This is a genomic window from Micromonospora sp. CNB394, from assembly GCF_000374985.1.
Lineage (GTDB): Bacteria > Actinomycetota > Actinomycetes > Mycobacteriales > Micromonosporaceae > Micromonospora > Micromonospora marina.
Map to the genome: position 1 here is coordinate 1 of NZ_KB895853.1, position 57,671 is coordinate 57,671.

Genomic DNA, 57,671 nt, shown 5'->3' on the forward strand with positions numbered 1-57,671 from the left:
GCTGCGCAGGTTCTGGTGAAGCTGGGTGCTGATCTGAACCGGGTGCGGCAGCAGGTCATCCAGTTGCTGTCGGGCTATCAGGGTAAGGAGCCGGCTGCTGCTGGTGCTGCCCCGGGTGAGGCCGCGCCGTCGACCAGTCTCGTGTTGGACCAGTTCGGCCGTAACCTGACCCAGGCGGCGCGTGAGGGCAAGCTCGATCCGGTGATCGGGCGTGAGAAGGAGATCGAGCGGGTCATGCAGGTGCTGTCCCGCCGGACCAAGAACAACCCGGTGTTGATCGGTGAGCCTGGTGTCGGTAAGACCGCTGTGGTGGAGGGTCTGTCGCAGAAGATCATCAAGGGTGAGGTGCCCGAGACGCTGAAGGACAAGCAGCTTTACACGCTTGACCTGGGTGCTCTGGTGGCTGGTTCCCGTTACCGTGGTGATTTCGAGGAGCGTCTGAAGAAGGTGCTCAAGGAGATCCGTACTCGTGGTGACATCATTTTGTTCATCGACGAGATCCACACTTTGGTGGGTGCGGGGGCGGCTGAGGGCGCGATCGACGCCGCGAGCATCCTCAAGCCGATGTTGGCCCGTGGTGAGTTGCAGACCATCGGTGCCACCACGCTCGACGAGTACCGTAAGCACTTGGAGAAGGACGCTGCTCTGGAGCGTCGTTTCCAGCCGATCCAGGTGGGTGAGCCGTCTCTGGCTCACACCATCGAGATCCTCAAGGGTCTGCGGGACCGTTACGAGGCGCACCACCGTGTGTCCATCACTGATGCTGCTCTGGTCGCCGCGGCGACGCTCGCCGACCGGTACATCTCGGATCGGTTCCTGCCGGACAAGGCGATCGATCTGATCGATGAGGCGGGTGCCCGGATGCGGATCCGCCGGATGACCGCGCCGCCGGACCTGCGCGACTTCGACGAGCGCATCGCTCAGGTGCGCCGTGACAAGGAGTCCGCGATCGATGCGCAGGACTTCGAGCGGGCTGCGCAGCTGCGCGACACGGAGAAGCAGCTGTTGGGTCAGAAGGCGCAGCGGGAGAAGGAGTGGAAGGCCGGTGATCTGGACGTCGTCAGCGAGGTCGACGACGAGCAGATCGCCGAGGTGCTCGGTAACTGGACCGGTATCCCGGTCTACAAGCTGACCGAGGAGGAGACCTCGCGTCTGCTGCGTATGGAAGACGAGCTGCACAAGCGCGTCATCGGCCAGGAGGACGCGGTCAAGGCGGTGTCGAAGGCGATCCGGCGTACCCGGGCCGGCCTGAAGGACCCGAAGCGTCCCTCCGGCTCGTTCATCTTCGCCGGCCCGTCCGGCGTCGGTAAGACCGAGCTGTCCAAGGCGCTCGCCGAGTTCCTGTTCGGCAGCGAGGACGCCCTCATCCAGCTCGACATGTCGGAGTTCCACGACCGGTACACGGTGTCCCGGCTCGTCGGTGCCCCTCCGGGCTACGTCGGCTACGACGAGGGTGGGCAGCTGACCGAGAAGGTGCGGCGCCGGCCGTTCTCGGTGGTCCTGTTCGACGAGATCGAGAAGGCCCACCCGGACGTGTTCAACACGCTCCTGCAGATCCTGGAGGACGGGCGTCTGACCGACGGTCAGGGCCGGATCGTGGACTTCAAGAACACGGTCATCATCCTGACCACCAACCTCGGTACGCGTGACGTCGCCAAGGCGGTGTCGCTGGGCTTCCAGGCATCTGAGGACTCCGAGTCGAACTACGACCGGATGAAGCAGAAGGTCAACGACGAACTCAAGCAGCACTTCCGGCCCGAGTTCCTCAACCGCATCGACGACACCATCGTCTTCCACCAGCTGCGCGAGAACGAGATCCTCTCGATCGTGGACATCATGATCCAGCGGATCGAGACGCAGCTACGCAACAAGGACATGGGTCTGGAGCTGACCGACAACGCCAAGAAGTACCTGGCGAAGAAGGGCTTCGACCCGGTACTGGGCGCACGGCCGCTACGCCGCACGATCCAGCGCGACATCGAGGACAACCTGTCCGAGCGGATCCTCTTCAACGAACTGACCCCGGGCCAGATCGTGGTGGTGGACTGCGAGGGCGACCCGGAAAACATCGACAAGTCCAAGCTCGTCTTCCGGGCCGGCAAGCCGGTGCCGACGGGTCAGCCGTAGGCCCGCCGGCCCACCTCCGCCAGATGAGCACGCGTCGCGTCGTCGCAGAGCGCCCCGGTCACCCCGGCGGCGTACGCCCGCTCCGGCCCGAGCCCGAGACGCGCCGCCAGCTCGTGCTCACGAGCCAGGTCGGTGCCGAACATCGCCGGGTCGTCGGTGCCGACGGTACAGAGCAGACCGGCGGCGACCAGACGGGGTAGCGGATGCGCCGCCTCGGACCCCACCACCCGGGTCCGCAGGTTCGACGTGGGGCACACGTCCAGCACCACACGCCGGTCCCGCAGTTCGGCGAGCAGACCGTCGTCCTCGGCGGCCCGGACACCGTGCCGGATCCGCGCCGGGGCCAGTTCCAGCAGGTCACGCACCGAGTCGGGACCGCCCGCCTCGCCACCGTGCGGGACGAACGCCAGGCCACCGTCGCGGGCGATCGCCACGGCCCTGGCGAACACGTTCGCCGGTGCGGCCAGCTCCGGCCCGCCCAGCCCGAACCCGACCACGCCCCGGTCCCGGTAACGCACGGCCTGGCGGGCGCACTCCTCGGCGTCGGCCGGCGACAGCTCGCGATCCACGTCGGGAGTCAACAGCACACGTACGCCATGCCGCTCGTACGCCTCGGCCGCGCCATCGGCGTACCCCTCGAAGACGGCCGTCCAGCCGACGCCCCGGCGCACCCGCTCGGCCGGCGAGAAGATGCCCTCCAGGTAGACCGCGCCGTGGGCGGCGGCCTCGGCGGCGTACTCCACCACGACGCGCCGGAAGTCGTCGGCGGTACGCAGGCAGTTGGTGGTGAGCACCCACGTCCGGACGAAGTGCGCGAAGTCGGTGAACTCGTAGAGCGGACGCAGCCCCTCGACCGTCTCCGCGGGCAGCCGCTCGCCGTTGCGCCGGGCGATGACCAGCAGTGTCTCCGGCCGCACCGTCCCCTCGAAGTGGACGTGCAGTTCGATCTTCGGGGACGGCCCGACCCACGCCGCCATCAGGCGGCTCGCAGCGGGTGCCGCTCGTCCGCCACCGGCGCCCGCCCCCGCCAGCCGGCCTGCGACACGCCCAGCAGCCAGCGCAGCGGCGTGGCCGAGAGCAGCGGCGGATCAGTGACCCGCACCTGCCGTACCGGCACCGTGAGCGTGGCCAGCGCCGTGGGCCGGGCGTGCTGGTCACCGGCCGGTACTTGCAGCTCCGTGTCACCGACCAGGAAACTGTCCGGCGCGCCGTCGACGAGCGCCGCGGTGGCGTCCCGGTCCGGCCGCAACAGCAGGACGCGGGCGCGGTGCTCGCCCGGCGGCACGGTGGCGGGCAGCGCGGCGGGTAGTGGCCGCGGCGCGGCCGTCCACCACTCGTTGCGCCCGCCGTTGCGGGGCGCCACCGCGGCGAGCAGCAGACCCGGCAGGTCAACCGTGTCGAGGTGCACCAGCGCCCGGTGCGCCTGGCCGGCGACGATCGCGCGCCCCCTGATCACCGGCAGTAGGGCCGACACCGACACGCCTGCCAACTGGCGGGCGAGCTGGCGGAACCGCTCCGGCGGCAGGCTCACCCAGCGCCGGAACTGGGTCGTGAACGTGCCGACGCTGGAGTACCCGACCTGGGCGCTGATCGCCGTGACGGTGAGCGAGGAAACCAGTAGCAACCGTCGCGCCTCGGCCATGCGCAGGGCTGCCAGGAAACGTGCCGGTGTCATCGAGGTGGCCTGCTTGAACACGCGATGAAAATAGAAGGGGCTGAACGGGGCCAGGCGCGCCAAAGTCTCCAGCGGCAACGGCCTGCTGAGTTCTCTTTTCATGTGCTCGATCACCCGGACAATGGCGGCCAGCCGACCGCCGTGATCCTTGCAGTCGGCACCGGAAAACAGCCCCATGGCCCCTCCATCGCTACGTGGAAACCGTGGCCAATGGTGCTGTGCAGCTCTTGAACGAGTCTTGATTGGCTGCGCACCGGCAGCTCCGGCGCACGTGACAGCCGTCCGTCCCTCCTGGTCGAGCCGGTCCGGAAGCCGCTGCCCGGCCTGCGCGCGACCGGCTTCTCCGGCCCGGCCGACCAGCCCTCGGCACCCGCCGGAGGCAACACAGCAACCTGCGAGAAGACAGTGGCCGAGGCTTCCGCAAGTATTGGCCGGAGCGCGCACGCCAATCGAAGAGCTTCGCTGCAGGCGAGCGGCATCCGCATGCGTACACCCACGGCGAATTGGACTTGCCATGGCCCGAATCTTGTTGGCACTGCGACAACGCATCCTGACTCCGGATAAGCGCGAGGCGTTGTTTGACGTACGCGGTTTCCACGTCAAGAGCGACGCCGCGCGGCAGGCCCTGGAAAGTGCCGGGCTGAGTTTCATAGGCGGGTTCGGCGACGCCGCCGGGGCACCCTCGCCCCGGGCCGCCGAGGAACTGCTGGAACGTCGCCCGGCACCGCTGCGCGGTTTCGCCTACGAGGGCGCCGCGATGGCGTACGCCCTGATGGACAGCCTGCGCCCCGGCGGCGGCCGGAGTCTGGCACGATTCCTGGCCGGACGCGGCGACGCGCACGCCTACATGGCGCACGTCGGCACCGGGTGGGCCATGGCCCGGCTGCCCCGCTGGCGCTGGCCGGCGGTCCTTCCGCCCGACCCGCTGTTGCGCTGGCTCGCCCTCGACGGCTACGGCTTCCACCAGGCCTACTTCCACACCGGCCGGTACGTCCACGAAGGCCACCGCGACCCGGCGCACATCTGGCCGGCGGAGCTGCGGCACTACGCCCCGCGCGCGGTGGACCAGGGCATCGGCCGGGCGCTGTGGTTCGTCGCCGGCGCCGACCCGGCCGAACTGGTCCGCCTGCTCCACCGCTTCTCCGCCGACCGGCACCCCGACCTGTGGAGCGGGGTCGGCCTGGCCGCCAGCTACGCCGGTGGCGCCGAGCTGGGCGAGCTGAGAATGCTCCGCGAGGCTGCCGGCGAGCACCGTCCGGCGCTCGGCCAGGGCGGCGCGTTCGCGGCCAAGGCCCGGATCCGCGCCGGGCACGTCCCGACGCACACCGCTGTCGCGGTCGGGGCGTTCTGCGTCACAAACGTCGAGCAGGCCGCCTCGATCACCGACGCGGCGCTCGCCGACCTGACCGATTCGGCCTCGCGGCCCGCCTTCGCGGTGTGGCGTCAGCGGATCGCCGACCATCTCGTCCTGCTGGGGAGGTGCTGACCGGGTGTCCATGATCCTTGGTTGGGGCCGACGTCACTGCGCCGGGCTGACCGCCCTGCTGCTGATCGTCGGCCTGTTCCTGATCTCCGAGCCGGCTACTGCCACCGACGACGAACGGCGGCGCATGGCCGAGGGCTACCGGTTCACGCCGCTGTCCATCGCGATCCCGGGCGGCCTGCCGCAGCAGAGCATCCGCCGGGTCAACAAGGAGTACACGCACATCGACGCGTGGATCTCCTCGGTGGGCGCCGGGGTAGCCATGAACGACATCGACGGCGACGGCCTGGCGAACGACCTCTGCGTCACCGACGTACGGATCGACCGGGTGGTGGTCACCCCCACGCCCGGGGAGCGCCAGGAGCGGTATCAGCCGTTCGTGCTCGACCCGGCGCCGCTGCCGATGGGCCCGCACATGGCGCCGATGGGCTGCGCACCCGGCGACTTCAACGAGGACGGCCGCACCGACCTGCTCGTCTACTGGTGGGGCCGGACGCCGGTGACGTTCCTGGCCCGCCCGGACGCCGCCGGTCTGTCCGCGGCGGCGTTCCGGCCGGTCGAGCTGGTTGACCGGCCCCCGGCCGCGGACGGCGGCTACACCGGGCCGCGGTGGAACACCAACACGGTGAGCGTTGCGGACTTCGACGGCGACGGCCACGAGGACGTGTTCGTCGGCAACTACTTCCCCGACGGCCCGGTGCTCGACCACACCGTCAGCGGCGGCGTGGCGATGAACAGGTCCATGTCCGCCGCGTACAACGGCGGGCGCGACCACATCCTGCGCTGGACCGGCGCGACCGCCGACAGTGTCACCTTCGCCGACGTGCCGGATCTCTTCGGCGACGACGTCTCCCGAGGCTGGGCGCTCGCGTCGAGCGCCACCGACCTCGACGGCGATCTGCTGCCCGAGCTGTACGTCGCGAACGACTTCGGCCCCGACCGGCTGCTGCACAACCGCTCCACGCCGGGCCGGGTGCGGCTGGCCCTCGCCGAGGGCGAGGGCAGCCGGCTCACGGTGCCCAAGTCGAAGATCCTCGGCCACGACTCCTTCAAGGGCATGGGCGTCGACGTCGGCGACCTGGATGGCGACGGCCTCTACGACATGTACGTCGGCAACATCACCACCTCGTTCGGGATCCAGGAGAGCAACTTCGCCTTCATCAACCAGGCGCGCGACGCCGACGACCTGCGGCAGCGGCTCGCCGCCGGCCGGGCTCCGTTCGTCGACCGCAGCGTCCCGCTGAACCTCGCCTGGAGCGGCTGGAGCTGGGACGTCAAGATCGCCGACCTGACCAACCGCGGCCGGCCCGACATCGTGCAGACCAGCGGTTTCGTCAAGGGCGAGGTGAACCGGTGGGCGCAGCTCCAGGAGCTGGCCACCGCGAACGACACACTGCTGGAGCACACCTCGTGGTGGCCACGGGTCCGCGCGGGCGACGACATCGCCGGTGGCCAGCCGCTGCGCCTGCACGTCCAGAGGCTCGACGGCGGGTACGCCGACATCGCCGACCGGCTCGGCCTGGCCGCGCCGATCCCGACCCGGGGCATCGCGCTCGGCGACGCCGACGGCGACGGCCGGCTGGACATGGCGGTGGCCCGGCAGTGGGACGCGCCGGTGTTCTACCGCAACGACAGCCCCGGCACCGGCTCGCAGCTCTCCCTGAAGCTGAACCGGCCACCGGCCGGTGACGCCGCCACCGGCTCCCCCGTGATCGGCGCCGACGTCACCGTCCGCACCCCGGACGGTCGCGTGCTGCGCGGCCGCGTCGACGGCGGCAGCGGCCACTCCGGCCGGCGCAGCTTCGAGGTGCACGTCGGCCTCGGTGACGTCACCGGGCCGGTCCAGGTCGACCTGGCCTGGCGGGACCGCACCGGCGCTCCCCGTACGCAGACGCTGACGCTCACGCCCGGCCGGCACGCGCTCACCCTCGGCACCCAGGCACAGGAGGCGAGTTCATGACGAAGCCACGCGACCCGCGAGTGACAGCGCTGCGCCGCTTCGCGATCTCGATCACCGTCCTCAACATCCTCGGTTACACGGTCCTCGGCTTCGAACAGCCCGCGCTCTGGCCGGTGTACGCCGTGCTTACCGCGTACGCCGCGGAGCTGCTGCTGGAGGCGGTGGGCGCGCGGGGCGAGGGCCGCGCCCCCCGGTACGCGGGCGGCGTCCGCAACCTGGTCGAGTTCCTCTTCCCGGCGCACATAACCGCGCTTGCGGTGAACATGCTGCTCTACACGAACGACCGGCTGCTGGTGATGCTATTCGGTGTGCTGGTGGCGATCAGCGGCAAGTGGCTGCTGCGGACGCCGGTCGACGGGCGGCTGCGGCACTTCATGAACCCGTCGAACTTCGGCATCGCGATCGTGCTGCTGCTGTTCCCGTGGGTCTCCATCGCGCCCCCGTACCACTTCACCGAGAATCTCTCCGGCCCCGCCGACTGGGCGATCGTGGCGGTGATCCTCGTGCTGGGCACGATGCTCAACGCCAAGCTGACCCGCCGGATGTGGCTGATCGCCGGCTGGCTGTCGATCTTCGTGGTGCAGTCGATGGTCCGGGGCCTGATCCTGGACACGTCGATCCCGGCCGCGCTGGCCACCATGACCGGTACCGCGTTCGTCCTCTTCACCAACTACATGATCACGGACCCGGGTACGACGCCGAGCCGGCCCGCCGCCCAGTTCGCGTTCGGCGGCGGGGTGGCGCTCGTGTACGGCGTGCTGACCGGCGCCTCGGTGACGTACGGACTCTTCTTCGCCACCGCGATCGTCTGCCTGGTCCGCGGCCTCTTCCTCTGGTCGCTGCACGCCTCGCGCCGCGAGCAGCGGCGCCGCGAACAGGACCACCCCCTCTCGCCCGCAACGCCCGGGACACCGGCCACTACCGGTCCCGTCTCCGCGGACAACACCAAGCGGCCCGTGCCCGCCTGATCCGCGAGTCGCACAACCTCAGGAGTCACGACATGAGCAGAATCGCGGTCGTCGGCATGAGCTGCCGCTACCCGGAAGCCGATTCGGTGGCCGACCTGTGGCGCAACGTCCTGAGTGGGCGGCGGGCGTTCCGCCGGCTGCCGCCGGAGCGGATGAGCCTGGAGGACTACTGGGACGCCGACCCGGCCGCACCGGACCGGTTCTACAACCGGAACGCGGCGGTCATCGAGGGGTACACGTTCGACCGGATCCGCCACCGGATCGCCGGCAGCACCTACCGCTCCACCGACCTCACCCACTGGCTGGCGCTGGACGTGGCCGGCGAGGCGCTCGCCGACGCCGGCTGGCCGGACGGCGCCGGACTGCCCCGGGAACGCACCGCTGTCGTGGTCGGCAACACCCTCACCGGCGAGTTCTCCCGCGCCAACGTGCTGCGGCTGCGCTGGCCGTACGTACGCCGGGTGCTGGCAGCCGGGCTGCGCGAACAGGGATGGTCGGACGACCGGATCGCGGAGTTCCTCGCGGTGACCGAGGAGCGGTACAAGAGCCCCTTCCCGCCGATCGACGAGGACACGCTCGCCGGTGGTCTGTCCAACACCATCGCCGGGCGGATCTGCAACCACTTCGACCTCGGCGGCGGCGGCTGGACCGTGGACGCGGCCTGCGCCTCCAGCCTGCTGTCGGTGGTCACCGCCGCACGCGCCCTGGCCGTCGGCGAGATCGACGTGGCCGTCGCGGGCGGGGTGGACCTGTCTATCGACCCGTTCGAGATGGTCGGCTTCGCCAAGGCCGGCGCGCTGGCCCGCGATGAGATGCGCGTCTACGACGAACGGTCGCAGGGCTTCTGGCCGGGTGAGGGCTGCGGCATGGTCGTGCTGATGCGCCACGACGACGCGGTGGCGCAGGGGCGCACCGTGTACGCGTCGATCGCCGGCTGGGGTGTCTCCTCCGACGGGCGCGGCGGGATGACCCGGCCGGAGGCGCAGGGCTACCGGCTGGCGCTGGACCGGGCGTACCAGCGGGCCGGTTTCGGCATCGGCACGGTGCCGCTCTTCGAGGGGCACGGCACCGGCACGGCGGTCGGCGACGCCACCGAGCTGCGCGCGCTCTCCGCCGCCCGGCGCGACGCCGGGGCCACCGATCCGGCCGCCATCGGCTCGATCAAGGCGCTCATCGGGCACACGAAGGCCGCCGCCGGGGTGGCCGGGCTGATCAAGGCGACGATGGCGCTGCGGCATGCGATCGTCCCGCCCACAGCCAATTGCACCCGCCCGCGCCCGGAGCTGACCGCCGCCGACCGGACGCTGCGCGCCGCGCCGGTGGCCGAGCCCTGGCCGGACGGGGCGCCGCTGCGCGCCGGGGTCATCGCGATGGGCTTCGGCGGAATCAACACCCACCTGGTACTGGAGGCCGGCCCGTCCGCCGTGCCGGAGCGCATCCGGCGACAGCAGCTCCGGCTCGCCCGGCACGCCCAGGACGCCGAGCTGCTGCTGCTCGACGCGGCCGATCCGGCCGCGCTGCGGGAACGGGTGGCCACGCTGCTGCCCCCGCTGGCCCGGCTGTCGTACGGCGAGCTGACCGACCTGGCCGGCGCGCTGGCCGGTGAGGTACGCGATCGGCCGATGCGGCTGGCGGTGGTTGCCGCCTCCCCCGCCGAGGCGGCCGACCGGTTCGGGCACGCCCTGGCGGCGCTCGACCGGGGCGAGGAGGAACTGTTCGCCGACGGGCTGGCGCTGCGGCGCACGCTGCGGCCGGCCCGGCTCGGGTTCCTCTTTCCCGGCCAGGGCTCCGGCCGGCGCGTCGACGGCGGCGCGCTGGCCCGGCGCTTCCCGGCCGCCGCCGAGGTGCACCGCCGGGCGGCGCTGCCGGCCGGCGCGGACCCGGTGGCCACCGAGGTGGCTCAGCCGCGCATCGCGGCGGATTCCCTGGCCGGCCTGCGGGTGCTCACCGAACTCGGCGTCGAGGCGCGGGTGGCGGTCGGGCACAGCCTCGGCGAGATCACCGCGCTGCACTGGGCCGGCACCGTCGACGCGGAGGCGGTGCTGCGGATCGCCGCGGCCCGCGGCGCGGTCATGGCCGGCTGCCGGGAACCGGGCACGATGGCCGGCCTGGCCGCCGACGACACCGCTACCGCCCGGTTGATCGGCGCGGAGCCGGTGGTGGTGGCCGGCTACAACGGGCCCCGGCAGACAGTGGTCGCCGGTCCGTCCGACGCGGTGCGACGGGTGTGCGAGCGGGCCACCGAGGCCGGTGTGCACTGGGCGGACCTGGCCGTCTCGCACGCGTTCCACTCCCCCCTGATGGCCTCGGCGGCGCGCGAGTTCGGCGACTGGCTGGAAGGGGTCCGGCTCGCCCCGCCGCGTCGGCCGGTGGTCTCCACCGTCACCGGCGCGGAGCTGAGCTCCGGCACGGACCTGATGGCGTTGCTGCGGCGGCAGATCACCGAGCCGGTGCGCTTCGCCGAGGCGGTCACCGAGGCCGGCAAGCGGGTGGACGCGCTGGTCGAGGTGGGCCCAGGCCAGGTGCTCGCGCGGATGGCCCGGGACCTGGTGGACGTGCCGGTGTTCGCCACCGGCACCGACGCGCCGACGCTCGCCGGGTTCCTCGGTACCGTCGGCGCGCTGTGGGCGCTGGGCGCGCCCGTCGACCACGGCACGCTCGTCAGCGACCGCCCGGTCCGTCCACTCGACCTGACCGCCCGGCAGCGCTTCTTCGCCAGCCCGTGCGAGGCGGCCCCTCCGGTCGTCGTCGACGCGGCGTCCCCGGCCGTCGCGGCCCGGCCGGCTGACGCCGGACGACCCGCCACCGGCAGTGAACGGCAACCGGCAGCCGATCCGCTGGCCGTGCTGCGCCGGCTGGCCGCCTCCCGCGCGGAGCTGCCGGCCGAGAGCGTCGGCGCGGACATCCGGCTCCTCGACGGCCTGCACCTCAGCTCGATCGCGGTGGGACAGTTGGTCAACGAGGCGGCCCGGGAACTCGGCCTGCCGGCGGTGCAGGCCCCGACGAACTTCGCCACCGCCACACTGCGCGAGATCGCCGACGCGCTGCGGGAACTGGATCCGGCCACCCCGGCCGTCGACCGGCGGGTGGACGGCGTCGCCCCGTGGGTGCGCGGCTTCACCGTCGAGCTGGTCGAGGAGCCGGTGGAGCGGATCCCCGCCGGCCCCGCCGGACCGGGTGACTGGCGTCTGTACGCGCCGGCCGGTCACCCGTACGCGGACGCGCTGCGCGACGCGCTCGCCGGTGCGGGCGTCGGCGCCGGGGTGTTGCTCTGCCCGGACGGGGACGAAGAGGTGGACGTCGACCTCGCGCTGCGCGCCGTCCAGGCGGCGGTGGCCCAGCGGCCGGGCAACCGCCTGGTGGTCGTCCAGCACGGCCGGGGCGTCTCCGGGCTGGCCCGTACCGCCCGGCTTGAGGGCACGAACCTGCACGTGACGCTGGTCGAGGCGGCACCCATCGACGACCTGGTGCAACGGGTGGTACGCGAGGTGGCCGCCACCGACGGGTACGCCGAGTCGCACCACGACGCGGACGGCACGCGACGTGTTCCCCTGCTCCGGCCGCTGCCACCGCCCGGCCCGGTACACGGCGGACCGGCCGGTCCGCAGCTGCGACCGGACGACGTGCTGCTGGTGACCGGCGGCGGGAAGGGCATCACCGCCGAGTGCGCCCTCGCGCTGGCCCGGGACACCGGTGCCCGGCTGGCGCTGCTCGGACGGGCGGACCCGGCCGGAGACCCCGAGCTGGCCGCCAACCTGGCACGGATGCGGGAGGCGGGGGTGCGTCTGCGGTACGTCCGCGCCGACGTCACCGACCCGGAGGCGGTACGCGCCGCCGTGGCGCAGGTGCGGGAGCACCTGGGTCCGGTCGCCGGTGTGCTGCACGGCGCCGGGGTCAACCGGCCCGCAGCCCTCGCCGCACTGGACCCGGACACGCTGCGCGCCACGCTCGGACCGAAGGTGGACGGCCTGGCGAACATCCTCGCCGCCGTCGAGGCGGACGGGCTGCGACTGCTGGTGACGTTCGGCAGCGTGATCGGGCGCGGCGGCCTGCCCGGCGAGGCCCACTACGCGCTGGCCAACGACTGGCTGGCCCGGCTGACCGCCGAGACCGGCCGCCGGTACCCCGGATGCCGCGCGGTGTGTCTGGAGTGGTCGGTCTGGTCCGGCGTCGGCATGGGTGAACGGCTCTCCGCCGTCGAGTCCCTGCTGCGCGCCGGGATCACCCCGATCCCGCCGGACGAGGGCGTACGGGCGCTGCGACAGGTACTCGCGCTGTCCCGGCTGCCTGCCGCGGTGGTGGTCACCGGCCGGACCGAAGGGCTGGACACGCTGCGCCACGAGCGGCGGGAGCTGCCGCTGCTGCGCTTCCTGGAACGCCCCCTGGTGCAGTACGACGGGGTGGAGCTGGTGGTCGAGGCGGACCTCTCGGCAGAGAGCGATCCGTACCTGACCGAGCACGACCTCGACGGTAACCTCCTGCTGCCCGCGGTACTCGGCATGGAGGCGATGGCGCAGGTCGCCACGGCGCTCAGCGGCGCCACCGGTGTGCCGGTGCTGACCGGCGTCAGCTTCCCCCGGCCCGTGGTGGTGGCACGCGGCGGGCGCGTCACCGTCCGGATCGCCGCCGTACAGGCCGAAGCGGGCGTGGTGGAGGTGGCGATCCGCAGCGACGAGACGGGCTTCGCGGCCGACCACTTCCGGGGCACCGTCCGCTTCGAGCCGGACGAGGGCGACCGGGAGGCGCCCGGTGTGACCGGCGGGCTGCCGCCGGTACCGCTGGAACCGGGCCGGGACCTCTACGGCGACCTGCTCTTCCAGGGCGACCGGTTCCGCCGGCTGGTGCGCTACCACCGGGTCGCATCCCGACGGGCCGAGGCGGACGTCGCCACCACCGAGGATTTGCGCTGGTTCCACGCGTTCCTGCCGCAACGGCTGCTGCTCGGCGACGCGGGCGCGCGGGACGCCTTCCTGCACGGCATCCAGGTCTGCGTACCGGACTCGACGCTGCTGCCGGTGTCGGTGGACCGGGTGGAGCCGGCCGGGCCGAAGCTCGCCGCCACCGAACAGATCCGTTTCGTGGCGGTGGAGCGGGAGCACCGGGACGACACCTACCGGTACGACGTGACCGTCCTCGGCGCGGCCGGGGTGGTGGTGGAACGCTGGCTCGGCCTGCGGCTGCGCGCGGTACGCCACCGACCGGCCGCCCTGCCGTGGCCGCCCGCGCTGCTCGGGCCGGTGCTGGAGCGGCGGCTGGGCCGGCTGCTCGGCGCCGACCTGGCGGTGGTGGTGGAACCGCGTCCGGACCGGACGGACGGACCGCGCCGGGAGGTCACGGCAGTGGCCGTCGGGCGGGCCGTGGGGCGGCCGGTGCGTCTGCGGTACCGGCCGGACGGACGGCCGGAGGACGTCAACGGCCGGCACGTCTCGGCCGCCCACAGCGGTGCCGCCAGCCTGCTGGTGGCCGGTGCCGGGCCGCTCGCCTGCGATCTGGAGGTGGTCCGGCACCGGCCCGCCGAGGTCTGGACCGACCTGCTCGGCCGGCACGCCGGGCTGGCCGGGCAGATCGCCGCCGACCGTGGCGAGGACGCCGACGTCGCCGCCACCCGGGTGTGGTGCGCCAAGGAGAGCCTGGTCAAGGCGGGGCTGCCGGTGGACGCCCCGCTCACGGTGGCCGGCGTCGACGGCGAGTGGGTGCTGTTGCGCAGCGGCCGGGTCACTGTGGCCACCGGCCCGGTCCGCGTCACCGGCGAGCCGCAGCCGGTGGTCGTCGCCGTCCTCACCGCGACGGGGGTGTGACGTGTCCTCCTGGTACGAGTACCGCCACGTGGTCGGCTTCGAGGAGACGAACCTCGTCGGCAACGTCTACTACGTCAACTATCTGCGCTGGCAGGGCCGCTGCCGGGAGATGTTCCTGCACGAGCATGCCCCGGCGGTGGTCGACGACCTGCGCGCCGGGCTGAAGCTGTTCACGCTGCGGGTGGACTGCGAGTTCCTCGCCGAACTCGACGCCTTCGACGAACTGCGCATCCGGATGAGCCTGGCCGAGCTGACCCAGACGCAGCTCGGCCTGGCCTTCGACTATCTGCGCGACGGCCCCGGCGGACTGGTGCCGGTGGCCCGGGGGCATCAGCGGATCGCCTGCATGCGGGAGGTCGCCGGGCAGGTGGTGCCGACCCGCGTGCCGCCGCCGCTGGTGCGGGCGCTGGCGCCGTACCGGGCGGCCGAGGGGGTGTCCGGTCGTGCCTGAGCGCGCAGTGGACGCGCCGGCCGCCGGGGCGCTGCGTACGGTGCTCGGCGAGTTCGTCACCGGCGTGACGGTGCTGACGGTGGGTGGCGCGCTGCCGCACGGCATGACGGCGAACTCGTTCACCTCGGTCTCGCTGGACCCGCCGCTGGTGCTGCTGTGCGTGAGCCGGGACAGCCTGATGTCCGCCTGCCTGGCCGATGCGGACGGGTTCGGCGTCTCCGTGCTGGCCGCCGGGCAGGAGCACCTGGCCCGGCACTTCACCGACCGGCACCGGCGGCCCGGACACGCACAGTTCGCCACCGTCGGCTGGTCGCCCGGCGAGCGGACCGGCGCGCCGCTGCTGCACGGCGCGCTGGCCTGGCTGGAGTGCCGACCGTGGCGCTGCCACGACGGCGGCGACCACGTGATCGTGGTGGGCCGTCTGGTGGCCGCGCGCACGGGCGCCGACCGCGACGCTTTGATCTTCCGGCGGGGCCGGTTCGACAGGTCCGGGGACCCCCACCCGGCCGCCGGCCGCCGGCACATCCAACAGCTCCTGAAGGAGGCGCAGTGACCCTGTCGGAGAAGCGCGACGCCGGCGGGCCGAAGCTCGATCTCAACGGCAGCCGGCACCGGGCGGCCCTGCACATCTTTCTTGTCGTCGTCACCGCCCACTGGGCCGAACACCTGGTGCAGGCCGCCCAGATCTGGGTGGTCGGCTGGTCCCGGCCGCAGGCGCGCGGCGTGCTCGGCATGCCGTTCCCGTGGCTGGTCGAGAGCGAGTGGCTGCACTACGGGTACGCGCTCGTCATGCTCGCCGGCTTCTGGCTGCTGCGCGGCGGCTTCGTCGGCCGTGCCCGGACCTGGTGGACGGCGGCGCTGCTGATCCAGGTGTGGCACCACCTGGAGCACCTGCTGCTGCTGGTGCAGTCGCTCACCGGCAGCAACCTGGCCGGGCAGCCGGTGCCGACGAGCCTGCTACAACTGGTGACGCCCCGGGTGGAGCTGCACCTGTTCTACAACGCCGTGGTGTTCCTGCCGATGATGGTGGCGATGTACCTGCACCGCACGCCGCTCGCCGACGAACTGGCCCGGATGCGGTGCAGTTGCCGCCGGGCGGCCGAGGTCCGGTGAAACGCGGGCCGGGGCCGAGGTGGCTGGCGGCGGGACTGCTCACGCTCCTCGCGCTCGGCATCGCCGGATTGATCCTGGCGGCTCAGGTGCGACCGGCGCGGTTGGTGACCACCGACCCGCCGGCCGGCGCCCGGCTGACCACGGCGCCGACGGCTGCGACGTTGACGTTCACCGGCCCGCTCGACGGCGGGCAGACACACGTCTGGCTGGTCGGCCCGGGCGGGGCGTTCGCCGCGACCGGCGCGCCGCGGTTCAGCGGGACCGACGTCGAGCTGCCGGTGACCGTGGTGGGCGACGGGCGCTACCGACTCGGCTACCACGCCCGGCTCGCCACCGGGCAGACCGCCACCGGCGTGGTCCCGTTCACCGTCGCCGCCGGGCTCGTCGCGCCGTCGCAGGCGGCCCGGACCGTCTCGCCGCCGGTCACCGCGCCGCCGGAGGGGTCTGCCGGGGGCGGCCACCATGGGGGTACGGGCGGAGCGGCCGGGCTGGTCCTGCTGCTGCTGCCGGTGGCGACCGGCGCGATCCTGCTGCTGCTGATGGCACGCGGGCGGCGTGACCGCCCGGCCGGGTCGCCGGACGGGGCCGGGCCGGGCCGGCGACGGCGGGCCTGGGTGCTGCGGGAACCCCAGGACGCCGACGAGCGGTCCGCCGACCACGAGCCGGCCCGATCGGGTCGGTGACCTGACGGACCACAGGAGGAGCGATGTCCGTACCGACAGATGCCACTGCCGTGAAGGCCGAACAGCGGCGGACCTGGGACGCCGTCAGCGACGGCTGGACCCGCGAGTGGGAGACGTTCGAGCGGGGCGGCGCCGCACTCACCGCGCGGCTGCTGGAGCTGGGTGGCGTACGGCCGGGTCACCGCGTCCTGGACGTCGCGACCGGGCCGGGAGAACCGGCGCTCAGCGCCGCCGACGTCGTCGGTCCGAACGGCACCGTCACCGGTGTCGACCTCTCCCCTGCCATGCTCGCGGTGGCCCGCCGCCGGGCCGCGGGGCGGCGCAACGTCAACTTCCTCGTCGCTGATCTCGAGACGGTGGAGCTGCCGCCACGCGCCTTCGACGTGGTGCTCAGCCGGCTCGGCCTGATGTTCGCCGTCGACCCCGGCGCCGCGTTCGGCCGGATCGCCCGGATGCTCGTGCCGGGCGGCGTGCTCGCCGCGGCGGTGTGGGCACCGCCGCCGCGGGTGCCGCTGATGTCGCTCGGGTACGGCGTGCTCGCGCGACGGCTGGACCTGCCGTCCGGGCCACCGGATGTCCCCGGACCGTACCGCCTCTGCGACCCGGAGGCGCTGGCCGCCGGACTGACGGGCGCCGGCCTGCGGGACGTGACTGTCGACGAGTACCCGGTCCCGTTCCGGTTCCGTGACCCGGCCGAGTACGCGCGGTTCACCCGGGCGGTGGCGCCACCACCTGTCCGCCGCCGGGTAGAGGCGCTCGACGCGGCCGGGCGGGACGCGCTCTGGGCGGAGGTGGCCGCCGCCGCCGGGGGACGCGCCGACCCGGACGGCCTGGTCGACCTGACCTCGACCGCGCTCACCGTCCGGGCGACCGCCCCGGCCTGACCCCCATCCATCGCCACGAGAGGATCGAGATGACCACCGAACTGCAACGCCGCAAGCTGGAGAAGGTGTTCGCCTCGTACGACGCCGACGGGGACGGCGTCGTCGACGGGCTGGACATCACCGCGATGGCCCAGATCTGGTGCGACACGTACGGGGTGGAGCCGTACTCGCCGGGTTGGCGGCGCATCCACGGCGCGGCGGCCCGGATGTGGCGCGGGATGCGCGGCAGCGACGGGCCGGACGGCGAGAAGCGGGTGACAGTCGCCGAGTGGGTGGCCTGGGCCGACAAGCCGGAGTTCCCGGAGTTCGTGACGAACGCGGCGGTGCCGTTCAGCCTGGCCGTCTTCGACGTGGCAGACGCCGACCGGGACGGGCGCATCAACCACGCGGAGATGTTCGCGGCGCAGAGCAAGAGCGGCATGCGGTCGGAGGAGACCCAGCGGATCTTCGACCGGCTCGACACCGACCGGGACGGCTACCTCACCAGCGAGGAGTACGGCCGGGCGGCGCACGAGTTCTATCTCAGCGCCGACCCGGACGCGCCGGGCAACGTGATCGCCGGGGAGCTCTGAGCGTCCGGTCCCCGTACCCGTCGACGCCCGGCCACCCGCCCAAGCGGGCCGGTGGCCGGGCGTCCACCGGTCAGCGGGAACGGCGGCGCGCGGTCATCGGCAGCGCGTCGACGGGCATGGTCATGGCCGGTACGGGCTTCGGCTCGTGACCCGGCACCGGCTCCAGGTGCCAGCGGGCGGCGATGCTGGCCAGCGAGACGATCATCTCGGTCCAGGCGAACTGGTCGCCGATGCAGCCGTGCACGCCGGTGGCGAACGGCATGAAGGCGCCGCGCGGCAGGGCCCGTGCCCGCTCCGGCAGCCACCGGTCCGGGTCGAACCGCCCAGGCTCCGGGTAGATGCCCGGGTTGTGGTGCACGGCGTGGAAGCTGTAGAGCACGTCCGAGCCGGCCGGGATCAGGTAGCCGCCCAGCTCGGCGTCGCGGGCGGTCACCCGGTTGTTGAACAGCCCCTGGGTGCGCAGCCGCAGCGTCTCGGAGAGGATCTGGCGGGTGTACGCCAGCGCCGCCACGTCGGCGTAGCCGGCGGCGCGTCCGTCGAGCACCCGGTCCACCTCGGCGTGCAGCCGACGGCGTACCTCGGGGTCCGCGCCGACGTGGTGCAGCGCCCAGCAGAGCGTGTTGGCGATGGTGTTGCTGCCGGCGATGAAGAACGTCATCACCTCGTCGTGGACCTGCTCGTCGCTCATCGCGGGCCGGCCGTCGTCGTCGCGGGCGAAGAGCATCATCGACAGCAGGTCGCCGTGGTCGGTGCCGGCCGCGCGGTACTCGGCGATGACCCGGCGGATGGTGGTCCGCAGGTACTCGGCTGCGGCGTCGTAGTCGCGGTTGGCCTGGGTGGGCAGGCGGGTCAGCACGCCTGTCACGTCGGTGATCCGGCGGAACAGCCCGCCCAGGACGGTGGTGGTCGCGGCCATGAACCGGGTGCGGTCGAGGCTGCGGTCGCCGGCGAAGACGACCTCCACGACGTTCGTGAGGGCCAGCTCGTCCATCTCCTTCTCGACCGCGATGAGCCGGCCGTCCCGCCAGGAGTCGAGCTTGGCGGCGACCGTCCGGCTCATCAGCTCGGTGTAGTGGATGACCTTGTTGCGGTGGAAGGCGGGCTGGATCAGCGCCCGCTGGCGGCGGTGGAACTCGCCCTCGGAGATGCCGAGGCCGTTGCCGAACATGGACCGGAAGCGGTCGGTCATCGGCCCGCCTCGGACGAAGGTGTCGCCGTCGCGGAGCAGCTCGCGAATCAGTGTCGGATCGTTCACCACGTACGCCGGGCGTTTGCCGAGCGCGATGGTGACGACCGGCTCACCGGACTGGAGTTCGAGCAGGAACTCGGCGGGCCGTCGCTTCATCTGCAGGCCGTGCCCGACGACTGGCAGGCGGCCGGGCGCCGACGCGGGTGTGCGCAGGGTGCTGGTCATGGTGCGTTCCCTCGGTGTCGGGCCGGCGCGGCGCGCCGCGTCGGCGGGGGACGGGCCGGCCGCGCCGGCGGGTAGGACCGCGGCCCGGGACGGGATCAGCCGGTGAGCAGCGCGCCGGTGGGCGCGGACCGCCCGGCGGCGTGCCAGACCCGCGACGATCCGATGGTCTGCCCGTTGGCCAGGTCCTGAAGGGTGATCTGAACGCGCCAGGGGTCGAACTGGAGCACCTCGAAGCCACCGTCGGTAGGGCCGTCGGGCCAGACCGCGTACGGGTCGAAGCCGCGTCGGGTCGCCTCGGTGGCGACCAGGTCCCAGACGTGACGCTTGGTGTCGCCCGGCTCCAGCCAGGTGGCGCGGCAGTCGACGAACACGGCGTCGTGCGCGGGCGTCCAGTAACTGCACGAGACGTACGGATTGCGGTTGAGGTGGGCGGTCTTGACCGGGGTGCGGGAGGTGCTGGCCCAGCCGGTCGGGCCGACATCGCCGACCTCCCAGGAGACGTGCATGATGCGGCTGCGCGGCCGGCCCCGCCCGTCCACTGTGGCGACGGTGCACCAGCCGATCTCGGTGGTGAGCCGTAGGAAGTCGTCACGGAGGTCGGCGAAGTCTCCGACCGGGGTGCTGAACGTGGAAGGCTCCATTCGACGATGGTAGATCCGCACGACCGGGGTTTGCTATATGATTCTCAATTCTTGCGGTCCCGGGCTCCGAGCCTCACCCGGCCAGCAGGACCTTGCGCAGCGCGTCGATCACCCGGGCCTGGGTGTCCGGATCCAGGGACGGATACATGGGCAGCGAGAAGATCTCCCCCGCCAGCCGCTCGGTGACCGGGAGCGACCCGTCCGAGTAGCCGAGGTGGGCGAAGCCGCGCATGGTGTGCACCGGCCAGCGGTAGCTGACGTTCAGCTCGATGCCGTGCGGACGCAACCCCTCCAGGAGTTCGTCGCGCCGCGGGTGCCGCACCACGTAGAGGTAGTAGACGTGCTCGTTGCCGGGCGCGGTGACCGGCAGGGCCAGCCCGGTGCCCGCCAGCCCCTCGTCGTAGCGGCGGGCGATCTCGCGGCGGGCGGCGACGTAGCGGTCCAGCCGGCTCAGCTTGCGGCGCAGGATCTCCGCCTGCACCTCGTCCAGGCGGCTGTTGCGCCCGGGCGTCTCGACCACGTAGTAGCGGTCCTCCATCCCGTAGAACCGCAGCCGGCGCAGGCGCCGCTCCACCTCCGGGTCGGCGGTGATCGTCGCGCCGCCGTCGCCGTACGCGCCGAGCACCTTCGTCGGGTAGAACGAGAAGGCGGCGGCGTCACCGAGTGACCCGGCCACGCGGCCGTGGTGGCGCGCGCCGTGCGCCTGGGCGCAGTCCTCCAGCACCGCGAGGCCGTGCTCGGCGGCGAGCGCCCGCAGTGACGCCATCTCGACGCACTGCCCGTAGAGGTGAACCGGGAGCAGCACCCGGGTACGCGCCGTGATCGCACCGGCGACCTGGTCGACGCGCATGAGACAGGTCGCCTCGTCCACGTCCACGAAGACCGGCACGGCGCCCACGGCGTCGATGGCGAGCACTGTCGGCGCGGCGGTGTTGGCGACGGTGACCACCTCGTCGCCGGGGCGTACGCCCAGCGCCCAGAGGCCGAGCGAGATGGCGTCGGTGCCGTTCGCCACGGAGACGCAGTGCGGTACGCCGTGGTAGGCGGCGAACTCCCGCTCGAAGCCGCGCACGCTCTCCCCGAGCACCAGCCGGCCGGAGGAGAAGACCTGATCCACGGCGCCGAGGACGTCCTCGCGCTCGCTGGCGTACTCGGCCAGGTAGTTCCAGACTCCGACGGTCATGGCGGCGGACCTCCCTGGGAGCGCGTCGTCGCCGCGGTGCCTCACCCCGGCATCACCACCTCGCATCCTAGGCGGCGGCCCACCGGCTAGCTATATGTTCGTCAACCAAAAGTGGTACCTGCGGCCCCGGCCCACCGGCCCGATCGGACGGAATCGCGGCGGCCGTGGCGCCGCCGACCACGGTGCCGGGCGAACGCGGCACAGGCGCCGACGCACTACACCCCGACCAGCGCGGCCGACGGCGGGAGCCCGACGACCGGCGGCGGGCGGCGGGCGGCGGGCGGCCACGAGCCGCCCGCCGCCGGTGTCACGCCGGCGCGGCCAGCCGAGGCACCACCTCGGCCGGTGACGGCAGCGCGGCGATCTCGGCCCGTACCTCAGCGGCCACGCGGCCCAGCTCCGCGTCGGTGAGCAGCCGGCCGACAGCGGCGACGTCAAGCTCATCCATCGCGTCCAGCACGTGCGCCAGCCCCCGGGTGCGCAGTAGTTCCCCGGTGACCAGCTCGTCCGGCGCTCCGGGCAGCACCATCTGGCGGACGCCGAGCGAGGCGCAGGTGAGGGTCGTGCCGTCACCGCCGTGGTGGATCGCGGCGACGCAGCCGCCAAGCAACTGGTTCAGCGGCACCCAGCCGGTGGTACGCACGTTCGGCGGCAGGTCGGCCGGCGCCGCGGACTCCCCGATCGCCAGCACGAACTCGGCGTCGATCTCGGACGCGGCGGTGAGCACCCGCTCGATACCGGCGGCGAACCGGTCCGGCCCGCCGAGGGTGCCGAAGGTGACAGCGATCCGAGGCCGGGTGACCGGCTCCCGGAGCCAGTCGGGCAGGACCCCGCCCCCGTTGTACGGCACGTAGCGCATGGAGATGTCGGCCGGCCCGCCCTCGACCAGGCTGGGCGGGGCGATGTCCACGGTCGGGATGCCCTCGGGCAACGCCACCCCGTGCCGGCGCATCGCCACCGCTCCGGGCAGCTCGCGCAGAAGGTCGGGGGTGAACCGGGCCAGCCCGAGGCTGTGCGCCACCGCCGGCACCTTGAGCTTCGCGGAGACGACCGGGCCGACCGCGAAGATCGGGTCGTACACCACCAGATCCGGCTGGACCCACTCGCCGAGCGCGACGTGGGCGTCCACGAACGGGTCCCAGGCCGAGACGATGTACGGCTTGCGCTCCTCCATCTCGCCGATCGGATCGGTGCCGATGGGCTCGAAGAGGCGTGGCACGTCCCTGATGAACTGTGCCTGCATGTCCGAGGTGGTCCGTCCGGGCACGGCGTCCAGGACCGAGAGCCCGGCCCGGGCGACCGCAAGCGCGTCACCGGCGGTGACGAAGACGACCTCGTGCCCGGCCGCGCGGAACGCCCACCCGAGCGGTACCAGGGGGAACGCGTGGCCGATGGCCGGACCCGGCATGAACAGTACGCGCATGACTCCTGCCCTTCCTGTCGCCGAGGCGGTACGGCCGACGCCGTCCCGCCGAGCCGGTGGCACCGGTCGCGCCACCTGTCGATTCGTCGCCCGGACCGGCGGCGGCGCTACGGCGCCCGCTGCCGCGGTTCCCCCGCCGACATCGGCTCCGCACGCCCGGCTACCCGGCGCAGCTCGTCGTGCCAGAAGTCGGTGACCGCCCGCCGCAGGTCGCGGCGTGGCCACCAGCCGAGCGCGGTGGCGGCGGGCGCCGGGTCGACGCACGACCACCTGACGGCAGCCCGCCAGTCGTCCGGACCGGTCCGCTCGTCCACTGTCGCCGGCACGCCGCTGACCTCCACCAGGAGCCGCACCAGCGACCGCACCGGCACCGCCTCGCCCCGGCCGATGTCGAGCACCCGGCCGGTCACCGGCCGGGCGGCGGCGGCCAGCACCGCCCCGGCGGCGTCCCGGACGTCGACCACGTCGCGCCGGGCCACGAGCGGCGCGAGCGTGACGCGCCCGGGGACGCCGGCCCGTGCGGCCGGTGCCAGCGCGGCGGCCACGCGGCCCAGCAGGCTGGTCGCGGGCAGCCCGGGGCCGAGCGCGTTCACCAGTCGCAGCACCACCGCGTCGACGTCACCGGCGTCGGCCGCCGCCAGCACAGCGCGGGTCGCGGCGAGCTTGGCCCGGCCGTACGCGGTGTCCGGCTCGGGCGCGGGGCCCGGTCCGCCCGGCGGCTGTGGGCCGTACTCGAGCACCGAGCCCAGGTGGATCAGCCGTGGGCGCCAGGAGGCACGGCGCAGCGCGGCGAGCAGCTGCCCGCTGAGCCGGGTGCAGCGCTCGGCCATCCGGTCCGGCTCGAGTCCCCAGCTACTGCCGGTGGCGTCGACCACGGCGACCGGGCCCTCGGCGTCCAGGAGCCGCGCCAGCGTGCCCGGATCGGCGCCGGCCAGGTCGAGCGCGGTGAACCGGTGCCGGCCCGGTAGGGCCGGGGCGCGGCGGGCAACCGTCAGCACGTCGTGACCGGCGTCGGCGAAGGCGTCCGCGACGTGACGGCCGACGAATCCGGTGCCGCCCAGCACTACCGCACGCGGCCGGTCACCGGTCACTGCGCACCGGCCGGACGGGCGATCCACAGGCCCCAGCGGAACGGCGGCGCCCCGACGTGCGCGGCGGCGAGCCCGGCCCGGGCGAACGCGGCGGCGAAGTGCTCCGGCCGGAACAGCGTCAGCTCGGTCGTCGCGGTGTCGTGCCCGATGCCCCCCGCCGGGTCGGCGTACGCCTGGTGCACCGTCATCCGGATCTGGTCACGCGCGCCGTCGAGCCAGGTCGAGTGGGACAGCCGGACCACCACCCGGTCCTGTTCCTGCACCATGTCGCGGGCGATGTAGCCGGGAACGAACTCCTCCGGCGTGTACCAGGGCTCGACCAGCAGCACGCCGCCCGGGGTCAGATGGGCGGCGAGCCGCGCCACCGTCCGGTCCAGTTCGTCGGTGCAGCGCAGGTGCGGGACCGCGAAGAGGCAGACCAACACGTCGAAGGCGGCCCCCAGGTCCAGTTCACGCATGTCGCCCTCGTGCAGTGTCACGCCGGGCACCCGGCGGCCGGCACGGGCGAGCATCTCCACCGACAGGTCCACCCCGGTCACCGCGGCGAAGTGGGCCCGCAGGTGTTCCAGGTGCAGACCGGTGCCGCAGGCCACGTCGAGCAGCGAGGCGGCGGCCGGGTTCCGGCGCCGGACCAGCCGGGCGAGCGTGGCGGCCTCGGCGGTGTGGTCGCGGCCACGGTGCCGCATCACCAGGTCGTAGACCTCGGGGTATCCGGCGCGGTAGAAGCTGTCTGCCACTGGCGCCGTCACCGGACGCGAACGGTGGGCACGTAGTGGATCCACCGGCCTCCGGCGGCCCGGAAGCCGGTCTCCTTCGCCACGATCTCGTCGGCGTGGTTCCAGGCGAAGAGCACCGCGTAGTCCGGGTACGGGTCGGCGAAGGCGGCGGGTGGGCGGACCGGGATGTGCGCGCCGGGGGTCAGCCGGCCCTGCTTGGCCGGGGTGCTGTCGCAGACGTACGAGATCAGCTCCGGCCCGAGCCCGCAGTAGTTGGTGACTGTGGCGCTCTTCGCGGTGGCGCCGTAGGCGGCGACCGTGCGGCCCTCCTCCCTCAGCGAGCGCAGCAGCGCGACCAGCTCGGTCCGGGTCCGCGCGACGTCGGCGGCGAACCGGTGCAGCGCCTCCTCCCCGGTCACCCCGCGATCCCGCTCCTCGCGCAGCAGGTCGGCGACGGCCGGGGACGGGGTACGCCGCCCGGCGTGGGCGAGCGTGTAGCGCACCTCGCCCCCGTGCACCGGCAGCCGCCTTACGTCCACGAGGTCCAGCCCGGAGCGGGCTGCGGCGGCCCGCACCGAGTGGGCGGTGAAGTAGTAGAAGTGCTCGTCGTAGATCTGGTCGAAGGCGGTCCTGGCGAGGATGTCGCCGAGGTACGGGTCCTCGAACACGAGGACGCCGCCGGGGGCGAGCAGCAACCGCGCCCCGCGCAGCACCGAGTCCAGGTAGGGCAGGTGGCAGATCGTGTTTGCGGCGTAGATGACGTCCGCCGGCCCGTCGGTGGCGTGCACCTCGGCGGCGGTCTCCTCCTCGAAGAAGTCGGTACGCACCCGTACGCCCTGCTGCCGGGCGAGTTCGGCCACCCCCGCCGACGGTTCGAAGCCGAGGTGGCGTACGCCCGCAGCCGCCACGGTCCGCAGCATCACCCCGTCGTTGCAGCCCAGCTCGACGCAGAACGCGCCGGGCCGGGTCAGCTCGGTGGCGAGCAGTTCCCGGCCGGTGCCGGTGAAGTGCGCGCGCATCACCGACGACAGCGACGAGCGGTACGGGTAGTCGCTGTGGAACATCCGCTCGCGGGGCACCTCCTGAACGAGCTGGACCATCGTGCAGTCGGCGCACCGGCCCAGCCCGAGGCGGTAGAAGAACTCGCCGGCCAGGTCGGCCGGGCGGGGAAACGCGTCGGAGAGGGGCTGCCGGCCGAGGTCGAGCATCTCGCTCACCGGGCCGCCGCAGATCCGGCAACCGCTGACGGCGGGGGCGGTCATCTGCCTGATCCCTTCGGGTGCGGCGCGGCCGGTTCAGTGCGGCCGGTGCGCGGCGATGACGACGCAGCCGACCTTGGTACGCAGGACGTCGAGCACGGTCGGCATCTCGGCGAGGAAGGCGTCGATCTTCTCGGCCCCGTGCGCGGAGGCGAGCGTGTCGCGCCGCTGCCGGACCCGCTCGTGGTACGCGGGAAACGAGCGGCTGATCTTGTCGCCACAGCTGAGAAACTCGTCCACCACGAAGCCGGCGTCGCGGACCAGGTCGAACGCGGCCATCGGCGGGCCGGGTGGGGCGAGGGTGAAGTCGGTGAGGATCTGCCGGTCCCGTTCGGTCAGCGGCGCGTCCTCGGCGAGGTCGGTGAGCACGAGCCGGCCGCCGGGTCGGAGCACGCGGTGGATCTCGGCGAGCCACTGGCGGCGGTCCTGGGCGTGCACCAGGGACTCGAAGGCGAGCACCTTGTCGAAGGAGGCGTCCGGGTAGCTCAGCGCGGCGGCGTCGCCCAACTCGAAGCGGACCTGGCCCCGCAACCCCGACTCGTTGACCCGTTCCCGGGCCCGCTTGAGGTGCTCGCTGCTGTTGGTTATGCCGGTGATGTCGGCGTCGCTGCGCTGGCCGAGCCGGATCGCGGGTTCGCCGGCGCCGCACCCGACGTCGAGCAGCCGCTCGCCGGGGCGCAACGCGAGCCGGTCGCCGACGATGTCGGTGAACCGGTTGATGGCCTCCAGAAAGGGGGTGCGGTCGTCGTCGCCCTCCCACCACCCGAAGTGGATGTTCCCGCCGAGCACCTCGACGGCCCAGGCGCCGTCGTCGTAGATCTCCGCTACCTCGTCGATCTCGGTCAGCTCGCGTGTGGACACGTCCGCTCCTCACTCTCGGCGGCAACCTGCTGCTTGAGAATGCTATAGCTACCCACCGACGACTGTCCATGCGACGGTTCCGTGGCGATGGAATGGGTACGACGCACGGATCAAGAGGCGTGACCGGAGCGAAACGTCCTGCTACTATATGTTTGTGAACACAATGTCGCGTACGGCTGGCTTGTCCGCGCAGCAGACCGACACTCCCGCTGTCGAGGTCGCCCGATTGCGCAAATCCTACGGCGAGGTGCGCGCAGTCGACGGGGTCGACCTGCGCGTGTCGGCCGGAAGCGTGTTCGGGTTGCTCGGCCCCAACGGCGCCGGGAAGACGACGATCGTCCGCACCCTCGCCACCCTCATCCCGCCCGACAGCGGCGAGGTCCGCGTGCTCGGTCACGACGTGGTGCGCGAGGCCAGGGCGATCCGCGACCGGATCGGGCTGACCGGGCAATACTCCTCGGTCGACGAGGAACTGTCCGGCCGGGACAACCTCGTCCTGCTCTCCCGGCTGCGCGGGTTCTCCTGGGGCGCGGCACGCCGCCGCACCGGCGAGCTACTCGCCACGTTCGGTCTGGAGGAGGCCGCCTCCCGGCTGGTCCGCACCTACTCCGGTGGCATGCGCCGGCGGTTGGACATCGCCAGCAGCATGATCGTGACGCCCGACCTGATGTTCCTCGACGAGCCGACGACCGGGCTCGACCCGCACAGCCGCAACCAGGTGTGGGAACTCGTCCGGGGCATGGTCGGCGAGGGCGCCACGGTGCTGCTCACCACGCAGTACCTCGACGAGGCCGACCAGCTCGCCGACCGGATCGCGGTGATCGACCACGGCCAGGTCATCGCCGACGGCACGCCGGTGGAGCTGAAGCGGTCGGTGGGTTCGAGCGTGCTGCGGGTGCGGTTGCGCGACGCCGGGCAGCGGGACACGGCCGAGCGGATGCTCACCGAGGCGCTGGGCACAGCGGTGCACACCGGGGCCGACCGGCTGGAGCTGACTGCGCAGGTGGCGGCCGAGGAGGAGGCCACCCTGGCACTGGCCGGCCTGTCCGGCGCCGGCATCGGGCTGGCCGAGTACGCCTTCGGCCACGCCACCCTGGACCAGGTGTTCCTCGCCCTCACCGGGCACCCCGCGGACGGCTCGCGGGCCGAGACGGAGGAGGCGGCGTGAGCAGCGTGGTGGAGGCCGGTCCCGGCCGTGGGATGTCGGCGCTGGCCGCTGCGCGGCCGACCCGTCCCGGCGCGCTGTCGTCCACGTTGACCTTCGCGTGGCGTGCGGTGCAGAAGGTACGCCGCGACCCGACGCAGATCCTCGAGGCACTCGGCGTGCCGATCATGTTCACGCTGGTCTTCGGTTTCCTGTTCGGCGGCGCGTTGGCCGGCTCGACGTCGGGCTACATGCAGTTCTACATCCCGGGCATCGTGGTGTTCACCGGGATCATGATCAGCATGCGGATCGGCGCGGTGGTCAACCTGGACAACTCCCGGGAGGTGACCGACCGTTTCCGCGCGCTCGCCATCTGGCGTCCGGCGGCGATCGTCGGCACGCTGCTCGGCAACAACGTGCTCTACGTGGTCGGTTGCGCGGTAGCCGTGGCGGTCGGCCTCGCGGTCGGCTTCCGGCCGGACGGCGGCGTGCTCGGCCTGCTCGCCACGATCCTGATCACCCTGGTGTTCGTCTTCTCCTTCTCCTGGGTGTACGTGGTATGCGGGCTCGCCCTGAAGTCACCGACCGCCGCACTGAGCGCCTGCCAGGCGATCGTCTTCCCGGTGTCGTTCGTCAGCAACTTCTTCGTGCCGCAGGAGACGCTCCCGGGCTGGCTGCAGGCCGTGGTGAACCTGAACCCGTTCGCGCTGACCATCACCGCCGCGCGCGGACTGGCCCATGGCACGGCGACCGCCGGTGAGGTCGGCGCGGCGCTGGCCGGCTGCGCGGCGCTCGTGGCGATCTTCGCGCCGTTCTCCCTGTTCCTCTACCGGCGACGGGCCTGACCCCCGCCACCACCTGCACGCAGTACCGATGACACGAGAAGGGAACACGGCTAACCCGTGGACAACGACCGTCTGACTCAACCGCCTGCCGTCACCGCGCAGATGCTCATCCGCAAGCCCGCCGCCGAGGTCTTCCAGGCGTTCGCGGACCCGGCGGTGACCACGAGATTCTGGTTCACCAGGAGCAGCGGCCGGCTGGAACCCGGCGCCACTGTCACCTGGGACTGGGAGATGTACGGCGTCTCCACCGTCGTGACCGTCAAGGAGGTGGAGGAGAACCGCCGCATCCTGGCCGAGTGGGATCCGGAGTCCCCCACCCGGATCGAGTGGCGGTTCCTGCCGGGCGAGGGCGACACCACGCTGGTCCGGATCACCGAGACCGGCTTCGCCGGCACCGCCGACCAGGCCGTGAGCAAGGCGATCGACTCGATGGGCGGGTTCACCATGGTCCTCTGCGCCTGCAAGGCGCTGCTGGAGCAGGGCGTGCTGCTCAACGCGGTCGGGGACGCCCACCCGGCCGGCTTCGAGGACTGACGGCCGTCGCGGCGGGCGCACCGGGGGCGGCTCGGTGCGCCCGCCGCCGGCCCGGCCCGTCGTCGCGGCTCAGCCGACGTCCAGCAGCCCGCGCAGGCAGGCGATCAGGCTGCGGGCCGAGACGTTCACGTAGTTGCTGTGCCGGAGCAGCTCCGAGAGCTGGTGCAGGGTCACCCAGCGATACTGGTCGGTCTCCACGTCGACGTCGTCGGTCTCCACCACCAGATAGTTGCTGCGGGCACGATAGAGCCGTCCGCCCTCCTCGGAGAGGACCGCGCTGAACCGGATTCGCTCCGGCGGCGCGCCGAGCACCTGGTCCAGGAAGGGCGGACGCGCCGCGGCGGGCAGGTAGTCGAGCGTGGCGGGTGTGCACTGGACGGTCGGCGCCAGCTCCACCACGTCGACGAAGCCCGCTTCGACTCGGGCGTGCGCCAACACATGCAGCACGCCGTCGATCCGGGTGGCGAGGAACGCCACCACCCCCTGGCCGCAGGGCCGCAGCATCGGCTGCGACCAGCTCGTCACCTCGCGCCCCTCGGCCTCCACGTCGACGCCGATGACCTCGAAGAACAGCCCACTGTCGTGGCGCAGCGACACCTCGCCGAGGTGCCACGCCGCCTGACCACGCAGTGCCGTCCGGTCGGTGCGTACCTCGGTCCGGCTGCGCACGCCGGTGATCCAGGACAGCAGCTCGCCGGTGCGGTGCCGGCTGCCCACCTCGGGCCGGCAGGAACAGTGCAGCGCGGCGGTGAAGGCGTCCCGCGCCGGGTCCACCGCCCGGGCCGTCAGCTCCGCCGGCAGGCAGGAGAGCACGGTACGGACGTCCATGTTGACCAGGTCGTCGTGGCGCAGGAGCCGGTGCAGCTGGGCGAGGCTGAGCCAGCGGAAGCCGGGCGGCGGCGCGATGTCCTCGTCGGTGAGGACGACCATGTTGCGGTTGCGCTTGCGTAGGAACCAGGACCCATGCTCGGACTGGCGGACGTCCACGAGGACACGGCGCGGGTCCGGGTCGCGGAAATGGTGCAGGAACGGCACCGGGCGGCCACCGTGCACGCCGGTCCAGTTGCTCCGGGTGGCCTGGACGGTGGGTGCGAGCTGGTGGCCGTCCTGGTTGCCGGGCTCCGCCTTGGCCTGCACCAGCACGCGCAGCGTGTCACCGTCGCGGCGGGCGAGCAGGCCGAGGATGCCCACCTCCGGCTGGTGCAGCACCGGCTGATCCCAGCGGGGCACCGCCGCGCCCGGCATGTCGACGGAGAGCCCTTCCACCCGGAAGAACCGGCCGCTGCCGTGGGCCAGCACCCCGGTGTCGGCGTCCTGGTGCCAGCCGCTCAGGCCGGTCAGGGGCACCACGTCCACGCGCATCGGGACGCGGCGGCGCCAGCCGGTGAGCCACTCATGGACGTCGGCGTCCGGGCTGGCTAGCCGGTCCTGCCGCGGCAGCCACGTCGGCGCGGTCGTCTCCGTCACGCGTGCCCCCTTCGTCGACACTCACCCGCAGTTCACTTCTATATTCTATAGCTTTCCTGGGAAGGGAGTCGGGGATGACAGACGTTCCGCTCGAGACGTACGGGCGGATCGGGCGTCAGGAGTGACCGGCGATTGGTGCCATCTGGAAGGCCCCACACCTTGTCCTGATCCACCGCGGCGCGCTCCATGGCGGCGACCTCCTCACGACGTCCGGGCGCCCCCGGGCGGCTGGTCGAGCGCATCGAGGCTGTCGCCCGAACAGTGCGACATCGGCAGGTCCGCACCACACGACGGCGCCGGCGCGAGGGCCGATCGCGCGGCGCGCGCCGGGCCGGTGCGATTCCGACGATCAGGGCTCGTCATCGACGGGCCGGGTGCACACGGTTCCCGGGTGACGAAGCGCGCCGAGATTGTCCAGCGGCATGGCGGACCGCTGCCGCGATTGCCACCGATGCCGGCAGCACGGGGGCGTGGCGGTCGATGGATGCGATGGCGGCCGTAGAACAGCCGATGCCCGGTGGCTCGGAGGGTTCTCCTGGGCCACCGGGCATCGGCGGGGTGCTACTTGGCGCCGGTGAGGGCGACCAGGGCGTTGGCGGTGCGGAAGTACGGGTTGCGGCCGAGGTCGCCGACGGTGGTGATGTTGAAGGCGTCCTTGAGCAGCTTGGCGTCGCCGTCGCTGACCCCGGCGAGGGCGGACACCGGGGCGTCGACGATCTCGGTCAGGGTCTTGTCCTGGTAGGCCTTGTCGACCAGCTTGGTGAGGTCGGCGGTGACGGGCATGCACACTCCTTCTACGTCCCGATCGGGCATTCCGACCAGGTGCGGACGAACCTACAGAATTAGATCATGAAGCGACCACTCGGATCCACTGTGGATCGCAGGCTCTCATGCCTCCTCGTCGCCGCCCTCGTCGCCGCCCTCGTCGTCACCGAAGGAATCGAAGACCTCGTCGGCGACCATGCCGCCGGCGAAGCCGAGCGCGGCGCCACCGACCACACCGGCGGCGACGGCACCCATGCCGGGGCCGCCGCGCCGCTCGTGGTGCTCCTCCTCGTGGTGCCCACCGGAGTGGCCGAACCCGGTGTGCCCGTAGGCGGGTTGCCCGTAGCCGGGCGGCGGAGGCGGGTAACCCGGCGTGCCGTAGCCCTGGACAGGCGGGGCGTAGCCGTGGCCGGCGTGCCGGCTCTGGTAACCGTCGAGGGCCTGGTGGACCCAGCCGTCGACCTGCGCCGCCCAGTCGACCTGGTCAGCGCCGGCGTGCGCGGCGTGGTAGCGGCCGAAGGAGTCGTGGCCGCCGGCGAAAAGCCCGCCGCGCTTGTCGAACTCCAGGACGACGTCGACGCCGTACTCGTTGGCGACGAAGGTCAACTCCACCTCGTTGACGACGTGGGCGTACTGGGGGGCGGCGTAGAACTCGATCTCCTGGTAGAACGGCAGGCTCTGGTGCAGGCCGGAGATGTGCCCCCGCTCCAGGTCGGCGCCCTTGAACGCGAAACCGAGCCGCCCGAACGCCTCCAGGATGGCCTCCTGGACCGGTAACGGGTACACGGACACCGGGTCGAGGTCGCCCTTGTCGAGCGCACCGCGGACGGCCACCTCGGTACGCAGGCCCATGGTCATGCCGTGCAGGTGCTGCCCGTACAGGTCGGTCACCGGGGTCTCCCACGGCACCGCCACCTGCAACGGCAGCGTCAGCTGCTGACCCTCGCGCAGGTGCAGGCCACCCGCGACCTGCACCCGGTGAAACTCGACGAGGGCGTCGTACTCCTCCTCCACGCCCTCCATCTCCACCCGGGTGACCAGGCCGACGGTGATGTGGTCGATCTCCACATCGTGGCTGCCGCCGGTCAGGTTCACCTGCCCGCCCAGCACCAACCCCGGGCGGGTGTTCGGGTTTGACAGGACCGTATCGACGCTGGGGCCGCCCACCCCGAACGCGCCCAGCATCTTCTTGAACACCACGAACCTCTCCTCGACGACCATCGGGCGCGCGACAACCGCAGGCCCGGTGGCAATTCCACACGGAACCCTTGAGACGCAACGAAATCAGCGACGTCCATGATGGAAGCAGTCGCGCCGGAAAGCTACCAACGCCACCTGAGAAATAGCTGAGTGCATCCGCATGACTACTCTCGGGTAGCGTCACGCCCGGCCCTCCCGAAGTGCGATCACGGGCGCAGATCCCGCGAGCACCTCGCGTACCCTCGGTGCCTCGCGCGTCCCGCCGCCCCTCCGGGGTCGGCTGGGTAGGGTGGGTAACCGTTCGCGTCCCGGTGGAGGAGAACGATGACCACGCAGCCATCCAGGCCCACGTTCGGGCTGGACGACTTCGGGCTGGACGACCGGATGCGGCTGTTCGGCTACGTGACGGCGGAGAACCGGCTCGCGTACCTGTGGCTGCTGCGGGCGTTCGACTCGGCGCGGTCCAGCTATCACGTGGTGCTGCACACCTCCGACGTGGCCGCGGCGTTGGCGGCGTTGCGCGAGGCGGGTGCCGACTGCCCGGATCCGACGGGGTTGGAGTTGCCGCGGCTGCTCGACGCTCTGGTGGAGTGGGGGGTGCTCGACCGGGGGCAGGACGGCTCCCGCGCCACGACACTCGCCGAGTACCGCAACCGGCACTCGGTGTACCAGTTCACCGAGGCCGGATACCGCGCGCACCGGGCGGTGGAGGCGGTGTTGTCGGCGAGCATGGACGACTCGACGCTGTCCCGGCTGGTCTTCGCCGACCTGCTGGCAGACCTGAACGCGCTCGCCGTCGCCAACGAGGCCGGGGACGCCGAGGAGGTCTACCGCAAGTTCAACCGGCTGGACCGGGCGTTGGCCGACATCGCCGAGCGGGCAGCGCGCTTCTACCACATGCTGGGTGACCTGGGGCGGACCAACGACGTGCGGCCGGAGGTGTTCCTCGCCCACAAGGACGCGCTGCTGGCTCACCTGCGGGACTTCCACGACGAGTTGCAGCGGTACACGCCCCGGCTGCGCGCGGCGGTGCACGAGGTCGAGGCGACCGGTCTGGACCGGCTGATCGAGGCCGCCGCCGAGGCGGACGAGCGGCTGTTCCACACTCCGGTGCAGCGGCTGGAGGACTGGCGGCGGCGTTGGGCGGGGCTGCGGTCGTGGTTGGCGCCGCCGGGACCGGAGCAGCCCAGCGAGGCGGACCGGTTGTCGGACGCCACCGTCGCCGCGATCGGCGACGTCCTCGCTCTGCTGCGCCGGGTCACCGAGGCGCGTCGCGGCGGGGTGAGCCGGGAGTCGCAGTTGCGGCACCTGGCCGCGTGGTTCACCCACACCGGCGGCCTGGAGGCCGCGCACGCCCTGTTCGACGTGGTGTTCGGCCTCGGCGCACCGCGCCACGTCGGGGTGGCGCATCCGGATCCGGAGGCGATCGCCGGCCGGTTGTCGTGGTGGGAGGCTCCGGCGGTGGAGCTGTCCCGCACGCTGGTGACCACCGGTCGGGCCCCGGGGCAGGGCCGGGGGCGGCCGGCCCGGCTGGACCGGGTCGACGAGCGCCGGCACCGGCTGCGCGACGACCAGCTCGCCCGGGAGCGCCGGTGGGCCGACGCGGCGACGGCGCTGGCCGCCATGGGCGTCGACGACCACCAGTTGGACGGGTCGCAGACCCAGGTCCTGCTGCGCCTGCTCGACATCGCGCTCGCCGCCCGGGTGGGTGGTAGGGCCGGGGTGCCGCTGGCGGCCGCCGCGCACGGCGTTCGGCTGACCCTCACCCCGACGCCGGGCCGGTTCACCACGGTGCGCACCGCCGGGGGCCGGCTGCATCTGGACGGGTACGCGCTGACGGTCACCGCCGCGCAGCACACCGCGGTCCGCCGACCCGAGCTGGTGCCGGCGTGACCGCGGAACCCCACGCTGCCCGGCCGGCGGTGCACCGGTTCGCCGTCGACGTCCCGGAGTTGGAGTTGGCGGACTACCAGCGGGCGGTGCGGTTGGTCCTGCGTCACCCGCTGATCACGGCGACGTGGCCGGACGAGCGGGCGCTGCCCCGGGTACGGCGGTTTTCCGCCGCCCTGCGCCGGGATCTCGCCGAGGCGTTCGGGTACCGGCTGGAGTTGCACGGTTCCACGGCCCGGCTGGTACGGGCGAAGGACCGGCTCGACGGCACCCAGCCGGCGGTGTCGCGCACCGGGCGGCCGTTCGACCGGCAGCGCTACGCGTACCTGTCGTTGTGTCTGGCCGTGCTGGGCCGCGCCGGGATCCAGATCACCCTCAGCGAGCTGGCCGACTCGGTGGCCGGCGACGCGAACCGGATCACCGGCCTGGGACTGGATCCGGACCATGGCCCGGACCGGCGGGCGTTCGTGGACGCGGTCGGCTGGCTGGAGGAGCGGGGCGTGCTGCGGCTGGCCGACGGCTCCAGCGCCGCCTGGGCCAGTGACCCGGGCGCCGGGGAGGCGCTGTACGACGTGGCGCGGGACGTGGTGTTCGCGCTGTTCCGGCCGACCCGGGTACTGCAGCACATCGGCTCGGTGTCGGCGCTGCTGGACCGGGCGATGGGCAGCAGCGGCAACGCCGAGCGCCGGCAGGCGGCCCAGGCGGCCCGGCGGGCGGTGGTGGAGTCACCGGTCGTCTACCACGCGGATGTCGAGCCGGCGGTCGCCAACCATCTGCGCGGCTCCGCGCTCGCCGCCGACCTGGCCCGGCTGACCGGCCTGCGGGTGGAACGGCGGGCCGAGGGCGTGCTGCTGGTGGACACCGCCGGGTTCACCGCGGAGCGGTTCCCGGGCACCGGCTCGGTGGCGCAGGCCGCGGTGCTGCTCGCGGTGGAGATGGCCGACCGGGTCGCGGATCCCGACGGCCGCCGGGTCAAACGGCTGCCCCCGCCCGGCGGGCTCGCCCGGCAGCGGGCGCTGGCGAGCCACGTCGACACCGGCCTGCCCACGGCCACCCTGGTACGCCTCGACGACGCCGGTCCGGACGAGCCGTGGACCGCCGACGACCGGGATGACCACGACGAGACCGACGGCGCGGGCCGGTTACCGTTCATCACCGACAGCTTCCTGCGCACGGCCGTCGGGGAGATCCTGCAGCGGTACGGGACCGCGTTCGGGGCCCAGTGGCACACCGACCCGGACCGGCTGCGCGTCGAGGCGGTCGCGTTGCTGGAACGGTTCGGCGCGGTCACCGTCGTGCCGGGCGGGGTGCTCGTCCGACCGCTGGTCGGCCGCTACCGGCACACCGTCGCCACGGTCAAGCCCCGCGCCACCACCGAAACCCTGTTCTGAGGAAAAGTCGATCGTGATCGAGCAACGCGCCGTCCACCGGTTCGCCCCGACCCGGGCCGGGATCATCAACCTGTGGGACTACCGGGACGAGGAGTTCAGCTTCGTCGACGGGTGGCTGGTGCTGCGTGGGCCCAACGGCTCCGGCAAGACGAAGGCGCTGGAGGTGCTGTTCCCGTTCGTCCTCGACGGGCGGATCGAACCGCGCCGGCTCAATCCGTTCGCCAGCGAGGACCGGACGATGAAGTCGAACCTGCTCTACCGGGGGCAGGAGGTCACCCACGCGTACGTGTGGATGGAGTTCGGCGACGGCACGCATTACGTGACCGTCGGCATCGGGTTGCGGGCGCACCGGCACGTCGACCGGGTCACCCGCTGGCACTTCGTGGTCGACGGCCGGGTCGGGGTGGACTTCTCCCTGCTGGACGCCGACGACCGGCCACTGACCCGCCGCGACCTGATCGACCGGCTGGGCGCCGACGCGGTGCGGGACTCGGCGGAGGACTACCGTCAGCTCGTCGACGCCCGGCTGTTCGGCCTCGGCCCGGCCCGCTACGAGCAACTGCTGGACCTGGTGCTGACCCTGCGCAAGCCGCAGCTGGCCAAGGACCTCAACCCGGTCGAGTTGTCCCGCACGCTGCAACGAGGGCTGCGCCCGGTCGAGGACCACCTGCTGGTGGAGGCCGCCCGCTCGTTCGACGACATGGAGGCGGTCGCCCGTACCCTTGAAGGGCTGGCGGCGGCGGACGGCGCCACCGCCGCGTTCCTGACGGTCTACTCCACCTACCTGCGGACCCACGCGCGGGCGGCCGCCGATGCCCTGACCGCCCGCCGCGACGCGGTCACCACCCGGTCGACCGCACTGGGCGACGCCCGTGCCACGGCCGAGGCGGCGGCCGAGGCGGAGTCCGCGGCGGGTGAGCGGCTACGGGCCGTCGAGGGCGAGCCCGGCCGGCTCCGCGCCCACCTGGACAGCCTGAAGGCATCGGCGGCCTACCAGTCCCACGAGCAGCTCGCCGACCTGCAACGGCACGTGCACGACCTGGCTGAGGCAGCCGGGCGGGCCGACGAGGCCGTCGCCGCCGAGGAGGATGCGGTGGCGCGGCGGCGTACCGAATCGGAACGGGCGACGGTCGCGGCCCGGGACACGCGGACGGCGGCCGACCGGCTCGCCGCCGATCTCCTGCTCGACGCCGAGGCGGCCGGGATCGCCTGGCGCGCCGAAGATGCCGCTCCGGACGACCTGGCGGCCCGGATCACCGCGCGGGCCGCCGCCCGCCGCGACGACGTACGCGCGTTGCGAGCGCAGGTGGCGCGGCACGACCAGGCCGACCGGGACCACGCCCGGGCCGCCGCCGACGCGGCCGGTGCCGCTTCCGCCGCCGACGACGCCGAGCAGGCCGAGCGGCGCGCCGAGGACGCCGTCGCTCAGGCCCGCGCCCGCCTGCGCGCCGAGATCGAGCGGTGGGCGCAGGGCAACGCCGGGCTGCTGGCCGACCTCGCGCGCCCGGACCTGGCCGCCGGGCTGAGTGCCGCCGTGGACACCACCGGTGAGCCGGGCGCGCGGACCCTGCGCGAGGTGTACGCCGACGCCACGGCCACCGCGGTGGGTCAGCGGCGGGACCGGCTCGCGGCGCTGGCGGCGCAGCGGGCGGCGCTGTCCGACCGGCGGGCCGAGGTGGCCGCCGAACGGGACCGGATCGCCGCCGAACACGACGACGCGCCACCCGTGCCGGTGACCCGGCCGGCGCGACGCGCCGGCCGACCTGGCGCACCGCTGTGGCGGCTGGTCCGGTTCGCCGACGGGGTGACCGGCGCGGACGCGGCGTCCGTCGAGGCGGCGCTGGACGCGGCCGGGCTGCTGGACGCCTGGCTGCATCCCGACCCCGGGACCGCGGCGACCGCGCTGGCCGGCGACGACCTGGACGCCTACCTGCTGCCGCTGCCGCCGCACCGGCGGCCCACCGGGGCCACCCTCGCCGACGTGCTGACCCCTGAGGAACAGGACGACGTGCCCGCCGCGCGGATCACCGAGGTACTCACCTCGGTGGCGCTGGCCGACATCACCGCGCCCGGCACCTCGCCGGTCACCATCGGCGTGGACGGCCGGTACGCCCAGGGCATCGCCGCCGGCCGCTTCGCCAAGACCTCCTGCGAGTACATCGGCGCCACCGCCCGGGCCGCCCGCCGTGCCGCCCGGGTCACCGAGTGCGAGCAGGCGCTGGCCGTCATCGATGCCGACCTCCACGCGGTCGACCGCGACCGCGCGTCCGTCGCGGCGCTACTGGCGGCGGTGGACGCGGCCGCCGCGCACCTGCCGGCGACCGCACCGGTCCACACGGCGCTGCGCGAGCTGGACCGGGCCGCCGCGACGCTGCGCGCCCGGCAGGAGGCCAGCGCCTCCGCCGCAGCCCGCCTCGACCAGGCCCTGGCCGAGCGGGCCACCGCCGTGGCCGCGCTGCGCCGGAGCGCGGCAGAGCGGTCGCTGCCGGTCGACCGGCTCGACGACACCGCCGAAGCGGTGAGCCGCTTCGAGCGGGGTGGGGTACGCCTGGAGGGCGCACGGACAGCCGCCGCGCGTGCCGCCGAGCAGGAGGATCAGGCCCGGCAGCGGCACGACGAGGCAGTCGACCGACTCACCGCCGCGACGGAGACCGCACGCACGGCCCGTGCACGGCACCAGGAGAAGGCAGAGGCGTACCGGACGTTGCGCGACAGCGTGGGCGCCGACGCGGAACGGGTGCTGGCCGACGTGGCCCGGACCGCCGACGCGATCGTGGAGGCGGAGCGGGCCGTCGAGCAGGCTCGCACCTCGCTCGGCGCCGCCCGGGAGCGGCGGGCCGCCGCGCTGACCCGGGTGGAGCTGGGTGAGCAGGCACTGGTCGTCGCCGTCGCCGAGGCGCAGCACGACGCCCAGCGGCTGCGCCCGTACGCCCAACCGGACCTGCTCGGCCTGCTGCGCTGCCCCACCGAGCTGCGCTGGCCGACGCAGACCCCGGACGACGAACTGCATCCACAGGTGGCGGCCCTGCACGAGGCGATCCTCGCCGCCACCCGGGAACTGAGCCCCACCGAGACGTCACTCAAGCAGAGCGCCACCCGGCTCACCACCGCGCTGACCGACCTGCAGGCGCAGCTACCCGCCGCCGGCCTCGACCACCGACCCGAGTGGGACACCGACGACGGGGTCATCGTGGTCCGGGTCGCCGACGAACAGGGCCTCACCCCGGTCGCGCACTTCGCCGAGCGGATCGCCCGCGAGCGCCGCGACCAGGAGCAACTACTCACCGACTCCGAGCAGCGGGTGCTGGAGGACGCCCTCCTCGGGCAACTCGCCCGGCAGATCCACCACCGCACCATCGAGGCCCGCGACCTGGTGGCCGCGATGGACAGCCAGATGCGGGCCCGCCGGATGTCCTCGGGGCTCACTGTCGGCGTCGGCTGGCGGCTCGCCGACGACCTCGACACCGAGCAACGCGACGTGTGCAAACTGCTCGAACGTGATCCGGCCCGGCTCGGCCCGGCCCAGCTCACCACCATGCGCCGGCACTTCGCCGCCCGGATCAAGACGGCGCGGGCCGCCGCGCCCGAACAGCCCTACCGCGAACTGCTCGGCGACGTCCTCGACTACCGGCAGTGGCGCACGTTCGCGTTCACCCTGCACCGGCCCGGCGGCGACACGGAGGCACTGACCCGGGCCCGACACAGCCAGCTCTCCGGTGGCGAACAGTCGGTCTCCCTGCACCTGCCGCTGTTCGCCGCCGCCAACGCGCTGTTCGGCTCGGCCCGACCCGACGCACCCCGACTGCTCGGCCTCGACGAGGCATTCGCCGGCGTGGACGACACCGGCCGGGGTGAGCTGATGGCCCTGGCGAAACAGTTCGACCTGGACCTGTTCATGACCGGCTACGACCTCTGGGCCACCCACCCGGCGGTCAGCGGCGCCGCCCACTACGACCTGTCCCACTCCGCCGTGGAACACGCCGTCTCCACCGTGCTGCTGGTCTGGGACGGCACGACAAACATCGCCGACTTCGACGGAACCCTGGCCCGAGCCCTCGGCTCCCCGGAGACCCGCCGCGCCCCCGGTGGTCGTGGCGGACTCGAACGGGCCGGCGTCCTGCTCGACCTCACCGACGAATGACCGACGGGCGCGGCGAACGGCCGCCCGACCGCTCCGCCGCACACCCGTCGCTGGTGCCGGCCGGGCGGGACCGGCCGGCCCGCCCGGCGGATCTCGTCGAGCAGCCCGGCTGGCGGCGATTGCTGGCGGCCGCCCGGCGCAGCCTGGAACGCACCGGTGGCCGGCTCGACACCACCGTGACGCTTTCCGACCCCGACGACGACGAACGCCTCGTGATCATCGGCATCACCGGCACCCACCGCTCGGCCGCGGCGGCACGCCTCAGCGTCCGACTCAGCGCGGTGGACGAGCACCTCCACGCGGCGCACGGAGTCGGCCTGATCGAGGTGCTCACCACGACGGCCCCGCTGCGCAACCGGCCGTCCGACCTCAAACGCGAGGCGGTGGCCCGCGACGCCGTCCTCTCCGTGGCCCACGAGGGCCGACACGCCGGCACCGCCTGGTACGCCGAATGGCTCGACGGTCTGCGCCGCGACGGCACCCTGACCCGCATCGTCCGCACCGGACTGCCGTTCGAGGAGGTGATCCGCGTCCTGGACGCGCTGCCCGCGGCCGACGAACCGGTTCCGGTCTTCGCCGACCGGGTGCTGGACGACACGAAGGCCCTCACCGACGGGCCGCTGCGCGGGCTCGTCCTCCGTGCCGTCGCCGCCTGGCAACAGACGGCGCTCCCGGTCGGCGGCGAGCGGGAACGGGCGTTGTGGGAATCGGTCGGTCTGGTCCCGGACGACCTCGCCAGCCAGGTCCTGGTGCTCAACGCACCGGCCACCGGCGGGCTCGTCGGGCGGTGGCTGACGGAAGCCGCGCAGGCCGGCGTGCCGATCCGGGTCACCCTGCACCAACTGCGCCTGGCACCGCTCACCATGAACTGCGACGAGGTGTACGTCTGCGAGAACCCCGCCGTGCTGCGCGCGGCCACCACCGCGCTCGGAGCCCAGGCCCCACCGCTGATCTGCACCGAAGGAGTGCCGTCGGTCGCCGTTCACACACTGCTGGGCACCGCTCACCGAGCAGTGATCCGCTGGCGCAACGACTTCGACTGGGTCGGCGTACGACTGACCGCGGCGGCTCTCCAGCGGTACCCGGGCGCGGTCCCGTGGCGGATGACCGCCGCCGACTACCTGCCGGCGGCGGGCACCGGCACCGCCCTGCTCGGTACGCCCACCGAAACACCCTGGGACCATCCGCTCGGCGAGTCGATGCGGCAGACCGGCCGAGCGGTGATGGAGGAGCGGCTGCTCGACCGGCTCCTCGCCGACCTACGCCTGGCCGGAGCCGGGTGACGACCCCGCTGGCATCCGTCCTGGTAGAAGGTCGCGGCCACGGTTCGAACACAGGCTCGCCGCAGATCTGGACGACGCGGTCACCAACAAGATGAGCGCCCTCTACGGGCTCCGCGAATTCATCGATAAAGACGATTACTCCGATCCGGCCGCCCCATCCGCAAAGCCTCCCCATCCTCGCGCGATACGCCGACCGCGGGTTCGGTCCGCGCGTCTTCACCGCTCGATCCAGTCGACTTCACCCGGTACGGCGTCAGCGGCCCAGCGCCGGAAGAATTTCGGGAGCCGATCCGCGCTGACCGCTGCGCCGCTATTCGAGTCGACTCCGTCACGGGAGCCGCCCTCGTCCGGCGTCACGTCACGTCGAGACGAGACGCAATACTCCACGAGAAAATGGCCCGGTGTGACGTGCGACATGCCGAGTAACAGCGTTCTGTGACGGTGCACTGACCCGCCGATGATACCTAATACACTTCAAAGACAGATTTAAGTTCGCGTTGCCCAATCCTTTCCGCATGGACTGGAACCTCTCCTTGCGGGCGCAGGAGATGCGGCTTAGCCTTTGTCTCGCACTAGTGCAATCCTGTCCATGTCAGTAATGACATCCCCTTAGGGAAGCTGATGCAACGAAAGATCCTGCTGGGTATTCCAGTGGCGTTGGTGGTCGTTGGCGCCGCGGCGGTCACGCTGCCCGCCCAGGCGACGACCGGCGTACCAGTCTCCTCCATGACTGCCAGCACGCACGACGGTAATGTGCCGGCCAACACGGTGGACGGTGATTTGTCGACTCGCTGGTCGGGCAAGGGTGACGGCGCGTGGATCCGGTACGACCTGGGGTCCAGCGCGAAGGTCGCTTCGATCGGGATCGCCTGGCATCGGGGTGATCAGCGGAAGAGCACGTTCCTGGTACAGGCGTCTGCCGACGCGAAGTCGTGGCAGACGGTGGTCGCTCGGCGTGAGAGCAGCGGAAAGACGACGGATTTCGAGGTCTATGACTTCACCGATCGTGCCGCCCGCTACGTGCAGGTCGTAGGCTTCGGCAATTCCGAGAACAACTGGAACAGCATCAGCGAGGCAGCGGTCTACGCAGCCGACGGCGACACCGGCACCGAACCCGGTAGCGGTGACACCGGCACCGAACCCGGTAGCGGCAGCGGTGGCACCGGGACCGACTGCGCGAGTCCGTCGGATGTGCTTGATCTGACGAACTGGAAGGTGACGCTGCCGACGGGGTCGGGTAGCAGCCCCACCGAGATCAAGCAGCCTGCCCTGAAGGGGTACACGGTTTCGCCTTCGTTCGTGGCGTCGGCGGACTGTGCGTCGGTGCAGTTCCAGGCTCCGGTCAACGGTGTGACCACGAGTGGTTCGAGCTACCCGCGTTCTGAGCTGCGGGAGATGGCGAACAACGGGTCGAGCCAGGCGAGCTGGTCGTCGACCTCGGGTACGCACACGATGGTGGCGGAACTCGCATTCGACGCATTGCCGCAGGTGAAGCCGCATCTGGTGGGCGCGCAGATTCACGACGGCGGCGACGACATCACTGTCTTCCGTCTCGAGGGCACCAACCTCTACGTGACGAACGGTGATGACAGCAATTACAAGTTGGTCACCAGCGACTACAAGCTGGGAACTCGTTTCGAGGCGAAGTTCGTGGTCAGCGGTGGGCAGGTGAAGGCCTACTACAACGGGCAGTTGCAGACCACCATCACCAAGAGCTTCTCCGGCGCATACTTCAAGGCCGGCGCCTACACGCAGGCGAACTGCTCCAAGTCTTCGCCGTGCAGCAGCAGCAACTACGGCCAGACCAGCATCTACAAGCTCACCGTCACGCACTCGTGAGACACGCTGCCCGGGGGCTTCGGCCCCCGGGCAGCCAGGCCGTGAGCGGTCCCGGGCAACCCGCCCGGGACCGCTCACCGTCGGGAGACGTCACCGCATGCCGCCCGCCGCCCACTCTGTGGCACGGGCCTGCGGAAACACCGTCCCTCTCAGTGCCTTGTTCCAGAGACTGCAGCTACGCCGACCCGTCGGTCACCCGACCGTCGACAGCGACGGGATCAGCGGACGCCGGGAATGGCACCGAACCTACCCAGGTCGGCCGCATCGAGCGTGGCGTCGTGCCGGGTGGCCGTCAACTGCGGGATCGACTGCCGCAGCGAGGTCAGCGCCAGGCTGTCGAACGGCACGTGGTCGCGGTCCGGCTCGTCCGCGATCAGTTCGCGGAGGAACAACCGGCCAGGCCGGTCCGGTGCCGGGTCGACGGCAGCCAGCACCTTGAACGTGGTTCCGGGCCGGAACAGCACACGGACGGGTACGCCGTTGGCCGGTTCCAGCATCCGTGTGAGGCGACCGCCAACCGACCAGATCAGTACGTCGACCGTGCCGGGCAACGCGACGGCCTCGACCACGGCATTGGTGAAACCCCGGTCGGTGAGCGTCCGGTGGGCGGCGACCGCGCGTAGCCGGTCCACGGTCAGGTCGGCGCGCAGCAGGGCGGGGCCGCGGTGGACCGGCAGACGGTCCAGACCGGCGGCCACGCACCGGGCGAAGCTGATCCGCTGGCCGGGTCGGCCCGAGCGCAGCGCCGCGTCGAGGCCGGCGCCGGCCGGCGACAGATAGAGCCGTACCGCCGCCGTGCCGGCCGCAGCGTGCGGTTCCTCGCCGAGGGTTCCGGGCACCTCCTCGGCTGCCGCGGCGGCCTGGTCGGTCGGCACGTGACGCAGCCACACCCGGTCAACCTCCTGCAGGTCGGGGCCGGGCGTCGCCCGGGCTTCCGGGTCGGGCGGAGACTGGATCGACAGTGGTTCGGCTGCCGGCCCGCAGACCGGTACCGAAGTGGCCGGCACGGCGCTCACAGGTGGGAAGGCGACCGGCCCGGTGCCGACCGGCACCGGGCCGGCGGGACGTAAGGCGGTTGGCGGCGCCTCCGTCGGCGGCCGGAGCGGCACGTCCAGACCCAGGTCGAAGGCGGTGAACCGGTAGGTGACGTTGCCCGCCGCCGGGCGGTCGGCCGATACGCTCGCCGGGCCGGCGGTGGCTGTGATCCCGGAGGCGAGGTGCAGCACGCTGCGCGCCCGGGTGGCGGCGTCCAGGCGGGCCACCAGGTCGTCGGCGAGTTCCCGCAGCCGGGGCACCAACGCCGGGTCCGCGTCGTCGACCACGACGGTGTGCACGTCGGGATCGGCCAGGCGGGCCCGGACGCGGGCTCCGTGCCTGGGTGCCTCGGGCGGGCGCACCCAGAGGCCGGACTGGAGGATCTCCACCACCGCATCGTCGGTGTAGCGGTGGACCCGGGGGGCGACCACCTCGCCGAGCGCCTCCGGTGTCCGGTGGCTGACGATGTGCGGCAGGCAGGCCGCGGTGCCCGGCCACGGCCACGGCCGGGGTCGGTAGCCCAGTTCGCGGGCGTGGACCTGCCAACCGGGGCCGCCGTCGACGGGAACGGTGTGGATCCGGGGATGCTCCGGGTCGCCCACCGGCAGCCCTGAGTAGCAGACGACCGGTGTGTCCAGCGTGTCGGCGAGTGCCTGGCCCAGCGGCGCACCGGCCGGTAGCCGGACCGGCCCGTAGGCGACGAACCGCGTCTGCCGACGAGCGGCGGCGGGCAGCCGGCGCCAGAACCGGGCGACGTCGTCCAGCGGCAGTGGCGCGGTCTCCGGGCAGCCCAGCACCACGGTGAGCACCTGCGGCTGGCAGGGCACGCTCACCGCCAGTCGCCGCCAGTGCCTGGTCACGCCCGGGGCGTCACGGGTGTCCCGCAGCCACACCCCGCCGGGTAGCGGCTCCACCACGCGGTACGCGCTGGTCGACAGGTACGCGCTGGCGGCACCGTCCCACTCGGGACGCGGGTGCCGCTTGCCCGTCCAGACCGGGCTCCGGCCCGGACGGTGACGTACCCAGCCGCTGTCCCGCCCGGCGTGGACGAACAGCACACCGGCCGCGCCCGCGACGAGGTGCCCGTGCGGCGCCACCACCGGACGTCGGAGCCGGTCGGCGAGCCACTGACCGGCCAGGGCCGTCACGTCCGGCGCCGCGCCGCAGACGACCAGCCGGATTCCGCGGCGACGGCGTGGCAGTTCGCGGGCCACGGTTTCCCAGATCCCGACCGGCAGCGCGTCGTGCAGGTCGAGCAGGACGATGTCGTGGTCGGCGTCGCCGGCCATACCCAGGGCGAGTGACCGCGCCTCGGCGCTGATCCGGTCGCGGGCGTGCAGCACGAGGGCGCTGCCGACGACGTGCCGCCCGACCGCCGGCCCTGATCGCACCATCAGGTTCAGATCATTCCGGAACGGAATGCGTACGCTACCGCGTGCGACCGGTTACGCAGCTTGAGCCGGTGAGTCAGACCGTAGATCACATTCTTGACGGTCCGCTCCGAGTAGCAGAGCTCCCCGGCGATCTCCTGGGTGTCCAGCCCGTCGGCCATCAGCCGCAGTACGTCCACCTCACGCGGGGTGAGACCAGCCGCGTTGAGCCCGTTGGGAGCGAACACCTCGCGCTGCAGTCGCTCGACGTGCTTGAGCAGCTCGCCGACCATGCTGGACGGTAGCACCCCGCCCCCGCTGGCGGCGGCCAGCACGCTGTGCGCGAGCCGTTCTCCGCTGACCGCCGCGCGGGGCAGGACCGCCACCACCCGGTTCTCCACCGCGGTGAGCAGCTCACCTTCGTTGATCTCGTCAATCACCAGGACGACCGGCAGACGGGTCTCCAGTGTCCAGCGGCGTAGCAGCGCCACCGCGCTCGAGGTCAGCCGGGCGCTGGCGTAGATGAGGACATCGGCCTCCGCCCGCTCCTCCGCGGGCAACAGGATGATCTCCTGGCCGGCCTGCAGGAAGCTGGCGAGTCCCGCGTGACTGAGCGGATCCGACGCCTGCAGGACCACCCGAACTCGTTCCACTGAATACCTCCGCGTGTCGTGGGGACGCCGCGACAGTCTGGGCGGACGGTCTTCAGAAAACCTTCACGCCCCGACGACGGTCAGTGCAGCGGTCCGGTCGGTGGTGGGGGTCGGCGCGCCCGGCGCAGCGCCTCGATGTACTTCGGGATCTCCTCGGCGACCGTCTCCCACCAGCCGGGAGCGAGTTGGTCGGCGAAGACGGCGTCGACCAACTCCGCCGCGGGCTCCGCGGGAAGCTGACCGATCCGCGGAGTGGGCGCCTGCCGCCACCTCTGGATGACGCGCAGCCGGGCACGGACCTCCGTCAGGACGCGTTCCAGATCGGCGATGGCCTCGTCGGCCCGGCCCGCGTCGAGGACCAGTCGGCCCTCCTCGGCGAGCGTCCGGAATAGTTCGCCCGCGAACGGGCTGGTCGAAGCATCGGGGTAGGCCACCACCGGTCGAGTCCACCAGGCCGGTCGGTCCGTTGGGAACCCGCCGAGACAATCGCTGCCCTCGCCTCCGCCTCGGGTTGCCCCGGATCCCGGTCGCCCCAGGCTTCCGGCCGGCGAACATTGCACGACAGGTTCCTTACATCCCGGCCATTCGGTGGCAGACCAGGACAGCCGCCACTAGAAATGGGAGCGTGCAAGCCGGAGCGACGAGGTAGCAGTGTCTGATGAGTACGGCGTTTCCGCCGAGCCCGGTCGGTTGGATCTCCGGCTCCTGGGACCGGTCCAGATCCGGCGGGACGGAGTGGAGCGTCCACTGGGGTCCGGCCGTCGCATCGCGGTGCTCTGCGTGCTCGCCCTGCACGCCGGCCGGGCCGTCAGCCGCGATCGGCTGGTCGCCGCGGTCTGGGGCGACGACCCCCCGGCCAGCGCCACCGGCAACGTCTACACCTACATCTCAACCCTGCGGCACCTGCTGGAGCCGGGCCGTGACCGGTGGACGGGCGGTCGACTGCTCACCTCGGGCGGCGGGACCTACCAGCTGCACGTAGCCGCGGATTCGGTCGACGTGGTCCGGTTCGAGGCGCTGCGGGAGTCGGCCCGCGCGCACCGGGCCGCCGGTGACCCCGTCGCCGAACTGGCCGCCGTGGAGTCCGCACTGCGGCTGTGGCGCGGTGTGGCGCTGGCCGGCGTGCCGGGCCCGTTCGTCGAGGCACAGCGGCGCCGCCTGGCCGAACTGCGACTCGCCACCCGCCAGCGGTACGCCGATCTGCTGACCGTCGCCGGCCGCCACGACGAGGCGCTCCGGGTCCTGCGCGAACTGGCGGCGACCCACCCGGCCCGGGAGAGCGTACGGGCCACGCTGGCCGTTCCGCTCCAGGTCACCGCACCTGGTGTCGAGGCGGCGCATACGCACGCCGCCGCTGCGACGGCCCGCCCCGGACCCGGACCGGCGAGGACCGGCCCTCCCGAGCGTCCCGTCCTGGTCGGCCGGCGCGACGAGGTGCGGCGGTTGCGCCGGGCCGCCGCCGGAGCCGCCGCGGGTCACGGTGCCAGCATCCGCGTCGAAGGCGCCGCCGGCATCGGCAAGTCGGCCCTGCTCGCGGCGGCACTGCGGGGTGCCGCCCGCACCGGCTGGGCGGTCGGTGACGAGGTCGCCCAGCGTAGGCCGCTCGGCGTCCTGCTGGAGTGCCTCGGGTCCGCCCTGGCCGGCGAGCCGACCGGGGTGGCTCTGGTCGCGCAGCTCGCCGGCCTCGATGCCACCGGCTCGGACGCGGAGGTGGCGGACCGGGCGGTCGAGGTGATCCGCCGGGCCGTCACCGCCGCACCTCTCGTCCTGGTCGTCGACGATCTCCCGTGGGCCGATCCCCTCACGCTGCGGGTCTGGGCGATGCTCGGCGCGCAGGCCCGCCGGCTCCCGCTGCTGCTGGTGGCCGCCGCCCGCACCGGTGCGACCGGTACCGAGTCGGTGCCCGCCCACGAGCGCATCGAGTTGGCGCCGCTCGGCAGCGACGCGGCGGCCGCACTGGTCCGGGCCGCCGCCGGCGAGCCGCCCGACCCACAGCGGCTGGCACGGATCCTCCACGACGCCGCAGGCAGCCCCTACTATCTGCGGCACCTCGCCGCCGCCGTGCCGGGCGACGTCGACCTGGCCGCCGCGGTCGACCCGCATCTCGCGCCGCTGCCCGAGCAGGTCCGCCACCGGCTTCGGACGGTCGCCCTGCTCGCCGGGTACGGGCTGACGGCAGCGGGGACCGAGCCGGTGGGCTGCACCCTGGCCGAACTGTCCGCGGTCACCGATCGGTCGCGCGGTGACCTGCTCCGCACGCTCGGGCCGGCACTGGCGGCCGGAATCCTCGCCCACGGCGGTGACCGGTTGGAGTTCCGGCACCCGATCGTCGCCCGGGCCCTCTACGAGTGCACACCCGCCGCCCTGCGGGGCACCCTGCACCGGTCCTTCGCCGAACGACTCGCCGCCTGCGGCGCGCCGCCCGAACGGGTCGCCGCGCAGCTGCTCGCCGGGGAGGTACCGCTCGACCGGGCCACCGGCGAATGGCTGGCCGGGCACATCGAGCTGCTGGCCGAGCGGGCACCGCGGATCGCGATCGCCGCCCTGGACCGGGCCCGCACCCAGGCCGACCTCGAGCCTGCCCGGCGGCTGTCACTGACCGCCTGGCTGGCCCGGTTGCTGCTGGAGCAGGAGCGTAACGCCGTGGCAGCGGCCAGCTGGGTCGCCGCCCGCACCACCGACCTCGATCTCGAAGGGGAGATGCGCTGGGTGGCAGCCCGCTCGTACGAGCAGCGCGGCGAGTTCGAGGCCGCCGCCGACATCGCATGGTCGGCGCTACGGGAACACCGGCTCCCACCACACTGGACCGGCCGGCTCAAGGACCTGCTCACTCGGATCCGTCCGCACCTGCCTGGTGATCCGACCGCACCGCGCATGTCGCGCTCGGCGCTCGTCGGCGGGCAGATTCCCGTCCTGCGGTGAGCCGCGCCTCATCCCCCGCCGCCAGGCCGACAGACGGCGGCGTCGGCGGGCCCGCCCCGGACGACCGGCTGCGGGTCAGTGTCCTGGGCCCGGTCCGGGCGTGGCGCGGCGCGCGTGAACTCGCCCTCGGGCCGGCCCGGCAACGCGCCGTGTTCGCGCTGCTCGCCACCGCCGCCGGACGGCCGGTCGGGCGCGACGACCTGATCAGCGGCGTCTGGGACGGCTCGCCACCACCGACCGCGACCGGCAACCTCTACACGTACGTCTCGGGTCTCCGGCGCAACCTCGGCGACGACCTGATCCTCTCCGGACCGTCCGGGTACGTCCTGCGGCTGCTCCCCGGTGAGCTGGACAGCTTCCGGTTCACCGCACTCTGCGCCCAGGCGAGCGACACCGGCGACCGGGAGCCGACGGTCGCCGGCAGCCTGCTCGACGACGCGCTGCGGCTGTGGCACGGTGAGGCGTACGCAGGGCTTACCGGTCACCGGTTCGAGGTGGAGCGGGCCCGGCTCGCCCAGCAACGGCTCGACGCAGTCGAGCAGCGGGCCCGACTGCTCTGCGAGTTGGGCGACGAGTCGGTGGTGGCCGAGTTGACCGGGCTGGTCCGCGACCATCCGCTGCACGAGCCGCTGCACGAGCTGCTGATGCTCGCCCTGGACCGGGCCGGTCGGCGGGCCGAGGCGTTGGAGGTCTACCACACGGCCCGACGTACCCTCCGCGACGAGCTGGGCGCCGAGCCGCGTCCCGCCTTCACCGCCCGGTACGAGCAACTGCGCACCGCCGCCGCACCGCAGCCGGTCACGCCGCGCCGGCTCCCCGTGGTACTGCCCCCGCAGGTGTTCCAGGCGCTGCGCGACCGGCCCGCCGGCCACCGGTTCACCGGGCGGGACGGCGAGTTGAGCCGGCTACGCGACAAGCTCCGGGCGGTCACCGACGGGCAGGGTGCAGCGGTCTGGGTCGAGGGCGAACCGGGCATCGGCAAGAGCGAACTGCTCGCCGCCGCGTTCACCGACGCCGGTGAGCGGGGCTGCCAGCTCGCCTGGGGCGTCGCCGCCGGACCGGGCCTGCGCGCACCTTTGGCGGTGTTGGCCCGGGCTTTGCGGCTCGACCTCGCGTCGGGGCGGTACCGGGTCACGGTGCCCGCGGCCGGGCCGGAGGCCGACGGGACCGACGAGACCGACGAAGCCGACCCGGCCGCTCGCGTGCCCGGGAGCGAGCAGGTGCTGGCGTACCTCCGGCGGGCCTGCGCGACCGCCCCGCTGGTACTGGTCGTGGACGACCTCCAATGGGCCGACGCGGCCACCGTACGGGTGTGGAGCCAGCTGGTCGCGGTCACTCGGCGGTTGCCGCTGCTGCTGGTCGCGGCGGCCCGGCCCCACCCGCGACACCGGGAGCTGGCCGAGGTGCGACGCCGCGTGCAGGCCGGCGGCGGGCTGGTGCTCCAGCTGGGTCCCCTGCCGCCGGAGGCGGTCGAACAACTGGTGATCAGCCAGGCCGGCGCTCCGCTCGGGCCGAATTTGGCCGCGGTGGTGCCGGCCAGCGGCGGCAACCCGCTGTGCGCCCGGGAGATGACCGAGGCGCTGCTGCGTAGCGACGTCGTACGCGTCGACGGGGGCCTGGCCGACATCCCGGACACCGTCGCGGTGTCCGCACCGGACTCACTGGTCAGGGCCATGTGCACCACGGTCGAGGTGCTGGCTCCCGACACCCGGCAGGTGCTGCGGGCAGCCGCCCTGCTCGGCGCCGGTTTCGCCGTCGGCGACCTGGTCGCGGTGACCGGTCGCGCCGCCGTGGATGTGGTGTCCGGTCTGGAGGAGGCGCTGGCCGCCGGTGTCGTCGTGGCCGTCGACCGCGACCTGGCGTTCCGGCACGGGTTCCTGCGTCAGGCGCTCGTCGAGCAGATCCCGGTTGCGGACCGGCCGGCGCTGCACCGGCAGGCCGCCGAGGCGCTGCACCGGCACGGCAGCCCGGTGAGCCGGGTCGCCGAACAACTGGCCGCGCGGCCGGTGGTACTCGACAACTGGGTGGTCACCTGGCTGGTCGCCCACCTCGCCGAGTTGGCCCGGCAGGCTCCCCGCGTCGCCACCGACCTGCTGCGTCGGGCACTGGACAGCGGACTGCCCACGCCACCACAACGCGCACAGCTCCTGGTCGGGCTGGTCAGGCTGGACTTCCGGCACGCCGGTTGGCCGCTGGACGAGGCCCGTGAGGCCGCCCGTTCGGCAGTCGATCCGGCTGACCGGGCCGAGATGCGGCACCTGCTCGCCACGATGCTGAACCGACGCGGGGACGCCGGCACCGCGATCGGCATCCTCACCGACGCGATGGCCGACAGGTCCGTCCCGGAGCTCTGGCGTACCCGGCACCGGATGCTGCTGGCACAGATCCGCCAGGGGCCGCTGGACGACCTCGACCAGGCGGACCGCACCGCCGGGGCGCTGCACGGCGAGGCGATCGCCGCGGGCCAACCGTACGAGGCGGCACTCGCCCTTCAGACCAGGTGGCTGACCAACTCCGTCCGGCGTGACCACGAACAGGCGCTGCACTACCTCGACCAGGCGCTGGACCTGCTGGTCGGCCGCCCGGCGTTCGCCGGCATGTACTTCCACCTGCTCGACAACCGGGTGTTCACGTTGCAGAACCTGGACCGGTTGGACGAAGCCGAACAGACCCTGCGGGCGGCCACCCGCTATGCGATCCGGCACCGGCTGCCGCGCAGCCTGCAGGTCGCCACCGCCGTCCAGCACTACTGGCGCGGTCGGTGGGACGACACGTTGACCGAGGTCAACTCCGTCACCGACGACGCCCCGGGGATCACGTTCCTGGGTACCCGGGAGCCGGCCGCGGTCGCCATGCTGCTGCACGGTGTGGCCGCGCTCGTCGCCGCCCGCCGGGACGAGCCGGAACTGGCCCGGGCGCACCTGGAGTCGGCCGAGGTCCTTCCGTCCAGTGACGCCGAGCGGGAGTGCCGCGACTTCCTGCTGGCGGCCCACGCGACCGTCGCCGAGCGCGACGGCCGACCGGCCGACGCGCTGGCGGTGCTGGAGCCGTTACTGATGTCCGGGTACGCCCCGATGCTGCTGCGCCACCAGTGGCTGCCGGCCCTTACCCGGCTCGCGCTCGCCACGGGCCGGGTCGAGATGGCCGAGCGGGCGGTGGCCGTCTGCGCCGACGAGGCCGCCAGAGAGGTCCGCCCGGCGCGGGCGCATGCGGCGGTGGCGCGCTGCCGGGCGTTGGTGACCGGAGACCCGGCCCCCGTCCTCACCGCGGCGGCCCGCTACCGCAGGACCGGCCGGGTCACCGAACTCGGTGCCGCACTGGAGGACGCGGCGGTGCTGCTCGCGGCGAGCCGCCAGCCGCATGCGGCGGCCCGGACCGGCGGCGAGGCGGCCGAGCTGTACACCCTGCTCGGTGCCCGGTGGGATCTGCGCCGGCTGCGGCGCAGGCTCACCGAATACGGCATCGACCCGGCCGGCGGCCCGGTCCGCGCCGACCTGCTCAGTGCAGGGTGATCTCGACCGGACCGAGCTTCTGCTCGGCGAGGGCGCCGGCGGACGCGGCGGCGGCACGAACCGCCTGCGCGATCGCGTCCTGCAAAGCTTCGGGGTCCCGCCGGTCGAACACGTCCGGATCGACGCGGACGGCCTGGAGTCTGCCGAGGCCGCTGACCACCATGGTCACCGCGCCGTCGGCGGACCGTCCGGTGACGACCGATCTGGCCAGGGTGTCCTGCGCGTCCCGCATCGACTGCTCGAAAGCCTGTGCCCGGTCGAGCAGTTGCTGTAGTTCGGGTGTCATTGCGCCTCCGTTGGATCGGTTCCGCGGCCGGTGGGCGGCTCAGCCGACCGCGGCCAGGCCGACGGCGGGCTCGCTGGTGGCGACGCGCCGGGCGGTCACGCCGTGCAGGTCGGCGAGGGCCAGCGTGCGGGACGCCGCGGTGCGGGTGAGCTGCCACGAGTACAGGTGCGCGGCCCGGACGGTACGTGCGGGCAGTCCCGCCGCGAGACCCACCAGGGCGGCCCGGACATCGTCGGGGACCTCGTGACCGCGGCGCACCAGATGCCGCACGACGATCTCGGCCAGTTCCTCCGGGGAGTAGGCGGGCATCGACCAGTGCTGCCCGAATATCTCACCGACGGCGGGAACGGCCCGGCTCAGCGCGGTCGCCGTTTCCGGTTCGGCGAGCAGCACGACGACCGGGTCGCCGGGGGTACGGCGGGTCTCCGCGACGAGGTGCTCGATGATCTCCGGCCCGGCGCCGGTGCCGTCGTCGGCCCAGTCGACCAGCAGCACCCCGCCCTCGGCGTCACGCAGCGCCGCCTCGACCAGGCTGCGGGTCTGGCCCGGCCACTGCGGCGTCAGGTCGTGGCTGCCCACCCGGATCAGCTGCCCGACCGGGACGAGGTCCAGTTCGGACAGGCCCGCCGCGTAGAGGCGGGCGATCTCGCTGCGCCCGCTGCCGGACGGGCCGGAGATCACCGTGTTGGCGTGTCTGCCGTACCCGCGTCGCCGGTTCCGCAGCTCGCAGAGCTGGAGCAGGGTCGCGCCGACCGCGTCCCGCACCGGGGCGACACCGACCAGGTCACAGACCCGCCGCCAGCTCCGGGCGGCGTTGATCGCGGCGGCCGGATTGCGGGCGGAGTCCGGCTGGTCGGACTCCGCCACCGGCATGGTGTCCAGCAGCTCCAGCTCCGGAACCAGGTCCAGCGCGGTGAGCCGGTTGAGTTCGCTGTCCTTCGACGGTGGGGTGGTGGCCAGCCGCGACGCCTGATTGTTGATCATCGCTTCGAAGAGCTTGCGGGCCACCCGGCCGTTGCCGAAGGTCGCGTTCTTCGGCACCCGGGTGAAGTACGTCCGCAACGCCTCGACCGCGTCGTCGGTCAACTCGTAGTAGTGCTTGCCGCACAGGTTCGAGGTGATCGTCACGAGTTCCTCGACCGAATAGTTCGGGAACTCGATGGTCCGGGTGAACCGGGAGGCCATGCCGGGGTTGGAGGCCAGGAATCTCTGCATCAGCTCGGAGTAGCCGGCCACGATCACCACCAGCTCGTCGCGGTGGTCCTCCATCATCTTCATCAGCGCGTCGATGGCTTCCTGGCCGAAGTCCGGTCCCGACCCGCCCGACCCGGCCGACAGCGTGTACGCCTCGTCGATGAAGAGCACCCCGCCGAGCGCCTTGGTGACCAGCTCGGTGGTCTTGATGGCCGTCGAGCCGATGTACTGGCCGACCAGGTCCGCACGCGCCGCCTCGACCATGTGGCCCTTGGTGAGGATGCCCAGCTCGGCGAGGACCGACCCGTAGAGCCGGGCCACCGTCGTCTTACCGGTTCCCGGCGGGCCGGCGAAGACCAGGTGACGGCTCATCGGCGGCATCGGCAGGCCCATCTCCTGCCGCACCTGCGCCATCTTGATCAGGTTGATCAACGCAGTGACCTCGTGCTTCACCTCCCGTAGCCCGATCAGGCCGTTGAGTTCACCCAGCGGTCCGCCCAGCTCGGGCACGGCCGGTGGCGGACCACCGTCCTGCTCGTCCCCGCCGGACGGATCTGAGGACGCCGGCCCACCGGACGCCGGGGACACCGGTTCCGCCGGCCGGTCGGAACTCAGTCCCTCGACCGTCAGCTGCGCGTCGGCGACCCGCCGGACGTCCTCCACGCCGCTGTCCTGCACGACACAGCGGAGCAACGTCACCGGTTCCGGGGTGTCCACGTCGACTCCGACGGTGCCGTTGCCGAGCAGCTCGCAGTCGGTCAGATCGCCCCGGCCGCCCCGGCCGAACGCGACACCGGCATGCCCCGCCCGCCGGACGCGGGTCTCGGTGGCCGAGATCACCCCGGCGGGGCCGACCTCGATCCCGGTGCCCGCCGCCTCGACGACCTCACTGTCCCGCAGCCGCAGCTCGCCGTGCTCGACACGGACGCCGGTACCCCGGATCAGGGCGGTCCGCAGTTCCAGGACGGCACCCCCGCCGACGACCACCGCGCTCGCCGCCGTACCGGTGATCCGTGCCTCGTGCACCGCGCCACGCGCCCCCTCGGTGACTTCGAGCGCGAGCGCCGGACCCGCCGCCACCACCAGGTCGGTACCCTCCAGCGCGGCACCACCGGCGACCCGCAGTCCGGCTCCGGAGCTGATCTCGGCCCGCAGCCGTTGTACCACTGCCGACGCGGACTCGTCGACGACCGCGAGGTGGGTCGTGGTACCCCGGATCGTCGCCCCCGCGAAGCGGGGCGCGGACGATCCGGCGACGCTGATGCCGATCGGCGTGTCGGCGAACGTGCAGTCGGTGAAGACCGGCCGGGCCGCTCCGGTGACGTGCACGGCGCTGTGTCCGGCGCCGCCGAACAGGCAACCCTCGAAGCGGGGCGCAGCGCCGTCGGCGATGTGCGCTGACTGCACCGCCGCGCCGGTGAACCGGGAGTCGGTGACGACCACGTCGACGGCGCCGCGAAGGAACAGGTCGACGTTGCTGCTGTCGGTGACGGTCAACCGACCCATCCGCGCCCAGCCCCGCTGTTCCACCACGACGGCCGGTTTGCCGGCCCCACTGATCTCGGCCTGCTCGACGGTCAACCGCCCGTCGCCGTTGACACAGACGCTGTTGGCGCCGGTGTCCCGCACCGCGCACCGCCGCAGGGTCAGCACACCCGTCTCGGTGACGACCACCCCTGACCCGGCCACCTCGCTGATCACCGTGTCCTCGATGGTGCTGGGCGCCGCCGAGGTGACCACCACCCCGCTCCCGGCCGGGCCGCGGATCTCGCAGCCGCGCAGGGCCACCGAGCCCTGCAGCCGGGCGAGCAGCGTCGTCCAGGACGCACCGCTGATCACGCAGTGGTCGAGCGCGGCCTCACCGGAATAGACGTCGACGGCGGCGAGGGCGGGATCGGCACTGGCCAGGGTGATGCCGCGCAACTGGGCACCCTCCCCGTGCACCACCAGTACGCTGCCCTCCTCGACCCGCACCTCCACCGAGCCCGGTTCGGCCGCGCTGATCGTGATCCGGTCGCCGACGACGATCTTCTCGGCGTACCGGCCGGGATGGACGGTGATCGTCGCCCCGGCCCGGGCACGGGCCACCGCGGCACCGATCGTCGGGTACGCGCCGGGCTTGCCCCCGCCAACCACCAGTACCTGTCGGGTCATCCCCCGCTCACCTCCTCATCCGCCGGGCGGCGGTCCAGGCCGGGCAGCACGCCGAACCGCTCCCGGGCGGCCGAACCGACCCGCCGGGCCGGTTCGGCCTCGGCCCACCGGTTCAGGCTGCGCCGCAGCGATGTCGCGGCGAGTTCGTCGAAGGACGCCCGACCGGGATCGACTCGCCCGTCCGGACCGATCTCGGTGGCCCCGATCTCGCGCATCAGGATGGCGCCGCGCTGGTCGCCCGCCGGCTCCCGCAACTCCAGGATCTTGAAGTGGGTTCCGGGCAGGAACAGCACCCGGTCCTCGACCCGGTCGTCGCCCGCCGGCTCCAGCAGCGCCGTCCGACGGGCGGTCATCGACCAGATCAGTACGTCGGTGTCGCCCGGCTGCCCCGAACAGGGCGCGGTCAGCGCGGTGACGAACGACCAGTCGGTGACCGGCCGGCGCTGCCGGTAGTACGCCCACTCCGCGGCCAGCGGCGAGGTGCGGTAGATCGCCGCGCCCCGGTAGGACGGCAGCCGGGACAGCCCCGCGACCACGCACCGCGCGAACGGTACGTGCGGGCCGATGGTCCCGGACCGCAGGCCGACGTCGACAGCAGCGCCCCGCCCGGACAGATAGAGGCGGACCGCCACCGAGTCGGCGAGGATGTCGTCGGCACTGACACCTCCCGAACCCTGCAGCCCCGGATGCTCGGACATGATCCGGGCGACCGAGCTGGCCATCGTGTCGAAATCCCGACTGAGCGCGCGACGCAGCCAGGCCCGCTCGTCGTCGAGCTGGCGGCGCTTGGGCAGGAGCGCGGACGCCGATGCGGCGGGCACCGGCTGGTGCCGTACCCCCAGGTCCACCGGGCCCGGCGCGGGTCGGGGTGGCGCGGCGGTGACAGCTGGGGGCGGCGCTGCGCCGGCCGGCCGGTCCGGCGCCGCAGCGGGCGGCACCACCAGCTCCGCGGCGGCCATCCCCGGCGGGGCGACCGGAGCCGGCGGGGCGGCGACCGGCTCGGTGCCGGCCACCGACCGGGCCGTCACGGGGGTCACCGCCGGCTCGGGCACCGCGACCGGCCCGATCGGGACCGGCGGCGGCCCGGCCGGTTCCGGGTGGGACGACGGCTCCGCACGCACCGGCACGGCTGCCGGAGGTACGGGCGGAACGGCCACCGTCGCCGGCTCCGCCACCGGGACCGGCGGTGCGATGGGCGCGGCCACCGGCGGAACCCGGTCCGCTACCGGCGCGGGGACCGGTCGCACCGCCACCGCCGGATGGACGACGGCCTCGGCCATCGGTGCCGGGACGGCCGTCACGGCCGGCTGCGGTGCCTCCCGAGGCGCCCGGATGACGATCGGCGGTGCCGTGGCGACCAACACCGCCTCCGCCCGGCCCGCCGGCCGCTGCCGTACCAGCTCCGACGTCGACAGCAGCGTGTGCTCCGGGCCGGTGCTGCTCTCGACCCGGGCCGCGAGGTCCTCGGCGAGTTCACGCATCCGGCCGGTACGGTCGGCCACCGAGTCGTCGAAGACCAGCCTGCTTCCCTCCGGGTCGAGCCGCAGGTCACGGATCTGGTCGGCGTTCGGCGGAACCTGCGCCGAACGCACCCACAGCCCGGCCTGGACCACCTCGATCACGGCGTCCGGGGCGTACCAGTAGGTCCGGCTCTCGATCTCCTCGACGTGGGGCAGCGGGGCACGGTGGCGCAGCACCGCCGGACGCCGCCCCTTCACGGTGTCCCGCGAACGCGGGACGTAGC

Annotated in this window: 40 protein-coding genes (1 of these 40 running past the window's edge); 21 read left to right on the top strand and 19 right to left on the bottom strand. The window is 73.1% G+C overall.

The genetic code is table 11. The features are described 5' to 3' along the window. Positions 1 to 2,127: ATP-dependent Clp protease ATP-binding subunit (locus C569_RS30945; RefSeq protein ID WP_036346777.1), on the top strand; the 2,127-nt coding region annotated here is incomplete at its 5' end. Here C569_RS30945 and add read toward each other — a convergent pair. Both add and C569_RS0123975 read right to left on the bottom strand, forming a co-directional pair. Then, a complete protein-coding gene (gene add, locus C569_RS0123970; RefSeq protein WP_018788280.1) occupies positions 2,118 to 3,104 on the bottom strand; it encodes an adenosine deaminase in 987 nt (328 codons plus the stop codon). The genes C569_RS30945 and add overlap by 10 nt on opposite strands. Next, positions 3,104 to 3,979: an AraC family transcriptional regulator gene (locus tag C569_RS0123975; protein WP_231394879.1), complete on the bottom strand. Its 876-nt coding sequence runs from the start codon at positions 3,977 to 3,979 to the stop codon at positions 3,104 to 3,106. Before C569_RS0123975 ends, add begins: the two co-directional genes overlap by 1 nt. Positions 3,980 to 4,316: 337 nt before the next feature. On the opposite strand from C569_RS0123975, the gene C569_RS0123980 reads away from it, so the two are divergent. The 10 genes from C569_RS0123980 to C569_RS0124025 are packed head-to-tail and all read left to right on the top strand — an operon-like array spanning position 4,317 to position 17,714. Continuing rightward, entirely contained in the window at positions 4,317 to 5,288 is a 972-nt protein-coding gene (locus C569_RS0123980; RefSeq protein ID WP_036346780.1) for a DUF1702 family protein, read from the top strand. 4 nt (positions 5,289 to 5,292) lie between these two features. Next, on the top strand, positions 5,293 to 7,245 hold the full coding sequence (locus C569_RS0123985; protein ID WP_018788283.1) for a CRTAC1 family protein: 1,953 nt from the start codon (positions 5,293 to 5,295) through the stop codon (positions 7,243 to 7,245). Continuing rightward, positions 7,242 to 8,213 carry a hypothetical protein gene (locus tag C569_RS30950; protein WP_036346783.1) on the top strand — a complete coding sequence of 324 codons (972 nt, stop codon included), beginning with the start codon at positions 7,242 to 7,244 and terminating at the stop codon, positions 8,211 to 8,213. Before C569_RS0123985 ends, C569_RS30950 begins: the two co-directional genes overlap by 4 nt. Before the next feature lie 32 nt (positions 8,214 to 8,245). Further along, positions 8,246 to 14,011: an SDR family NAD(P)-dependent oxidoreductase gene (locus C569_RS0123995; RefSeq protein ID WP_026268580.1), complete on the top strand. Its 5,766-nt coding sequence runs from the start codon at positions 8,246 to 8,248 to the stop codon at positions 14,009 to 14,011. A gap of 1 nt (position 14,012) precedes the next feature. Beyond that, a complete protein-coding gene (locus C569_RS0124000; RefSeq protein WP_018788286.1) occupies positions 14,013 to 14,462 on the top strand; it encodes a thioesterase family protein in 450 nt (149 codons plus the stop codon). Beyond that, positions 14,455 to 15,015 (top strand): flavin reductase family protein, encoded by a 561-nt coding sequence (locus C569_RS0124005; protein WP_051090527.1) that lies wholly within the window; start codon positions 14,455 to 14,457, stop codon positions 15,013 to 15,015. Before C569_RS0124000 ends, C569_RS0124005 begins: the two co-directional genes overlap by 8 nt. Continuing rightward, positions 15,012 to 15,575: a hypothetical protein gene (locus C569_RS0124010; RefSeq protein WP_018788288.1), complete on the top strand. Its 564-nt coding sequence runs from the start codon at positions 15,012 to 15,014 to the stop codon at positions 15,573 to 15,575. The genes C569_RS0124005 and C569_RS0124010 overlap by 4 nt, the downstream gene beginning before the upstream one ends. Next, positions 15,572 to 16,258, top strand: coding sequence for a copper resistance protein CopC (locus C569_RS0124015; RefSeq protein ID WP_196806773.1), 687 nt, complete (start codon positions 15,572 to 15,574; stop codon positions 16,256 to 16,258). The genes C569_RS0124010 and C569_RS0124015 overlap by 4 nt, the downstream gene beginning before the upstream one ends. Positions 16,259 to 16,281: 23 nt before the next feature. Next, positions 16,282 to 17,142 (top strand): class I SAM-dependent methyltransferase, encoded by an 861-nt coding sequence (locus tag C569_RS0124020; protein ID WP_026268581.1) that lies wholly within the window; start codon positions 16,282 to 16,284, stop codon positions 17,140 to 17,142. Positions 17,143 to 17,171: 29 nt separating this feature from the next. Beyond that, positions 17,172 to 17,714: an EF-hand domain-containing protein gene (locus C569_RS0124025; protein WP_018788291.1), complete on the top strand. Its 543-nt coding sequence runs from the start codon at positions 17,172 to 17,174 to the stop codon at positions 17,712 to 17,714. A 70-nt stretch (positions 17,715 to 17,784) separates the two neighbouring features. Here the strand turns inward: C569_RS0124025 and C569_RS0124030 are convergent, their stop codons facing one another. From C569_RS0124030 to C569_RS0124070, 8 genes are all read right to left on the bottom strand, one after another. Further along, a complete protein-coding gene (locus C569_RS0124030; RefSeq protein ID WP_018788292.1) occupies positions 17,785 to 19,128 on the bottom strand; it encodes a cytochrome P450 in 1,344 nt (447 codons plus the stop codon). Positions 19,129 to 19,223: 95 nt separating this feature from the next. Beyond that, positions 19,224 to 19,769 carry a pyridoxamine 5'-phosphate oxidase family protein gene (locus C569_RS0124035; RefSeq protein ID WP_018788293.1) on the bottom strand — a complete coding sequence of 182 codons (546 nt, stop codon included), beginning with the start codon at positions 19,767 to 19,769 and terminating at the stop codon, positions 19,224 to 19,226. 73 nt (positions 19,770 to 19,842) lie between these two features. Continuing rightward, the gene (locus tag C569_RS0124040; RefSeq protein WP_018788294.1) at positions 19,843 to 20,952 is read right to left on the bottom strand and encodes a DegT/DnrJ/EryC1/StrS aminotransferase family protein; all 1,110 of its coding nucleotides are present in this window, start codon (positions 20,950 to 20,952) and stop codon (positions 19,843 to 19,845) included. A 307-nt stretch (positions 20,953 to 21,259) separates the two neighbouring features. Further along, positions 21,260 to 22,375, bottom strand: coding sequence for a nucleotide disphospho-sugar-binding domain-containing protein (locus tag C569_RS0124050; RefSeq protein WP_018788296.1), 1,116 nt, complete (start codon positions 22,373 to 22,375; stop codon positions 21,260 to 21,262). Positions 22,376 to 22,482: 107 nt separating this feature from the next. Then, positions 22,483 to 23,466 carry an NAD(P)-dependent oxidoreductase gene (locus C569_RS0124055; protein ID WP_018788297.1) on the bottom strand — a complete coding sequence of 328 codons (984 nt, stop codon included), beginning with the start codon at positions 23,464 to 23,466 and terminating at the stop codon, positions 22,483 to 22,485. Then, complete coding sequence (locus tag C569_RS0124060) at positions 23,463 to 24,215, bottom strand: trans-aconitate 2-methyltransferase (RefSeq protein WP_231394880.1); 753 nt, start codon at positions 24,213 to 24,215, stop codon at positions 23,463 to 23,465. Before C569_RS0124060 ends, C569_RS0124055 begins: the two co-directional genes overlap by 4 nt. Next, complete coding sequence (locus C569_RS0124065; protein ID WP_018788299.1) at positions 24,212 to 25,444, bottom strand: class I SAM-dependent methyltransferase; 1,233 nt, start codon at positions 25,442 to 25,444, stop codon at positions 24,212 to 24,214. Before C569_RS0124065 ends, C569_RS0124060 begins: the two co-directional genes overlap by 4 nt. Positions 25,445 to 25,477: 33 nt before the next feature. Next, positions 25,478 to 26,302, bottom strand: a complete 825-nt coding sequence (locus tag C569_RS0124070; RefSeq protein ID WP_018788300.1) for a cyclopropane-fatty-acyl-phospholipid synthase family protein — start codon at positions 26,300 to 26,302, stop codon at positions 25,478 to 25,480. 163 nt (positions 26,303 to 26,465) lie between these two features. Between C569_RS0124070 and C569_RS0124075 the strand changes: the two genes are divergently transcribed. The 3 genes from C569_RS0124075 to C569_RS0124085 all read left to right on the top strand — a co-directional run bounded on the left by C569_RS0124075 (position 26,466) and on the right by C569_RS0124085 (position 28,825). After that, the gene (locus tag C569_RS0124075) at positions 26,466 to 27,470 is read left to right on the top strand and encodes an ATP-binding cassette domain-containing protein (RefSeq protein ID WP_051090528.1); all 1,005 of its coding nucleotides are present in this window, start codon (positions 26,466 to 26,468) and stop codon (positions 27,468 to 27,470) included. Further along, positions 27,467 to 28,291, top strand: coding sequence for an ABC transporter permease (locus tag C569_RS0124080; protein WP_018788302.1), 825 nt, complete (start codon positions 27,467 to 27,469; stop codon positions 28,289 to 28,291). The genes C569_RS0124075 and C569_RS0124080 overlap by 4 nt, the downstream gene beginning before the upstream one ends. A gap of 102 nt (positions 28,292 to 28,393) precedes the next feature. Continuing rightward, on the top strand, positions 28,394 to 28,825 hold the full coding sequence (locus tag C569_RS0124085; RefSeq protein WP_369754012.1) for an SRPBCC family protein: 432 nt from the start codon (positions 28,394 to 28,396) through the stop codon (positions 28,823 to 28,825). A 69-nt stretch (positions 28,826 to 28,894) separates the two neighbouring features. Here C569_RS0124085 and C569_RS0124090 read toward each other — a convergent pair whose 3' ends face one another. The 3 genes from C569_RS0124090 to C569_RS0124100 form a co-directional block, all read right to left on the bottom strand. Beyond that, positions 28,895 to 30,292, bottom strand: coding sequence for an NDP-hexose 2,3-dehydratase family protein (locus C569_RS0124090; RefSeq protein WP_018788304.1), 1,398 nt, complete (start codon positions 30,290 to 30,292; stop codon positions 28,895 to 28,897). A gap of 561 nt (positions 30,293 to 30,853) precedes the next feature. Continuing rightward, the gene (locus C569_RS0124095) at positions 30,854 to 31,075 is read right to left on the bottom strand and encodes a hypothetical protein (RefSeq protein ID WP_018788305.1); all 222 of its coding nucleotides are present in this window, start codon (positions 31,073 to 31,075) and stop codon (positions 30,854 to 30,856) included. Between the two features lie 105 nt (positions 31,076 to 31,180). Next, positions 31,181 to 32,257, bottom strand: a complete 1,077-nt coding sequence (locus C569_RS0124100) for a sporulation protein (protein ID WP_036346804.1) — start codon at positions 32,255 to 32,257, stop codon at positions 31,181 to 31,183. Positions 32,258 to 32,581: 324 nt separating this feature from the next. Between C569_RS0124100 and C569_RS0124105 the strand changes: the two genes are divergently transcribed. The 5 genes from C569_RS0124105 to C569_RS34535 all read left to right on the top strand — a co-directional run bounded on the left by C569_RS0124105 (position 32,582) and on the right by C569_RS34535 (position 42,801). Then, positions 32,582 to 34,150, top strand: a complete 1,569-nt coding sequence (locus C569_RS0124105) for a TIGR02677 family protein (protein WP_018788307.1) — start codon at positions 32,582 to 32,584, stop codon at positions 34,148 to 34,150. Then, entirely contained in the window at positions 34,147 to 35,538 is a 1,392-nt protein-coding gene (locus C569_RS0124110; protein ID WP_018788308.1) for a DUF2398 family protein, read from the top strand. The genes C569_RS0124105 and C569_RS0124110 overlap by 4 nt, the downstream gene beginning before the upstream one ends. A 13-nt stretch (positions 35,539 to 35,551) precedes the next feature. Beyond that, positions 35,552 to 39,679, top strand: coding sequence for a TIGR02680 family protein (locus C569_RS0124115; RefSeq protein ID WP_018788309.1), 4,128 nt, complete (start codon positions 35,552 to 35,554; stop codon positions 39,677 to 39,679). Beyond that, positions 39,676 to 40,962, top strand: coding sequence for a DUF2399 domain-containing protein (locus tag C569_RS0124120; RefSeq protein WP_018788310.1), 1,287 nt, complete (start codon positions 39,676 to 39,678; stop codon positions 40,960 to 40,962). The genes C569_RS0124115 and C569_RS0124120 overlap by 4 nt, the downstream gene beginning before the upstream one ends. 621 nt (positions 40,963 to 41,583) lie before the next feature. After that, the gene (locus C569_RS34535) at positions 41,584 to 42,801 is read left to right on the top strand and encodes a polysaccharide lyase family 7 protein (RefSeq protein WP_036346786.1); all 1,218 of its coding nucleotides are present in this window, start codon (positions 41,584 to 41,586) and stop codon (positions 42,799 to 42,801) included. 218 nt (positions 42,802 to 43,019) lie between these two features. On the opposite strand, the gene C569_RS30955 is transcribed toward C569_RS34535, so the two are convergent. The 3 genes from C569_RS30955 to C569_RS0124140 form a co-directional block, all read right to left on the bottom strand. Then, positions 43,020 to 45,230, bottom strand: a complete 2,211-nt coding sequence (locus tag C569_RS30955; protein WP_036346787.1) for a hypothetical protein — start codon at positions 45,228 to 45,230, stop codon at positions 43,020 to 43,022. A gap of 5 nt (positions 45,231 to 45,235) precedes the next feature. Continuing rightward, positions 45,236 to 45,772, bottom strand: a complete 537-nt coding sequence (locus C569_RS0124135) for a response regulator transcription factor (protein WP_369754014.1) — start codon at positions 45,770 to 45,772, stop codon at positions 45,236 to 45,238. A gap of 167 nt (positions 45,773 to 45,939) precedes the next feature. After that, a complete protein-coding gene (locus tag C569_RS0124140) occupies positions 45,940 to 46,296 on the bottom strand; it encodes a hypothetical protein (protein WP_018788313.1) in 357 nt (118 codons plus the stop codon). A gap of 253 nt (positions 46,297 to 46,549) precedes the next feature. On the opposite strand from C569_RS0124140, the gene C569_RS0124145 reads away from it, so the two are divergent. Beyond that, positions 46,550 to 48,781 (top strand): BTAD domain-containing putative transcriptional regulator, encoded by a 2,232-nt coding sequence (locus C569_RS0124145; protein WP_018788314.1) that lies wholly within the window; start codon positions 46,550 to 46,552, stop codon positions 48,779 to 48,781. Positions 48,782 to 48,849: 68 nt separating this feature from the next. Continuing rightward, complete coding sequence (locus tag C569_RS0124150; protein ID WP_026268585.1) at positions 48,850 to 52,293, top strand: BTAD domain-containing putative transcriptional regulator; 3,444 nt, start codon at positions 48,850 to 48,852, stop codon at positions 52,291 to 52,293. Here the strand turns inward: C569_RS0124150 and C569_RS0124155 are convergent. The 3 genes in view from C569_RS0124155 to C569_RS0124165 are tightly spaced (at most 39 nt apart) and all read right to left on the bottom strand, a layout consistent with a single transcriptional unit that may run on beyond the window. Continuing rightward, on the bottom strand, positions 52,280 to 52,579 hold the full coding sequence (locus C569_RS0124155; protein WP_018788316.1) for a YbaB/EbfC family nucleoid-associated protein: 300 nt from the start codon (positions 52,577 to 52,579) through the stop codon (positions 52,280 to 52,282). The two genes, C569_RS0124150 and C569_RS0124155, sit on opposite strands and share 14 nt — an antisense overlap. Positions 52,580 to 52,618: 39 nt before the next feature. Continuing rightward, positions 52,619 to 55,927 carry a right-handed parallel beta-helix repeat-containing protein gene (locus C569_RS0124160; protein ID WP_018788317.1) on the bottom strand — a complete coding sequence of 1,103 codons (3,309 nt, stop codon included), beginning with the start codon at positions 55,925 to 55,927 and terminating at the stop codon, positions 52,619 to 52,621. Next, positions 55,924 to 57,671, bottom strand: partial view of a hypothetical protein gene (locus C569_RS0124165; protein ID WP_018788318.1) — the 3' portion only. 904 nt of this gene lie beyond the right edge of the window; the window shows 1,748 of its 2,652 coding nt (coding positions 905-2,652); its start codon lies beyond the right edge, outside the window; its stop codon occupies positions 55,924 to 55,926. Before C569_RS0124165 ends, C569_RS0124160 begins: the two co-directional genes overlap by 4 nt.

Excerpts from the sequence above, each read along its gene's own strand:
- C569_RS0124065 (WP_018788299.1), bottom strand. The coding sequence starts at position 25,444 with ATGACCGCCCCCGCCGTCAGCGGTTGCCGGATCTGCGGCGGCCCGGTG.
- C569_RS0123995 (WP_026268580.1), top strand. The coding sequence starts at position 8,246 with ATGAGCAGAATCGCGGTCGTCGGCATGAGCTGCCGCTACCCGGAAGCC.
- C569_RS0124020 (WP_026268581.1), top strand. The coding sequence starts at position 16,282 with ATGTCCGTACCGACAGATGCCACTGCCGTGAAGGCCGAACAGCGGCGG.
- C569_RS0123975 (WP_231394879.1), bottom strand. The coding sequence starts at position 3,979 with ATGGGGCTGTTTTCCGGTGCCGACTGCAAGGATCACGGCGGTCGGCTG.
- C569_RS34535 (WP_036346786.1), top strand. The coding sequence starts at position 41,584 with ATGCAACGAAAGATCCTGCTGGGTATTCCAGTGGCGTTGGTGGTCGTT.
- C569_RS0124160 (WP_018788317.1), bottom strand. The coding sequence starts at position 55,927 with ATGACCCGACAGGTACTGGTGGTTGGCGGGGGCAAGCCCGGCGCGTAC.
- C569_RS0124030 (WP_018788292.1), bottom strand. The coding sequence starts at position 19,128 with ATGACCAGCACCCTGCGCACACCCGCGTCGGCGCCCGGCCGCCTGCCA.
- C569_RS0124050 (WP_018788296.1), bottom strand. The coding sequence starts at position 22,375 with ATGCGCGTACTGTTCATGCCGGGTCCGGCCATCGGCCACGCGTTCCCC.
- C569_RS0124075 (WP_051090528.1), top strand. The coding sequence starts at position 26,466 with ATGTCGCGTACGGCTGGCTTGTCCGCGCAGCAGACCGACACTCCCGCT.
- C569_RS0124085 (WP_369754012.1), top strand. The coding sequence starts at position 28,394 with ATGCTCATCCGCAAGCCCGCCGCCGAGGTCTTCCAGGCGTTCGCGGAC.
- C569_RS0124025 (WP_018788291.1), top strand. The coding sequence starts at position 17,172 with ATGACCACCGAACTGCAACGCCGCAAGCTGGAGAAGGTGTTCGCCTCG.
- C569_RS0123980 (WP_036346780.1), top strand. The coding sequence starts at position 4,317 with ATGGCCCGAATCTTGTTGGCACTGCGACAACGCATCCTGACTCCGGAT.
- C569_RS0124035 (WP_018788293.1), bottom strand. The coding sequence starts at position 19,769 with ATGGAGCCTTCCACGTTCAGCACCCCGGTCGGAGACTTCGCCGACCTC.
- C569_RS0124095 (WP_018788305.1), bottom strand. The coding sequence starts at position 31,075 with ATGCCCGTCACCGCCGACCTCACCAAGCTGGTCGACAAGGCCTACCAG.
- C569_RS0124040 (WP_018788294.1), bottom strand. The coding sequence starts at position 20,952 with ATGACCGTCGGAGTCTGGAACTACCTGGCCGAGTACGCCAGCGAGCGC.
- C569_RS0124105 (WP_018788307.1), top strand. The coding sequence starts at position 32,582 with ATGACCACGCAGCCATCCAGGCCCACGTTCGGGCTGGACGACTTCGGG.
- add (WP_018788280.1), bottom strand. The coding sequence starts at position 3,104 with ATGGCGGCGTGGGTCGGGCCGTCCCCGAAGATCGAACTGCACGTCCAC.
- C569_RS30955 (WP_036346787.1), bottom strand. The coding sequence starts at position 45,230 with ATGGTGCGATCAGGGCCGGCGGTCGGGCGGCACGTCGTCGGCAGCGCC.
- C569_RS0124120 (WP_018788310.1), top strand. The coding sequence starts at position 39,676 with ATGACCGACGGGCGCGGCGAACGGCCGCCCGACCGCTCCGCCGCACAC.
- C569_RS30950 (WP_036346783.1), top strand. The coding sequence starts at position 7,242 with ATGACGAAGCCACGCGACCCGCGAGTGACAGCGCTGCGCCGCTTCGCG.
- C569_RS0124155 (WP_018788316.1), bottom strand. The coding sequence starts at position 52,579 with ATGACACCCGAACTACAGCAACTGCTCGACCGGGCACAGGCTTTCGAG.